The organism is Pelomonas caseinilytica (genome assembly GCF_021353235.1).
Lineage (GTDB): Bacteria > Pseudomonadota > Gammaproteobacteria > Burkholderiales > Burkholderiaceae_C > Pelomonas > Pelomonas caseinilytica.
The window spans coordinates 778,902-834,392 of the sequence record NZ_JAJTWT010000001.1 but is presented as its reverse complement, the minus strand read 5'-3'; the positions used below and the strand labels follow the sequence as shown (position 1 = coordinate 834,392).

The following is a 55,491-nucleotide window of genomic DNA, read 5'->3' as shown; positions in this document are numbered from 1 at the left end:
TTCGACCACGGTCTCGCTCAGCGCGATGCGCATGCGGGCCAGGGCCTGCTCGCGGGTATCGCCGTGGACGATGATCTTGCCGATCATGGAGTCGTAGTTGGGCGGCACGAAGTAGTTCGTGTAGGCGTGGGAGTCCACGCGCACGCCGGGGCCGCCGGGGGCGTGCCACATCGTGATGCGGCCCGGCGAGGGCGTGAACTTGACCGGGTCCTCCGCATTGATGCGGCACTCGATGGCATGGCCCTTGAGCTCGATCTGGCGCTGGGTGAAGGGCAGCTTCTCGCCGGCGGCGATCCTGATCTGCTGCTGCACGATGTCGATGCCGGTCACCATCTCCGTCACCGGATGCTCGACCTGCACGCGCGTGTTCATCTCGATGAAGTAGAACTCGCCGTTCTCGTACAGGAACTCGAAGGTGCCGGCGCCGCGGTAGCCCATCTTCTTGCAGGCTGCGGCGCAGCGGTCGCCGACCTTCTCGATGATGCGGCGCGGGATGCCGGGGGCGGGCGCCTCCTCGATGATCTTCTGGTGGCGGCGCTGCATGGAACAGTCGCGTTCGCCCAGCCAGACGGCGTTCTTGAAGGTGTCGGCCAGGATCTGGATCTCCACATGGCGCGGGTTCTCCAGGAACTTCTCCATGTAGACCTCGGGGTTGCCGAAGGCGGCGCCCGCTTCGGCCCGCGTCGTCTGCACGGCATGCACGAGGGCGGCCTCGGTGTGCACCACGCGCATGCCGCGCCCACCGCCGCCGCCCGCCGCCTTGATGATGACGGGGTAGCCGATGGAGCGGGCGATGCGGATGATCTCCTTGGGATCGTCCGGCAGGGCACCCTCGGAGCCGGGCACGCAGGGCACGCCGGCACGGATCATGGCCTGCTTGGCCGAGACCTTGTCGCCCATCAGGCGGATGGACTCCGGCGTCGGGCCGATGAAGGTGAAGCCGCTGCGCTCCACGCGCTCGGCGAAGTCGGCGTTCTCGCTGAGGAAGCCGTAGCCGGGGTGGATGGCCTCGGCATCCGTCACCTCGGCGGTGGCGATGATGGCCGGCATGCTGAGGTAGCTCTGGGCCGAGGGCGCCGGGCCGATGCAGACGGCCTCGTCGGCCAGGCGCACGTACTTGGCGTCGCGGTCGGCCTCGGAATAGACGACGACCGACTTGATGCCCAGCTCGCGGCAGGCCCGCTGGATGCGAAGGGCGATCTCCCCTCGGTTCGCAATAAGTATCTTTTTAAACATGGTCACTCGGCTCGAGTCGCCTCACTCGATGACGAACAGCGGCTGGCCGAATTCGACGGCCTGGCCGTTCTCGGCCAGGATCTTGGTGATGGTGCCGCTCTTGTCGGCCTCGATCTCGTTCATGATCTTCATCGCCTCGATGATGCAGATGGCCTCGCCTTCCTTGACGGTCTGGCCGACCTCGGCGAAGGGCTTGGCGTTCGGGCTGGAGGCGCGATAGAAGGTGCCGACCATGGGCGACTTGACGACGTGGCCGGTCTCCGCGGGCGCGGCGGCCGGCGCGGCCGGGGCAGCGGCCGCGGCGACGGCCGGCGCGGTCGCGACGACGGGCGCCGCCGGTGCGGCTGCGTAGACCGGCTGCATGGCCACCGCGGCGGCCGGGTCGGACTTGACGATGCGGACCTTGCCGTCGGCCTCGGTGATTTCCAGCTCGGAAATATTCGATTCCGAGACCAGGTCGATCAGGGTTTTGAGCTTGCGCAGGTCCATCTTGGCTCCGGACGGGGATGTAGTTGTAGGCAAAAGGAGGCCCCGCCAATCAGGCGCGGGCGGCTCCCAACGATTGGAGAGCGTGATGCAGGGCCAGGCGGTAGCCGTTGGCGCCGAGTCCGCAGATGACGCCGACCGCCAGGTCGCTCAGATAGCTGTGGTGGCGGAAGGGCTCGCGGCGGTGGATGTTGGACAGGTGGACTTCGATGAAGGGCAGGGCGACCCCGGCCAGCGCGTCGCGGACGGCGACGCTGGTGTGGGTGTAGGCGGCCGGGTTGATGACGATGAAGCCCGTGCCGTCGGTCCTGGCCGCCTGGATGCGGTCGACGAGAGCGCCTTCGTGGTTGCTCTGGAAGGTCAGCAGCTTGGCGCCCGCATCAGCGGCGATCGCGCCGAGTTCGGCGTCGATCTCTGCCAGGGTCTGCGCGCCGTAGACCTCGGGCTCGCGGGTGCCGAGCAGGTTGAGGTTGGGGCCATGCAGGACGAGAACTTGCATCAAACACGTGGCGGCCTGCCGTTCCCGGAGGTCTAGAGAGCCACCACTAAATTGAGGAAGGGCGAACTTTACGCGTTTTGGCGCCGATTTCCCGCTACTTGGGGAAATTCTCAGGTCAGCCGCCCTCGGCTCAGCTTTTCGCCAGCGCCCGCAGCTCTTCGAGCCGGCTGACCCCCAGGCGGCGCCAGCGGATCTCGCCGGTTTCGTCGAAGACGACCGAGAAGGGCAGGCCGCCGGCTGCGTTGCCCAGCTCGCGCACCAGCCCGAGCCCCTGGGGGCCGGCCAGGGCCACGGCGAAGTCCAGCGGGGTCTTCTGGAGGAAGGCCTTGACCGGCTCGACCTGGTCGACCGCCAGTCCCAGTACCTGCCAGCCCTGGCCCTTGGCCTCGTTGTAGAACTGATTGATCTCGGGAAGCTCCTTGACGCAGGGCGCGCACCAGGTGGCCCAGAAGTTGACCAGCAGCGGCCGGCCGCGCCAGCGGGCGACGTCCAACTCGGCGCCATCCAGCCCGGGGAAGCGGCGCTGCCAGAAGGCCTGGGCGGCGCCCGAGGCCGGCGGCGGCGTGGCCTTTCGCCAGGCGACGGCGGCGCCCAGGGCCGCGGCACCGGCGCCGGCGCCGGCCAGGATGAGACGGCGGGTCAGGGGCTTCATTCGGAGGTGTCCAGCAGTTTCTGCAGCGCGGCGAGGTCGCCGCGTTCGGTCAGGCCCCGGGCGTCGGGCTTGAGGGCGCCCCGCAGGTCGTCGAAGTCCAGGACGGTCAGGCACAGCGTCACCCGCTCCTGCAGCGCCGGGCAGGGCACGTCCAGCACCAGCATGTCGGCAGCCCGGCCGCGGGGGCCGCTGGTCTCGGCCACGTCGAAGCTCAGCCCGCGGTTGAGCAGCTCGATCTCGGCCGCCTTGCCGTCGTCGCAGTAGAGCTGGAGGTGGACGTTGGACAGGCGGGTGGCCGTGCCTCGCCAGACGGCCCCGGTCAGGTGGGGGCGGAACTCGGCCAGCCGGCGCATCCACTGCGCGGCCAGCTCGCGCAGCGCGCGCAGCTCCGCCGGCTGGGTGTCGGCGTGGAAGATGGCGATGTGCTCGCGCACGGCCTCCTCGACCTCGTCGTTGCCCGGCAGGCCGGCCGAACGCGGCAGGCCCAGGTCGCGGGCCGCGCGCTGCTTGGCGGGGCCCCAGTCCATGCCCTCCTCGACGATGAGGCGCGCGGCGGCGGCGGCGATTTCTTCGGTGTCGCTCATGGGCGGCTCATGGAATCTGGGCGCCGCCCATGCGGCCGGTGATGATCCCGGCCCGGCCGAGGACGTAGGGTGATCCGGGCTGGCGCTCGAAGCGCTTGGGCGCCGGCAGCATCACCGCCAGGCGCGCGGCCTCGAAAGGCCCCAGGCGCGCGGCATCCATGTGGAAGTAGTGGCGCGCCGCCGCCTGGGCGCCGAACAGGCCTTCGCCCCACTCGACGCTGTTGAGATAGATCTCCAGGATGCGGCGCTTGTCGAGCAGGCCTTCGAGCATCAGCGTGATGACCAGCTCCTGGCCCTTGCGCAGCAGGGTGCGTTCACCGGAGAGAAAGAGGTTCTTGGCCAGTTGCTGGGTGATCGTCGACCCGCCGATCACCTTGGCGGTCGTGCGGCCCCGGGCCTCGGCACGCGCCTGGGCCTTCTCGTTCTTCTTCCAGGCGCCCTTGAGGGCGTCCCAGTCGACGCCGCCATGCTGGGCGAAGCCGTCGTCCTCGCTCGAGATGACGGCACGCTTGAGCGTGGCGGGCAGCTGGGCATCGTCGACCCACTGCTGCGCCCACGCCAACTGGTGCTTTTCGGTCAGCAGGCGCAGGGCCTCGCTGCGCTGGAAGCTGGTGGACTGCGGCGCGACCCAGCGCATCAGCAGGATGCGGCCGGCGAACCACAGCTGCAGGCACAGCAGCGCCAGCGCCAGCACGCCGAGCAGGCGAGCGGCATGGCGCATCACGACGAGCCCTCCAGTCCGGACCTCAGCGCCTTGAGCACCGGCACCGTGTCGGGCCGCAGGCCGCGCCAGAAGAAGAAGGCCTCGGCCGCCTGCTCCACCAGCATGCCCAGGCCGTCGCGCGGCTCCGCGCCATGGGCGGCGGCCCAGTCGAGGAATCCCTGGGCCTTGGGGCCGTACATCATGTCCAGGGCCAGCGTGCCGGGCTTGAGCACGCGGGCGTCCACCGGCGAGGCGGCGCCGGCCAGGCTGCTGCTGGTGGCGTTCACGACCACGTCCTGGGCCGCCGGCGCCTCGGCCAGCGTGGCGGCCCGCAGTGGCACGCCCAGGTCGGCATGGCTGGCCACCAGGGCCTGGGCCTTGTCCAGGCTGCGGTTCACGACCGTGACGATCGCGGGCCTCGCGGCGATGAGGCTGCCGAGCACGCCGGCCGCCGCGCCGCCCGCGCCGACGAGCAGCACCTGCCGGCCTTCGAGCGGGCGGCGGGCGTTGCGCTGGATGTCGTTGACGAGGCCGGCGCCGTCGGTGTTGTCGCCCACCCAGCCGCCCTCGTCGAAGCGCAGCGTGTTGACGGCGCAGGCCCGGGCGGCGCGCTCGGTGTGCTCGGTCGCCAGCCTGAAGGCCTCGAACTTGAAGGGCACGGTGATGTTGCAGCCCTTGGCGCCGGCGGCGGCAAAGGCGCGCAGCGCGGCCTCGAATCCGTCCAGCGGCGCCAGCAGGCGCTCGTAGGCCAGGTCCTGCTGCGTCTGCTCGGCGAACATGGCGTGGATGGCGGGCGAGCGGCTGTGCTCCACCGGATTGCCCACCACGGCATAACGATCTGTCATGGCTGTCCCGTCAAAGTCGTCTCCAGGCCCTCGTCGCGCGTGAAGCGGAAGCGGGACGTGACGACCAGCACCTCGGCGCCGCGCAGCATCTCCGCGCTGAAGTTGCCGAAGGGCGAGGCCGCCTGCACGATGGCGACGGCGCGGCGGTCCAGCGTCGCATTGCCGCTGGGCGCCACGATCTCCGTCTCGATGACGCGGCCCTTGTGGTCGATGTGGATGTTCATGGTCAGCTCGCCGTAGAGCTTCTTGCCGCGGTACTCCGGAAAGTCGCGCGTGCCGCGCTCCTCGATGCGCCGGCGCAGGCCATCGTAGTACTGGGCATAGACGACCTCGCGCGTCGCAGGGCTGATGTAGCGCTTGCGCGGGCGCGCGCTTTCCTCGTTGACGCGCTTCTCGATCTCGGCGAGCAGGTCGACGAGCTGGCGGCGCTTCTCGGCCTGGGCGCGCTCGTTGGGGTCGGTCTTCTCGCGGCGCGGGTCGGGCGGTGGCAGCAGGGCGAGTTCGCGCCTCACCTGGGTCAGCAGTTGCTGCTGCTGTTCCTGCAGCTGGGCGATCTGCGAATGCTGCACTTCGGCGGCGTCGCCCGCCTCGCTGCGCCGTGCCGGCGGCAGGGGCGAGGTGGCGCGGCCGGTCTCGAGGTTGCCGCCGCCGGCGAGATTGGCCTGGGCCAGCGCCGCCGCCTTGGCGGGGGCCTCGTTGGAGCGGGTGTTGACCAGCACCACCTCCAGCGGCGTGTCCTGGAAGATGCGGTTGAAGGCCTCGGGTGCGGCGATGCGCAGGCTGAGCAGGGCCGCATGCACGCCGAGCGAGAACGCGAGCGCGAGTTGCAGGGTGCTCGGGCGGCGCATTTCAGTTTTGGACGGTGGCCGGCTCGGCCTCGCTGGCGCTGTCGTTCACGTCGATGGCCAGGGCGATCGGTGCCGCCGCCGCTTCCAGTTCCTCGTCGTCGCATTCCGCATCCGCCTCGGCCTGGGCCGCGCCGTCCAGGCGCTCGACCAGGCTGGCGTGCACGTCCAGCGTCATCTCGTCCAGCCCCGTGATGCGGACCTTCACCTGGCTGCCGCGCGGCAGGCTCTCGCAGCCCAGGGCCTTGAACACCAGCGGCAGCTCGTCGGCGCGCACCAGGCCTTCCTTCATGACGGTGGCGGTCAGCTCGGTCGTGCCGTTCTGCTCCAGCCAGCGCAGCGTCCAGAAGCGCTCGATGGCGTTCTGGAAGCCGTTGTAGGCGGCGTAGGCCGACTCGAAGGCCGAGATGATGGAGAAGAGCTGGGCGTCCTTGGGCTTGAAGGGCGCGGCCAGCGCCGCCGTGCGGCCGTGGCGGGCGCAGGCGATGATCTGCCACTGGTTGACCAGGTCCACATAACGCCGCAGCGGCGAGGTGGCCCAGGTGTACTGCGGCACGCCCATGCCGGCATGCGGCAGGGCCTTGACGCCCATGCGCACCTTGATGCCCGGCGCCAGGCTGGCCTGGCTGCGGTAGATGCCGGGCAGGCCCAGCTCGGCCAGCCAGCCGCCCCAGGCGGAGTTGGCCAGGATCATGGCCTCGGCCACGATCAGGTCCAGGGCGCTGCCGCGGGCGCGCACCGTGATCTCGACCGACTCCGAACCGTTGGGCGGCTCCATGCGCTCGCCGGCCAGCCGGAAGTTGTAGTCCGGCCGGTTGAAGGTCTCGGGCTTGCCGCGCACGACCTCGCGCTGCGCCTTGAGGTGGCGGGCCAGGCGCCAGGCGAAGGCCAGCTCGGGCGCGAAGGCGTAGTGGGCCTCGGCCTCGCCCGCCAGCGTCGCGTCGGTGACGATGCCGTCGAGCTTGTCGTGGCGCAGGTTGGCCGCGATGGGCACGCGCTCCAGCCGGGTCTCACGCGCCTTGACCTCGAAGCTGGCCTCGTCCATCGTGAAGTAGATGGACACGGCCGGGCAGTCGCGGCCCTCGATCAGCGTGTAGGCCTGCACCACCTCGTCGGGCAGCATGGTGATCTTCCAGCCCGGCATGTAGACCGTGGACAGGCGCTCGCGCGCCACCTTGTCCACGGCCGAGTCCGGCGTCACGGCCAGGCCCGGCGCGGCGATGTGCACGCCGAAGACCACCGTGCCCGTGCCCAGGCCCTGAACGGACAGTGCGTCGTCGATCTCCGTCGTCTGGGAGTCGTCGATGGAGAAGGCGCGCACGCCGGCCAGCGGCAGCTCGTCCTTGATCTCGGGTGCCGTCAGCTGCGGGAAGCCCGTGCCCTTGGGGAAGTTCTCGAACAGGAAGCGCTTCCAGTGGAACTGGTAGGCGCTGGTGATGGCGCCCGCGGCCTGCAGCAGGTCCAGCGGCGCGCGCTGGCTGCGCTTGCTCGCCTCGACGACGGCCTTGTACTCGGGGCCGTTCTTGTCGGGCTTGAAGAGGATCTTGTAGATCTGGTCCTGCACGGGTTGCGGGCAGCGGCCCTGCATCAGTTCCTCGGCCCAGGCCTCGATCTGCAGTTGCTGCTGGCGCTTGCGCTCGATGCCGAGCAGGGCGGCCTTGACGGTTTCCTCGGGCGCCTTCCTGAACTGGCCCTTGCCGGCCCGCCGGAAGTAGTGCGGCGCGTCGAAGAGGCGCAGCAGCGCCGCCGCCTGCTGGACGACGCCCGCCTTGGCGTCGAAGTAGTCACGCGCCAGGTCGGCGAAGCCGAACTCGCCCTCGGGCGCGAACTCCCAGGCCAGGTCGAGGTCGATCTCGTCGGCCAGGGCGCGCGCCTCGGCCAGCAGCACGGCCGGCGCCGGCTGCTCGAACTTCAGCAGCACATTGGCAGCCTTGACCTTGACCCGCTTGCCGGAGTCGAGTTCCACCTGCATCGAGGCGTCGGCCTCGCTCATCACCCGGCCGGCGAGGAATTTCCCGGCGTCGTCAAACAGCGCAAACATAGGGCGGCGATTGTCGCCTCAGGCCAGCAGGTGGCGGACGAGGCCCGGCAAGTGGTCCTCGAAGTCGCTCAGCCCGTGGTCGCTGCCCTCGATCACCTCGCCGTCGCAGCCGGCATAGCGGGCCAGCATCTCGCGCCAATCCAGCAGCTCGTCGCCCTTGGCGATGAGGGCGTAGTAGCGCGACGGCGCCGTCAGCCGGGCGGGCGGCGTGAGCTCCCCCAGTTCGGCCACGTGGCGTTCGGTGAAGTCGAACTTGAGCGCGGGGTCGTGCCAGGCCGTCTGCTCGCCGATGTGGCGGGCCAGGTCGCGCGCCGGGTCGACGGCCGGGTTCAGCACCGCCACGCGCCAGGCGCGATGGGCTGGTTGCTCGGCCAGGGCGGTCGCGTAGAAGCCGCCCAGCGAGCTGCCGATGACGGCCGCGCCCGTCGCGGGCCAGCCCGCCACCAGGCCCCCGATCAGGGCCATGGCCTCCAGCGGCGACGGCGGCAGCTGCGGGCAGGCGAAGGCCAGGCCCGGCCGCGTCGCCGCCCAGGCCGCCATGCGCCGCGCCTTGGCCGAGGCCGGCGAGGAGCGGAAGCCGTGCAAATACAGCAGATGCGTGAGTTCCATGACGGAAGTTTTGACGTGAAGTTTTGTGGCCCGGCGACGCGGGACGGTGCCCATTGACGCGAGTGTCGCCGCCCGCCACAGTGCCGGGCTTTTCTCCATCCCTAACCGCCTTTTCCATGATCTCGATGCCCCGCACGGCCCTGGCCGCTGCCGCCCTGCTCGCGATGGCCACGATCGCCCAGGCCCAGAACCCCCCGGCACCCAACGGCGCCGCCTCCGCGCCGGCCGGCGCGGCCTCGGCCCCCGCTCCGCGGGCGCCGGCCGATCCGACGGCGCCCAAGCCCTTCGCCGAGGTCATCAAGGGGGCCAAGGAGCAGCCCGGCCTCTTCCCGATCTGGCGCAAGGACGAGAAAGTCTGGATCGAGATCCCCAAGGAGCAGTTCAACAAGCCCTTCCTGTTCAGCGTCAACGTCGCCAACGCCGTGGGTGAGCGGGGCCTGTACGCCAGCCAGATGCTGGGCGACGAACTCGCCGAGTGGCGGCGCGTGGGCAACCACATCCAGCTCATCGCGCTGAACACCAAGTTCCGCGCCGATGCCGGCGGCAGCAAGCTCGCCGTCGAGCAGGGCTTCTCGCCCAGCCTCATCACCGCGGGCCCGGCGGCGAGTGCCGAGCACCCCGACCGCAAGTCGGTGCTGGTGGACGCCAGCGGCCTGCTGCTGGCCGACATCCCGGGCTACTCCACGCGCCTGGAGATGGCCTACCGCCTGCCCTACGGCCCCGACCGCTCCAACTCCTTCATCGAGGCGACCCGGGCCGATGCCCAGGTCTCGACGCTGACCGCGCGCGTGCACTTCGCCACGCCGCGCATCCCGGCGCCGCCGCTGACGCCCACGCCCGTGCCCATGCCCTCGCCGCCGCAGGCCACGCCCGACCCGCGCTCGATGTTCTTCAGCTTCGTCTACAGCCTGCGCGCCCTGCCCGAGACGCCTGCCGCCGTGCGCCATGCCGACCCGCGCCTGGGTCATTTCACCGAGAACTACAGCAACCTCGGCGACGACCTCAAGGCCAATCCGCGCGTGCACATGGTCGCCCGCTGGCGCCTCGAGAAGAAGGACCCCGCCGCGGCGCTGTCCGAGCCCGTGCAGCCCATCGTCTACTGGCTGGACAAGAACATCCCGGCCAAGTACCGCCAGGCCGTCATGGCCGGCGTGCTGGAGTGGAACAAGGCCTTCGAGAAGATCGGCTTCAAGGACGCCGTCGTCGCCAAACAGCAGCCCGACGACGCCGACTGGGACGACATGGACTCCACGCACGCGTCCATCCGCTGGTTCACCGGCGCCGACGTGGGCTTCGCCATCGGCCCGAGCAACCGCGACCCGCGCACCGGCGAGATCCTCGACGCCGACATCGGCATGAGCGACGTCTTCGGCCGCGGCTCGCGCCGCCTGGCCGCCGACGACGTGCCGCCCGCCCAGGCCCTGGGCGCCTGGATGGGCGAGCGCAGCCAGCAGCAACTGGCTGAGCAGCAGTGCAGCTACATGGCCGACCAGGCGCATGAGCTCGGCTTCGCGCTGGACCTGCTGGCCCTGCGCGACGGCATGGACATGAACGGTCCCGAAGCCGAAGCCCTGGCCCAGGCCGTGGTCAAGGACGTGGTGATGCACGAGGTCGGCCACACCCTCGGCCTCAAGCACAACTTCCGCGCCTCCTCCACCGTCACCCAGGCCCAGCTGCGCGACAAGGCCTACACCGAGACCCACGGCATCTCCAACTCGGTGATGGACTACAACGCCTACAACCTGCCGCTCAAGGGCGAGCCGCGCGCCAGCCTGACCAACACCACGCTCGGCGCCTACGACTACTGGGCCATCGAGTACGCCTACAAGCCCATCGCCCCCGAGCAGGAGGCCGCCGAGCTGGCCCGTATCGCCGCGCGATCGACCGAGCCCCAGCTCGCCTACGGCGACGACATCGACCAGGGCGTGGGCGGCCCCTACGACGGCTTCGACCCCCGCACCAACCAGCGCGACCTGGGCGACGACCCGCTGGCCTACGCCAGGAAGCGCCTCAAGTTGAGCCAGGAGCTCTGGGAGCGCGTGCAGACCCGCCCGGCCTCCGTGGGCGACGACCCGCTGCGCAACCGCCGCTCCATCGCCGAGGGCTTCCGCCAGCTCGGCATGACGGCCAACAACGTCGCCAAGTACGTGGGCGGCCTGTACGCCGAGCGCGTGGTGCCGGGCGTCAGCAGCGGCCCGGCCTTCAAGCCGGTGGACAACGCCCAGCAGCGCGAGGCCCTGCGCTTCATCGCCAGCGGCCTGCTGTCCAGCAACTCGTTCAAGTTCAGCCCCGAGTTCCTGGCCACGCAACCCGTGGACTACGTCGACTGGGACCGCGGCCTGCCGCTGTCCATCCCCGACGCCGTCGCCGCCCTGCAGGGCCGCGTGCTCGACCGGCTGATGTCGCCCAACACGGCACGCCGCCTCATCGAGCAGGGCAGCTACCTGCCCGAGGCGCAGCGCAAGGGCGCGGTCTCGCTCAGCGAGGTCTACGGCACCTTGCAGGGTGCCATCTTCAGCGAGCTCAAGACCGGCGGCGAGATCGACCGCATGCGCCGCAGCCTGCAGCGCGAATACCTGCGCCGCCTGCAGGCCCAGCTCAACCGCTCGACCAACGCCGCCACCGTCTACGCCGACGCCTTCTCGATGGCGCGCTACCACGCCAGCCAGCTGGCCGCCGACCTGCGCACGGCCTCGGCCCGGCCCGGGCTGTCGGTGGAGACCAAGGCCCATCTGGCGGAACTGCAGGACCTGCTGGGCAGCATGCTCAAGGCCACGCTCACGCGCAGCTGAGGCGTCGCTTCACTGCTCCGGAGGCCGGCCGCAACGCCGGCTTTTTTCTTGTCACTACCATGGCGCGTTTTTCGAGAGAGACGCGAGGAGAACGCCCATGCCCGACGCCGACCGCTACAACCAAGCCGGCGCCACCCACCTGCCCGGCCATTTGGGCATCGTCGTCACCCACGTGGCCGCCGGCGAGGTGCATGCCGAGCTGCCGGTGCGCCCCGAGCTGATGGCGCCCAACGGATTCCTGCACGCGGGCAGCGTCGTGACGCTGGCCGACACCTGCGCCGGCTACGGCTGCATGGCCAGCCTGCCCGAGGGCGCGGTGGGTTTCACGACCGTGGAGCTGAAGTCCAACCACCTCGGCACCGCCCGCGAAGGCACCATCGCCTGCGTGGCCAAGGCTGCCCACCTCGGCCGCACGACCCAGGTCTGGGACGCCGTGGTCACGAATAAGGACACGGGCAAGACCATGGCCCTGTTCCGCTGCACGCAGATGGTGCTCTACGGCAAGTGATCCCGCGGACGGGGGAGGGCGGCCGCCGCATCCCACGTTCTAGGGTCGGGGGCGATGCCCGCGGCAGGCAGACTCCCGCCTCGTCCCGGCCCCTACCCTTGTCATGCCTGCACGCCGCATCCAGTCCGTCTTCGCCCCCGCAGCCGTCGCGCTGCTGCTCGCCGGCTGTGGCAAGTCCTCCACCTCGCTCGGCGAGGGCGGCTCCGTCATCAGCGGCTCGGCCGGCCCGGCCGGTGCCCACCACGCCAGCCGCGAGCTGGTGCGCTGCGACGCGCCCGTCGCCACGCTGGCCCTGATCGAGAACCCGGGCGGCTACAGCTATTCCAGCAGCTACCAGCTGCCTTCCAGCCCCGTGCCGCTGGTGCGCCTGCTGGCCCAGCAGAGCGGGTGCTTCCGAGTCGTCGACCGCGCCGCCGGCCTCAAGGCCACGGTGCGCGAGCAGGAGCTCAAGGAGGCCGGCATCCTGCGCCAGCAGGGCAACACCGTGCACAAGGGCCGCGGCTACGAGGCGCAATACAGCCTCACGCCCAGCCTGACCTTCAGCGAGCGCGACGCCGGCCGGCAGATCGGCGGCATCCTGCAGGCCATTCCCTACCTGAACAAGCTGGTGGGCGCGGCCGAGCAGGTCAAGCTCAAGCAGGCCCAGGCCGCGCTGCTGCTGACCGACAACGAGACCACCGAGCAGATCGCCGCGGCCACGGGCTCGGTCGAGGTGGCCGACCTCGGCGTCAGCGGCGCGGTGCTGGGCAAGCTCGGCGGCGCGGCCGGCGCGGGCTGGAGCAACTCCAACGAAGGCAAGGTCATCGCCGCGGCCTTCCTCGACGCCCACAACCAGCTCGTCGCCCAGGTGCGCCAGCTGCAGGCCAAGGAACTGCCGCCGGCGGTCGCCACGACCCGCTAAGCTGCCGGCATGCAGCCGGCCAAGCCCTACAAGATTCCCGAGTCGGTCCTCGTCGTCATCCACACGCCCGACCTGCGGGTGCTGCTCATCGAGCGGGCCGACCACCCGGGCTTCTGGCAGAGCGTGACCGGCTCGCGCGACACCGCCGACGAGCCCCTGGCCGAGACCGCGCGCCGCGAGGTGCTGGAGGAGACCGGCATCGACATCGCCGCGGCCGGCGGCGAGCTGCGGGACTGGGGCCTGGCCAACGTCTACGACATCTATCCGCACTGGCGGCACCGTTATGCGCCGGGCGTCACCCGCAACACCGAACACGTCTTCGGCCTACAGCTGCCCGAGGCCTTGACCCCGACGCTGGCGCCGCGCGAGCATCTATCGTGGGTCTGGTTGCCCTGGCACGAGGCGGCAGACCGCTGCTTCTCGCCATCCAATGCCGAGGCCGTGCTGCAACTGCCGCGCTTCCACGCTGCTTCGTCCCTGCCATGAGATCCGTCGCCCGTCCGAGTCCCCATGCGCCCGGCGCCGTGCTGCGCGTGGCCACCTACAACATCCACAAGGGCGTGCGCGGTCTCGGGCCGGCGCGGCGCCTTGAGATCCACAACCTGCAGATGGGCGTCGAAGCCCTGGACGCCGACCTCGTCTGCCTGCAGGAGGTGCGCCTCTTCCACCACCGCGAGGCCGCCTACTTCGACCGCACCTGGTTCGGCTGGCCGGACAAGGGCCAGGCCGAGTTCCTCGCGCCCGACGGCTACGAGGTGGCCTACCGAACCAATGCGGTGACCAAGTACGGCGAGCACGGCAATGCGCTGCTGTCGCGCTGGCCCATCGGCGACATCGGCCACCACGACGTGTCCGACCACGCCTTCGAGCAGCGCGGCCTGCTGCACGTGCCGGTGCACTGGCAGGGCGTCGTCGTCCATGCCGTCGTCGCCCACTTCGGCCTCATCCACGCCAGCCGCGTGCGCCAGGTCGAGCGGCTCGCCGCCTTCGTGCGCGAGCACGTGCCGGCCGGCGCGCCGGTGCTGGTGGCGGGCGACTTCAACGACTGGGGCGAGCGGCTGGACGCCTCCATGCGCGGCCACGGCCTGCGCCGCGCCCAGCCGGCGCACGGCATGACGCGGGCGGCCACCTTCCCGTCGCGGCTGCCGGTCTTCGCGTTGGACCGCGTCTACCTGCGCGGCCTGCGCTGCACCACCGTGCAGGTGCCGCGCGGCCCGAGCTGGGCCCGCATGTCCGACCACCTGCCCCTCGTGGTGGAGCTGGCCCTCGAATGAGGCGCCTGGGCTCGAGGCGCCGACGGCGCCACGAGGCTGCCGATGCCGGCTTCGTCGGCGGCAACGAAGTCGAGCTGCTGCGCGGGGGCGACCAGCTCTTCCCGCGCATGCAGGCCGCCATCCGCCACGCGCACAGCGAGGTCTGGCTGGCCACCTACATCTTCCACGACGACGCGACCTCGCTGGCCCTCGTGGACGCCCTCATCGCCGCCCACCGCCGCGGCGTGCGGGTGCGCGTGGTGGTGGACGGCTTCGGCAGCAACGCCAGCCTGGCGACGCTGCGCGAGCGCTTCGCCGCCAGCGGCGTGGCCCTGGCGGTGTTCCGGCCCATGGACCGCTGGTGGCACTGGCTGCAGCCCGGCCAGTTGCGGCGCCTGCACCAGAAGCTGTGCGTCGTCGACGGCGACGTGGCCTTCGTCGGCGGCATCAACGTCATCGACGACCGCCTGGACCTGCACCACGGCACCAGCGAGCTGCCGCGGCTGGACTTCGCCGTCGAGGCGCGCGGCGGCCTGGTCGACCTCGTCGCCCAGAGCGTGCGGGCCATCTGGTCGCGCGCCTGGCTGGGGCGGGACTTCGACGACGCCCTGATCGACTACGTGCCGCTGCGCCGCCGCTTCGGCCTGTGGCTGAGCCAGATCTGGCGCGGCCCGCAGCGTCTGCCCGAGCGGGTGCCGCACCTGCCGCCGGTCTGCGCGGCCTTCGTGCTGCGCGACAACCTGCGCCGCCGCCGCACCATCGAGCACGCCTATGCCGACGCCATCCGCGGCGCGCGCGAGCGAGTCGACGTCGTCTGCCCTTACTTCTACCCCGGCCAGCGCATCCGCCACGCCCTGCGCAGCGCCGCCGACCGCGGCGTGCGCGTGCGCCTGCTGTTGCAGGGCAAGCTCGACTACCGCCTCGCCGGCTGGGCCGCCGAGGCCCTCTACGCCGACCTCATCGGGCACGGCGTCGAGATCTACGAATACATGCCGGCCTTCCTGCATGCCAAGGTGGCCGTGGTGGACGACCACTGGGCCACGGTGGGCAGTTCCAACATCGACCCGCTGTCCCTGCTCGTCAACCTGGAGGCCAACGTCGTCGTGCTGGATGCCGGCTTCACGGCCCGCCTGGCCGGCGAGATCGACGCGGCCATCGCCGTCTCGCAGCGCGTGGGCGAGCGCGGCGGCACCGGCCTGCGGGCCATGATGCACCGCGCCGTGGTGGCCTGGTTCGCCTACGTCTTCCTGCGCGTGGCCGGGGCGGCCGGGCGCTACTGAGCGTCGCCGGCCTGCCGGCCGTAGAGAAAGTCCAGCATCGCCGGCACGCGCCGCGCCCAGCTCGCCTCGTCATGGCTGCCGCGCGGGTCCTCGACGAAGCGCTGGGCATCGTCCGCCCAGCCGCGGCGGCGCAGCTGCTCGACCAGCTCGCGCGCCAGCCTCACCGCCTGCCGCCCTTCCTGGCCGCCCATGTCCACCCACAGCCGGGGCAGGGGCCGCGGCGCGGCGGCCACGTCGCGCAGCGCGACGCCGTCGTCCCACCACACCGACGGCGAGACCACCAGGGCCGCGCCGAAAGTCTCGGGCCGGTGCAGGGCCAGCCAGAGCGACGCCAGCCCGCCGAAGGAGGAGCCGCCCACGGCCGTGTCGGCCGGGCCGGGCCGGGTACGAAAGCGTGCGTCGACGAGGGGCTTGAGCTCCTCGGCCAGGAAGCGCCCGTAGGCGGCGATGCCGCCGCCCTCGCGCGCTGGCGCACCGCGGCCCAGCCGCTCGGCCGGGACGGTCATGGCCGAGGGCGTGTAGTCCAGCGTGCGCGAGCCGGTGCTGGATACCGCCACGACGATGAAGGGCCGCAGCCGCCCCGAGGCCACGCCGCGCTGGGCGGCCTCGTCCACCTGCCATTCGGCACCGGCGGCCTGGGCGTCGAAGACGTTCTGGCCGTCGTGCAGGTAGAGCACCGGGTAGCGCTGCTCGCCGTCCGCCTCGTAGCCGGGCGGCAGCCAGACCTGCACCTCGCGGGCCTGTACGTGCGTGGAGGCGACCAGGCCGAGGCGTTCGATGCGGCCGGTGCGCGACACCGGCACCTCGCCGGCCGGCGCGCCGAACTCGCGCGCGACGCGCACGTCGCCGCCGCCGAGCAGCACGGCGTGGTTGCGACCCGGCTCCCAGCCGTCGCTGCCGTCCTGGCCGGCGCCGCGCTCGATGCGGAACTTGTAGGCCAGGGGCTGGCCGCCCGTGGCGTCGTCGGGCAGCGTCAGGTCCAGCGTGTAGTGGCCGGGCGCGGCGCCTGGCGACGCCAGCCGCGGGCGGTCCCAGGAGAGCGGGGCGGCGGCGCCGCGCAGGCCGAGGCGGTCCCGCGCGGGGTCGAAGCGGCCCGCGGCAATCTCGGCGCCCAGGTCGATGTCGAAATGCAGCCTCGTGTCGGCCCGGGTGACTGGCGCGGCACAGGCGAGGAGGGCGGCCAGCAGGCCGGCGGTGAGGTGGCGCATCGGTCCACCTTATCCGGCCGGCGCAGGCCTGCCTTCAGTCACGCCGTCAGGGCTCGAACCGCGGTGCCTGCGGCGCCTGCAGCACGCCGGCCTGCACCAGGGCGGCGGCGCGCTCGATGTCGGGCGCGAGGTAGTGGTCTGCCGGGCTGCTGGCGCAGTCGGCGCGCAACCGGGTGTGCAGGGCCTCGACGGCGGCCGAGCTGCGCAGTGGGCGCAGGAAGTCGATGCCCTGGGCCGCGGCCAGCAGCTCGATGGCGACGATGTGGGCCGTGTTGTCGATCATGGCGTGCAGGCGGCGCGCCGCGAAGGTGGCCATGGAGACGTGGTCCTCCTGGTTGGCGCTGGTGGGCAGGCTGTCGACGCTGGCCGGGTGGGCCAGGCTCTTGTTCTCGCTGGCCAGGGCGGCGGCGGTGACGTGGGCGATCATGAAGCCGCTGTGCAGGCCCGCGTCGGCCGTCAGGAAGGGTGGCAGGCGCGAGATGCCGGGATCGATCAGCATGGCGATGCGGCGCTCGGCGATGGCGCCCACCTCGGCGATGGCCAGCGCCAGGTTGTCGGCGGCGAAGGCTACCGGCTCGGCGTGGAAATTGCCTCCGGAGATCATCACGTCCTCGAACACCAGCGGGTTGTCCGTCACCGCGTTGGCCTCGCGCACCAGCACCTGGGCCGCGTGGCGGGCTTGATCGAGGCAGGCGCCCATGACCTGGGGCTGGCAGCGCAGGCAGTACGGGTCCTGCACGCGCTCGTCGCCCTCGCGGTGCGAGGCGCGGATGGCGCTGCCGGCCAGCAGCTCGCGGTAGACGCCCGCCACCTCCACCTGCCCGGGCTGGCCGCGAACGGCGTGGATGCGCGCATCGAAGGGGCCGTCGCTGCCGCGGGCCGCGTCCAGCGTCATCGCGCCGCTGGCCAGGGCCGTGGCGAACAGGGCCTCGAAGCGCAGCAGCGCATGCAGGGCCAGCGCCGTGCTGGCCTGGGTGCCGTTGATGAGGGCCAGACCCTCCTTGGCCGCCAGCGTGAGCGGCGCCAGGCCCAGCCGGGCCAGTTCGTCGCGCGCGGGCACGCGCTGCCCGGCCACCAGGGCCTCGCCCTCGCCCATCAGGGCCAGGGTCAGGTGGGCCAGGGGCGCCAGGTCGCCGCTGGCGCCCACCGAGCCCTGGGCCGGCACGTAGGGCACGAAGCCGGCGTTCAGTGCGTCCAGCAAGGCCTGCACCACGGCGCGGCGCACGCCGGAGAAGCCCCGCGCCAGGCTGCCGGCCTTGGTGGCGAGCATGAGGCACACGACTTCCGGCGACATCGGCGCGCCCACGCCCACGGCATGGCTGCGGATGAGGTTGAGCTGCAGGGCCGCGAGCTGGTCCTTGGCGATGCGGGTGCTGGCCAGCTTGCCGAAGCCGGTGTTGACGCCGTAGACGGGCGCGTCGCCGGCCGCCGCGGCGGCCACCCGCGCCGCGCTGGCGTCGACCGCCGCCCAGTCGTCGAGTTCGAGGTGGATGCGGCCGGCGGCGACGTCGGCGAGCTGGGCGAGGCTGAGGTGTCCGGGAGTGAGCTTCATGCGGAGGGCAGGTTCAGTTCGTTCTTGCGGGCGCAGTCCAGGGCCGTCTCGTAGCCGGCATCCGCATGGCGCATGACGCCGGTGGCGGGATCGTTCCACAGCACGCGGGCCAGGCGGCGGTCCGCGGCCTCGCTGCCGTCGCAGACGATGACCACGCCCGAGTGCTGCGAATAGCCCATGCCCACGCCGCCGCCGTGGTGCAGGCTCACCCAGGTGGCGCCGCCGGCGGTGTTGAGCAGGGCGTTGAGCAGGGGCCAGTCGGAGACGGCGTCGGAGCCGTCCTTCATGCCCTCGGTCTCGCGGTTGGGGCTGGCGACCGAGCCGCTGTCGAGGTGGTCGCGGCCGATGACGATGGGCGCCTTGAGTTCGCCCGTCCTGACCATCTCGTTGAAAGCCAGGCCGGCGAGGTGGCGCTCGCCCAGGCCCAGCCAGCAGATGCGCGCCGGCAGGCCCTGGAAGGCGATGCGCTCGGCGGCCATGTCCAGCCAGCGGTGCAGTGCCCGGTGCTGCGGGAAAAGTTGCTTGAGCTTCGCGTCGGTCTTGCGGATGTCTTCGGGGTCGCCCGACAGGGCCACCCAGCGGAAGGGGCCCTTGCCCTCGCAGAAGAGGGGGCGCACATAGGCCGGCACGAAGCCGGGGAAGTCGAAGGCGTCGGCCACGCCCTGGTCCTTGGCCACCTGGCGGATGTTGTTGCCGTAGTCCACGGTCGGGATGCCCATGCGCTTGAAGGCCAGCATGGCGCGCACATGGGTCGCGCAGCCCGCGGCGGCGGCGGCCTTGAGCTCGGCATGGCGGGCCGGGTCGGCCGCGGCGGCCTTCCACCGCTCCACCGTCCAGCCTGGCGGGCAGTAGCCGTGGATGAGGTCGTGGGCCGAGGTCTGGTCGGTGACGAGGTCGGGCCTCACGCCGCGCCGCGCCAGCTCCGGCAGCACCTCGGCCGCGTTGCCCAGCAGCGCGACCGACACCGCACGGCCGGCCGCCGTGTGGGCCTGGATGCGCTCCAGCGCGTCGTCGAGGTCGCGGGCCTGCTCGTCCACGTAGCGGGTCTTGAGCCGGAAGTCGATGCGGCTTTGCTGGCATTCGACGTTCAGCGAGCTGAAGCCGGCGAAGGTGGCCGCCAGCGGCTGGGCGCCGCCCATGCCGCCCAGGCCCGCCGTCAGCACCCAGCGGCCGGTGGCGACGCCGCCGTAGTGCTGGCGCGCCGCCTCGGCGAAGGTCTCGTAGGTGCCCTGCACGATGCCCTGGCTGCCGATGTAGATCCAGCTGCCGGCCGTCATCTGGCCGTACATCATCAGTCCCTTGCGGTCCAGCTCGTGGAAGTGCTCCCACGTCGCCCAGGCCGGCACGAGGTTGGAGTTGGCCAGCAGCACGCGCGGCGCATCGGCATGGGTGCGGAACACGCCCACCGGCTTGCCCGACTGCACCAGCAGGGTCTCGTCGTCGCCCAGCTCGCGCAGGCTCTTGAGGATGGCGTCGAAGGCATCCCAGTTGCGCGCCGCCTTGCCGATGCCGCCATAGACGACGAGCTCGTCCGGGTTCTCGGCCACGGCGGGGTCGAGGTTGTTCTGGATCATGCGGTAGGCGGCCTCGGTCAGCCAGCTCTTGCAGTGCAGCTGGGTGCCGGTGGGCGCTTTGACGGGGCGGGGCAGGGCGGTCATGGGCGGCTCCTCGAAGTGGGGTGCACTCTAGTTGTCTATACAAGTCAAGTCAACTAGCATGCAGGCATGTCCCGCACGCCCACCACCCCCGAGCCGCAGTACCTCAAGGTCAAGAACCATCTCCGCGAAGGCATCGCCAGCGGCCACTGGGTGGCCGGCGACCTGCTGCCGAGCGAGGGCGCGCTGGTGGCCCAGTTCGAGGTCAGCCGCATGACGGTGAACCGCGCGCTGCGGGAGCTGGTGCAGGAGGGGCTGATCGAGCGCGTGCAGGGCGTGGGCAGCTTCGTCGCCCAGCTGCACCGCATCTCCAGCACGCTGAACGTGCGCGACGTGCACGAGGAGATCGCCGAGCGCGGCGGGCTGCACGAGGCGCGCGTGCACGCCCTGGTGCGGGGCAAGGCCACGCCGCAGCAGGCGGCGGAGCTGGGTCTCAAGCGCGGCGCGCCGGTCTTCCTCAGCCTCATCACCCACCTGGAGAACGGCGTGGCCATCCAGTGCGAGGAAAGGGCCGTCAACCCCGCCTGCGCGCCCGACTACCTGTCGCAGGATTTCACGCGCATCACGCCCACCCACTACCTCCTGGAGGTGGCCCCGCTGTCGGAAGCGCGCTACATGATCGAGGCGGCCCTGCCCGGCGAGGTCGAGGCCAAGCTGCTCGGCATCAACCGCCGCGACCCCTGCCTGGTGGTCAAGCGCATCACCTACAGCCGGGGCGTGGCCGTGACCAGCGTGAAACTCACCCACCCCGGAGCACGTTACCAATTGCAAGGGAGCTTCTCGGCATGAGTTCCGGGACCTGGAGCTGCGGAGAATGCGCAGTTCCCCGCCCGTCGGGGTTCAGTGCAGTGCGAGGGTAGAACAATGAGTTGGAGCAGGGTCAGCGCCGCGGACGTGCAACCTCAGGCCTGGAAGAACAAAGGCGGCACGACGCGCGAGCTGCTGGCCTGGCCGCACGCCCACGACTGGGCGCTGCGCGTGAGCGTCGGCCGCGTCGAGCGGGACGGGCCCTTCTCGGCCTTCCCGGGCGTGCACCGCTGGCTGGCCGTCGTGGCCGGCCGGGGCCTGCGCCTGTTCGACTGGCCGCAGAACGTCGGCGACGAACCCCTGCGCTTCGACGGCGGCCTGGCTCCCGAGGCCGAGCTCGTCGACGGGCCCTGCGAGGTCTTCAACGTCATGGAGCAGCGCGGCAACCTGGAGGTCGAGTCGGCCCACCACGTGCTGCTGCCGCGCACGCCCTGGGTGGGGCTGTTCACCGTCCAGGGCGGCCTGCTCGAGCATGGCCACCGCGCCATGCCCATGGCGCCGCTGACCCTGGCCTGGTGCGAGTCGCCGGTGGCGCAGAGCTGCGTCTTCACCGGCGAAGGCCAGGCCTGGTGGCTGACCTGGAGCCCCGAATGAAGCTCTGGCGCGGCGGCCGGCTGGCCACGCTCGCGGGCGAGCGCGGCTGGGGCCTCGTCGACGACGGCGCCCTGCTGGTGGACGGCGGCCGACTGCTCTGGGTCGGGCCCAGCGCCGAGTTGCCGGAGCAGGCGGCCGGCGCCGAGGTCGTCGAACTGGGCGGGGCCCTGGTCACGCCCGGCCTCGTCGACTGCCACACCCACCTCGTCTACGGCGGCAACCGTGCCGACGAGTTCGAGCGGCGCCTGCACGGCGAGAGCTATGCCGACATCGCCAAGGCCGGCGGCGGCATCCGCTCGACCGTGGCCGCCACGCGCGCGGCCAGCGAGGCCGAGCTGCTCGCCGCGGCCCGCAAGCGGGCCCTGGCCCTGGTGCACGAAGGCGTGACGACACTGGAGGTGAAGTCCGGCTATGGCCTGGACCTGGCGACGGAGGCGCGGATGCTGCGGGTGGCCCGCCGGCTCGCGGAGCTCGGCGTGGACGTTCGCACCACCTGCCTGGCCGCCCATGCCCTGCCGCCCGAGTTCAGCGCCGCCGACGACTACATCGACGCCGTCTGCGCCTGGCTGCCGCGGCTGCAGGCCGAGGGCCTCGTGGACGCGGTGGACGCCTTCTGCGAGCACATCGCCTTCAGCCCGGCCCAGGTGGCGCGCGTCTTCGACACTGCCCGGCGGCTGGGCCTGCCCGTCAAGCTGCATGCCGAGCAGCTGAGCGACCAGGGCGGGGCCGCGCTCGCGGCGTCCTGCGGCGCCCTGTCCTGCGACCACCTCGAATACCTGAGCCCGGCGGGCGTGCACGCCATGGCGCAGGCCGGCACCGTGGCCGTCCTGCTGCCCGGCGCCTTCTACGCGCTCAAGGAAACCCGCCTGCCGCCCGTCGAGGCGCTGCGCGAGGCCGGCGTGCCCATCGCCATCGCCACCGACCACAACCCGGGCAGCTCGCCCACGCTGTCGCCGCTGCTGATGCTCAACATGGCCTGCGTGCTCTTCGGCCTGACGCCCGAGGAAGCCCTGCGCGGCATGACGGTGAACGGCGCCCGCGCCCTCGGCCTGCGCGACCGCGGCCAGCTCGTGGCCGGGCAGCGGGCCGACTTCTGCATCTGGGATGGCGGCCACCCGCGCGAGCTGGCAGCATGCTTCGGCCATAACCCGCTGATAGAGCGGGTGAGTCAAGGAGTCCAGGGAGGACCATGAGCGTCTATCAACTCCAGCAGGGCCGCGTGCCGCTGCTGATCAGCCTGCCCCACGTCGGCACGGAGATCCCGGCCGAGATCGCCGGGCAGCTGGTGTCGCGCGCCCTCGCCAGCGAGGACAGCGACTGGCACCTGGAGCGCCTGTACCGGCCCCTGGCCGAGGCCCTGGGGGCCAGCCTCCTCGTGCCGCGCCACAGCCGCTACGTCATCGACCTGAACCGCCCGCCGGACGACCAGCCCCTGTACCCCGGCGCCTCGGGCGGCACCGGCCTGGTACCCACCCGCTTCTTCACCGACGACCCGCTCTACCGCGACGGCGCCGAGCCCGATGCCGCTGCCATCGCCGCGCGGCGCGAGGCCTACTGGCGGCCCTACCACGAGGCCCTGGCCGGCGAGCTGGCGCGGCTGCGCGAACGCCATGGCCATGCCCTGCTCTTCGACGGCCACAGCATCCGCTCCGAGCTGCCCTGGCTCTTCGAGGGCGAGCTGCCCGCGCTCAACCTGGGCACGGCCGACGGCGCCGCCTGCTCGCCGGCCCTGGCGGCCCGCCTGGCCGCCGTGCTGGCCGGGCAGCAGCGCTTCAGCCACGTCGTCGACGGCCGCTTCAAGGGCGGCTACATCACCCGCCACTACGGCCGGCCCGGCGAGGGCGTGCAGGCCGTGCAGCTGGAGATGTGCCAGCGCTGCTACATGGACGAAGCCCTGGACCCCCGCCACGCCTACGACGAAGCCGCCGCCGCCGAGGTCGCGCCGGTCATCGGCGCCCTGCTGCAGGAGATGCTCGCATGCCAGCCCTGAAGAAGCTCCATGCACCGCTGGCCTGGGTGGACGGGCGCTGGCAGCGCGACGTGCTGCTCACCGTGGACGCCGCCGGCCATTGGGCCGAGATCGCCGTCAACCTGCCCCGGCCCGAGGACGCCGAGGCCCTGGCCGGTCCCGTCATTCCCAGCCTGGTCGACGCCCACAGCCACGCCTTCCAGCGCGCCTTCGTCGGCCTGGCCGAACGGCGCGACGCGGGGCAGGACGACTTCTGGAGCTGGCGCGACCGCATGTACGCCCTGGCCCTGCGCATCTCGCCCGAGCAGCTGCGCGCCGTGGCCAGCCAGCTCTACGCCGAGCTGCTGCGCGGCGGCTACACCCAGGTCTGCGAGTTCCACTACCTGCACCATCCGGCGGACCCGGCCCATGGCGGCCAGGCCTTCGACGACGAACTGGCCATGGCCTGGGCCCTGGCCGAGGCCGCCGAGGACGTGGGCATCGGCCTGACCCTGCTGCCGGTGGTCTACACGCGCAGCGGCTTCGGCGCCGCAGGCCTGCGGCCCGACCAGCACCGCTTCGCCGCCGACGCCGACTGGGCCTGGCGCGCCTGCCAGCGCGTGCTGGCGGCGGGCCTGCCGCGCGTCACCGCCGGCGTGGCCCTGCATTCGCTGCGGGGAGCCTCGCCGGCCGACATCGCGCGGCTGCACGACCTCGTCGGCGGGGCCGACCTGCCCATCCACATCCATGTCGCCGAGCAGACCGCCGAGGTGGCCGACTGCCTGGCGGCCACCGGCAAGCGGCCGTTGCAGTGGCTGGCCGAGGCGGGTCATCTCGACCCGCGCTGGCAGCTCGTCCACGCCACGCATGCCGAGTCCGGCGAGATCGAGGCGGTGGCGCGCAGCGGGGCGGGCATCGTCATCTGCCCGGGCACCGAGGCCAACCTCGGCGACGGCCTGGCCGACCTGCCCGCCTGGCTGGCGGCCGGCGTGCCGCTGACCGTGGGCTCGGACAGCCAGGTGACGCGCGGCTGGGTCGAGGAACTGCGCTGGCTGGAGTATGGCCAGCGCCTGGCCCGGCGCCAGCGCAACGTGGCGTCAGCGCCTGGCAGCCAGCCGTCCAGCGCGGCCCGCCTCTTCGATGCGGCGGTGGCCGGCGGCGCCCGTGCGGCCGGCTTCGCCGCCTGGGGCCTCACGCCCGGCGCGCGGGCCGACGCCCTGGTGCTCAACCGCGAGGCCGATGCCCTGCGCGGCCTGCCCGACGAGGCCCTGCTGGACGGCGTCGTCTTCGGCAGCAACGGCTCGCCCTGGCAGTCGGTCTGGGTGGCAGGCCGGGCGCGCCCCTGGCGGGCGCCGCAGCGCGTGGGCGACGCCTTCGACGCCGCCATGCGCCAGCTCTGGCCGGCCGACAGCTCGGCCGCCGGCTGAGGCTTGGCACCGGCGCGGCGAAGCGTTAGTCTTCGGCCGCACCTGCACAGCCGTGGCATCGGCCCGGCTGCCGCGGACACCGACGGCGCGCAGGACGGAGGCTCGCGCCCGTCGGGGCGCGCAAGGAGGGGCCATGAGACTGAGCGACTTCTCGATCAAGGCGCGGCTGTTCGCGCTCGCCGCGCTGGCGGTGCTGGCCATGCTGGTGGTTGGTCTGCAAGGATTGAGCAGCCTGTCGCGGTCGCGGGCCGATTTCGTCCACTACGTGGACAACGACGTCCAGTCGCTGACCCAGCTGGCCGGCATCCGCGCAGGCGTGGGCAACCTGCGGCGCTACGAGAAGGACCTGCTCATCAACCTTGCCGACGCCCAGGCCATCGCGCGCTACCGCGGGGACTGGGCCGAGACCTTCGACAAGGTGGCGGCGAGCCTCGTCGTGGTGGGGCGCCTGGACCTGCCAACCGAGCTGCGCCGTATGCCCGAGGAGCTGCAGCGGGAACTGCAGGACTACCGCGCCGGCTTCGGCGGCATCCTCGAACGGCTGGGCCGCGGCGAGTTCGCCGACACGGCCTCGGCCAACCGCGCCATGGAGCCGCTCAAAGGCCCCGTCCGGGCCATGGACCGCTCCCTGGCCGAGATGACCGCCGCCATCGAGCGGCATTCGGCCGAGCAGGTGGCCCGCGTGGACGCGCACCAGAGCGCCATCCGCACGGACCTCAGCCTCGTCCTCCTCGGCGCCGTGCTGCTGCTGGTGGCCTACACGGCCGTCAACATCCGCTCCATCCTGCAGCCGCTGGCGCGTGCGGTGAAGACCGCCGAGCGCATTGCCGCGCACGACCTGAGCCAGCCGGTGCTGGCCGACGGGCGGGACGAGACGGCCGCGCTGATGCGCGAGGTGGGAGTCATGCAGGCGTCCATCGTCGAAGTCGTCGCCGGTGTGCGCCAGAGCACCGACAGCATCGCCAACGCCTCGCGGGAGGTCGCCATCGGCAGCCAGGACCTGTCCAGCCGCACCGAGCGGGCGGCGTCCAACCTGCAGGAGACGGCCTCGGCCATGGAGGAGCTGACCGCCAGCGTCACCCATAACGCCGAGGCCGCGCGGGAGGCCAGCCGGCTCGCGGGCGAGGCCGCCGACGTGGCGCGCCGTGGCGGCGCGGTCGTCGACGAGGTGGTGCAGACCATGGGCCGCATCAGCGCCTCGTCGGTCCGCATCGGCGACATCATCACCGTCATCGACGGCATCGCCTTCCAGACCAACATCCTGGCGCTGAACGCCGCCGTCGAGGCCGCGCGGGCCGGCGAGCAGGGGCGGGGCTTCGCCGTCGTCGCCGGCGAGGTGCGCACGCTGGCCCAGCGCAGCGCCGAGGCAGCCCGCGAGATCAAGACCCTGATCACCGAGAGCGGGGAGGGCGTGGAGCGCGGGGCGGCCCTGGTGGGCGATGCGGGCCGCACCATGCACGAGACCATCGCGGCCATCGCCCGCGTCAGCGACATCGTCTCGGAGATCAGCCTCTCCAGCGGCGAGCAGAGCACCGGCATCGGCCAGATCGGCCAGGCCATCGCCGGGCTGGACGAGTTGACGCAGAAGAACGCCGCGCTGGTGGAGGAGTCCGCCGCCGCGGCGGCCAGCCTGCAGCAGCAGGCCGATGAGCTGGCCCGTTCGGTGTCGGTGTTCAGGCTGGCCTGAGGGCAGGCGCCGCCCGGTTGCTTTTTGTAGCGAGCCGGCACGCCCGGGAGGGCGGCATGCGGGAACGGCGGTTGCTGGAGGTTGGGGGCCGCGCCGCCTCGGCGGTGGTGCGACTGGCCTCGTCAACTTCCTGGAAGGTTCATCATGAGCAAGAGATTCACCCCCCTGTCCGCCGCCGTGGCCGCGACGACGGCCGGCCTCATCGTCGTCACGGCCGGCTGCGCGATGAACTCGCGCAGCAACGAGCAGCCCGAAGGCCTGTCCCGCGAGTCCACGCAGAACTCGCAGGCGCCGGTTGCCGAGAACGGCGATTCGTCGACGATGCAGAACTCGTCGACCTCTTCGACTTCGTCGCCCTCGATGGGCGACTCCACCTCGGGCGGCAGCTCGTCGTCGTCCGCTTCGAGCTACCCGAGCACCTCGCCCAGCCAGAGCAGCCAGACCGATACCGGCCTGTCCGCCCCCGGCTCTCCGGCCGGGACGACGTCTCCGACCACCCCGTCCACCTCCTCGACGCCGTCCACGACCAGTTCGTCCACCCCGCCCTCCACCACGTCGGGCAGCAGCGGCTACAACTCGTCGGCCAGCACCGCCGCCGGCACGACCGGCACCTCGCCGAGCAACGGCATGGGCAACAGCGCCAGCAGCAACGCCGGGACTTACGGCAACGACAACAGCAGCGGCTACAACAACAGTAGCAACAACGCCACCAACAACACCACCGGCGGCAGCTACGGCAGCAACGGCACCAGCTACAACAACAACGGCAGCAGCACGAGCAGCACGACGAGCAGCACGGGCAGCAGCTACGACAACGGCCGCAGCCTGCCCCCGCGCAGCGACCGCAACTGACGCGGCAGGCGGCGTCGCTGGCCGGCCGCCTCGGCGGTGGCTCAGCGGCGTGCCGCCAGCGCCCGCGTGAGCGCCTCGGCCGGCCGCAGCGCACCGACCAGGGTGCCGCGCCAATTGCGCAGCGGCAGGTGGCTGTAGCCCTGCAGCAGTTCGTCGTCTTCCCGCTGCAGCAGGGCGGCCGCCACGGCCGCCATGGCCGCCTCGGCGGCGCGCACGGCGCCGTCGTCGACCTTGAGCGCCACGCCCAGGCCCAGTTCCGGCAGCGCGGCGCAGTACACGCCCTCGGCGCCAACCTTGCAGAACAGGCGCTCGCCGAGGGCCTGCATCAGCCGCGTGTCGAAGCGGTCCGTGCCGCCCACCATGAAGGGCGCGGCGGCCACGGCCTGGCGCAGCCGTCGAGCGGCACGGGCATGACCCTCCGACAGCCCCTGGCCCGTGCCCGCGCGTGCGAAGGCCAGTGCCAGCGAGCGCAGCGGCAGGGCGAAGGTTGGGATGGAGCAGCCGTCGGTACCGCGCGGCGCCCGCTCCACGTCCACGCCCGTGGCTGCCGACAGCGCCGCCGACACCTCGCGCATGACGGGATGGTCGGCCGCCACATAGCCATGCACGAAGGCGGCCGGCTCGGTGCCGGCGTGGCGCGCCATCAGGCAGCCCAGGCAGAGGAAGCCGCCATGCTTGCCCGAGCAGTTGTTGTGCAAGGGCGTGGCGATCTCGCCGCGGGCCACCATGCCGCGCAGCACGGGCTCGCGGCTGGGCCATTGCGTGCCGCATTCCAGCGCGTCCACCGTGAGGCCCAGCTTGGCCAGCACGCCGGCCGCGGTGGCCACGTGCTCGGGCTCGCCGCTGTGCGAGGCGCAGGCGAGGGCCAGCTCGGCATCGGTCAGTGCGAACGCCTCGGCAGCGCCGCTGGCCACCAGCGGCAGGGCCTGCAGCAGCTTGACGGCGGAGCGCGGGAACACGGGCCGTTCGACGTCGCCCAAGGCCGTGTGCACGGCGCCCGAGGCGTCGACGACGGCGAGGGCGCCGGCGTGGCGCGACTCGACGCTGCTGCCGCGCAGGACTTCGATGAGGACGGGGTTCATGCCGTGCAGTCTAAAAGGCAGTGCGTTAAAAGGCAGTGCGTTAAAAGGCAGTGCGTTGTTCCTACCTCATGTATCCGTAGACGCGCGACCCTGTGCGCCCTATATTTCTTGGCGACCTGGTGACACAACGACAGCAGCGCGGGCTCCAACGCCGTGCGAACAAGAAGTCGAATGCAAGGGATGCAGGCTGAGTCCCTGCGCGTCAGGTGGTGGCTTGCGAATAGCGCCCCGACTTCCTGGTACGGCCAAAAGGGGAAGGGAACATGAAGCTATCGAATCTCAAGATCGGCGTCCGCCTGTGGGCGGGCTTTGGGGTGGTCATCGTGCTGATGGTCGTGACCATCGTCGTTGCCATCGGCCGCATGAACGGGGCGCAGCAGAGGGTGGACAACATCCTCAACGATCGATACCGCAAGATCGCCCTGGCCACGGAGATCAAATACAACGTCGCGCTGATTCACCAGCACATGCGCGACGGCGTGATCGAGGGCGAAGCCGCGGGCGTGCAGCGTGAAGTCGACGCGATGAACGCCCTGCGTGCGATCAACAAGGACCTGCTGGATACCTTCGACAAGCTCATCAACGTGCCTAAGGCGCGGGACCTGTTCACCGCGATCATGCAAGCGCGCGCGGCCGACCTGGACGCGCAGAAGGAGTTGGTGGCCGCCGTGGCCAGAGGCGATGCAGCCGGCGCTCGGCAACTGCTCGCAGGCAAGATCGCGCAGACCGGCGGCGCCTATGTCAAGTTGCTGGATGACATGGTGCAGCTCCAGAAGAGCAAGATGGACGAAGAGTCCCGCTCGCTGCTGAGCGACTTCGCGTTTGGACGCGCCTTGATGATCGGGCTTGCAGCGGCTGCCGTCGGAATGGCGGTATTCACGGCGTGGTCCATCACCCGAGGCATCACGCGCCCGATGAGCGTGGCCGTCGGGATGGCGCAGCGCGTGGCCGACGGGGATCTCACGGCCGCCATCGAGGTGGACTCCCGGGACGAATTGGGTCAGCTCATGCGGGCACTGAATGCCATGAGTGCCAGCCTGGCGAAGATCGTCAGCGAGGTGCGCTCCGGTACGGATTCGATCGCCATGGCGTCCCGGCAGATCGCGGTCGGCAACCTCGACCTTTCCGCGCGGACCGAGCAGCAGGCAAGTTCGCTGCAGGAAACGGCCGCCTCCATGGAGGAGCTCACCGGGAACGTCCAGAGTACGGCCGACAGTGCACGCCAGGCCAGCCAGCTGGCGAGTTCGGCTTCGGAGGTCGCAGCCAAGGGCGGGCTGGTCGTGTCCCAGGTGGTTTCGACCATGGGCATGATCAACGCGTCGGCCAAGCAGATCGGCGAGATCATCGGCGTCATCGACGCCATTGCATTCCAGACCAACATCCTCGCGCTCAACGCTGCCGTCGAGGCGGCACGCGCGGGCGAGCAGGGGCGCGGCTTTGCCGTCGTCGCCGCAGAAGTCCGTGGCCTTGCCCAACGCTCGGCCGAAGCCGCCAAGGAGATCAAGGCCCTGATCGGCAGCTCCGTGGACCGTGTTGAAGCGGGCAGCATGCTCGTGGACCAGGCGGGTGCCACGATGCAGGAAGTGGTGGCAAGCGTGCAGCGGGTCACGGACATCATCAGCCAGATCACGACGGCGAGCCAGGAGCAGACCGGCGGCATATCCCAGATCAACCAGGCCATCAACCAGATGGACGGCGTCACCCAGCAGAACGCTGCACTGGTCGAAGAAGCCGCCGCCGCCTCCAAGTCCCTGAGTGACCAGGCCGCCAAGCTGGTCAGCGTGGTCAGTGTGTTCCGGCTGTCAGGAAGCCCCGGCTGAGGGGCTGGTGGCCTGATGCCCTAAGCCACGGTCCGATCGGGATGGGGGGTGAGGGGCCGACTGACTACATCGACCTGCCTGAGGCGCGCAACTCAGCAAGGACCGTACTGGATGGCGCGCAGGAAAGACCGCAGGAAGGCGCCGAGGGAATCCGGGCTGGCAGGATAGAACGCTGCAGCCGCCGCTTGCGCTGTTCCGAAAGCAAGAGGCACCAACAACACGACGAGAGTCCGAAGTCGCGCAGGCCGCTGACGGATTGCGGGCAAGGTGAGCCACGCGGCCATGCCGGCGAAGAGTGCCCAAGCGAATGCCGTTTCGTGCCATGCGTAGCCACCGCACGAGAACAGACCGACGTAGCTTCCACAAAGCGATGCCATGAAAACAGGCGTGGCGATGAGGAGTCGGCTATTCATTGCGCCCGGGCTTGCTGTACAGGGGTGCCATTGTCCCGTTCTCGTGTGTGATCAGCGTGAAGTCGGCCTGTCGCCGGAATTGCCCGTCACCGACCAGCCGAGGAAGTCCGCTGCGAGTCCTATTGCAGCCTTCGACTCCGTCGCCCCCTCAGCTCAATCCACATGCACCCGATTCCGCCCACTCCGCTTGGCCGCGTAGAGGGCGTGGTCGGCGCGGTTGAGCAGGGCTTCGGCCTGCAGCGGTGCGCTGCCGCCGGCGATGCCGATGCTCACGCGCACGACCAGGCCCGGCGTGATGGCCGACCAGTCGTGCTCGGCCACGGCCAGGCGTAGCCGCTCGCAGATCTCCGCGGCCTGCTGGGGCGCGATGCCGACGAGCACGGCCAGGAACTCTTCGCCGCCGATGCGGGCCAGCAGGTCGGCGCTGCGCAGGCGGTGGCGCAGCAGCTGGGCCAGCTGCTGCAGCACGGCGTCGCCGACGGCGTGGCCGTGGTTGTCGTTGATGCGCTTGAAGTGGTCGACGTCCAGGGTCGCGACGCTGATGACCTGGCCGGCCATGCGGGCGCCCTCGACGAGCAGCGGCAGCGCGAACTCGGCATGGCGGCGGTTGTGCAGGCCGGTCAGCACGTCCTCGTGGGCGGCGCGGTCCAGGGCGCGGGCGTGTTCGCGCAGGCGCTGCTGCTCGTTCTCGAGATGAGCCGCGCGGGCGCGCTCGCGGCGGGCGTCGGCCGCCGCGCTGTCGGCGCGGGCCTGGGCCTGCTCGACCTGGTCGCGGATGAGGATGACCTCGGTCTGCAGCACCAGGTTGTCGCGGCGGATCTGGCGCTCCAGGCCGCCGAGTTCCTCCAGCCAGCCCAGGGCCTCGCGGTACTGGCCGCAGGCCTTGTGCGTCTCGTACAGCGCCCGCACCAGCAGCCGGCGCAGCTTGGGCGGAGGCTCGGCGGTGGCGCGCAGCAGGGCCTCCAGGATGCGGGCAGCCTGGGCCGGCTCGCCTTTCTGCCGCAGGAAGATGGCCCGCTGGGCGTCGGCTTCGATGGCGAGGGTGCGGTAGCCATGGTCGTGGGCGATGTGGCCGAACTCGTTGAGCAGGGGCAGGGCCTCGTCGAGCTGGCCGCCGGCCAGCAGGGCATTGACGAGGTTGGACACCGCGACCGCGACCTGGAAGGGGCTGCCCGAGTGGCGCGCCAGGGCGGTGGCCTGCTCGGCCGTGCGCCGGGCCTGGGCGACGGCTTCCGTCCGTGCCGCCGCGTCTCCCAGCTCGGTGGCCTCCTGCACGCGGCGCAGCCAGTAGTAGGCGAGGTTGTTGTGGCAGGAGAACAGCACCTCGGCGGCCTCGGTGCCGGCCGCGATCTCCAGCGCCTGCTCGGTGGACGCGCAGGCCTGGGCGGGGTTCTCGAGGCTGGAATAGGCGACGCCGACGCGGTTCAGCGCCCAGGCCTCGCGGGCCGCATCGCGGGCGCGGCGGGCGGCGGCCAGGGCCTTCATGCCCGCCGCCAGGGCCTCGCGGCCCATCAGTGACTGGGCGTAGACGTAGCACTGCGAGGTCAGGGCGTCGGCCAGCAGGCCGTCGTCGCCCAGCCGTTCGGCCAGGCCCAGGGCTTCGGTCGCGCAGCGGGCGCTGGCCGTCAGGTGGCCCAGGCGCGGGTACTGGTGGGCCAGCAGGGCCAGGGTCCGGGCGCGCCGCTGCAGCTCACCGGCCGGGCAGGTCTTCAGCAACTGCTCCAGCGCCTCGCACGAGGCCTCGTAGGCGCCGGCCGCGGCGCGCTGGCGTTCGGCGGCCACGGCGCGATCGAAGGCGGCGGCGTCGAAACCGCCGTTGCCGGCGGGCGGGGGCGGGAGGTCGAGCAGGGCGGCCATGGGAAGCTGTCGATTCTTGCCCAGCCCCAGAATGCCGGCCATGACGGATGCGACTGTTTTCGGGATCGACTTCACGAGTGCGCCCCGCCGTGGCAAGCCCATCGTCGTGGCGGAAGGCCGCCGGCAGGGGGCCGTGGTGCGGCTGCAGGGGCTGACAGCGCTGGACAGCCTCGACGCCTTCTCGGCCTGGCTGCGCCGGCCGGGGCCCTGGGTGGCGGGGTTGGACCTGCCCTTCGGCCTGCCGCGCGAGCTGGTGGAGCACCTGGGCTGGCCGACCGGCTATGCCGCCCTGATGGCGCATTACGCCGGCCTGGAGCGGGCCGAGATCCGCGAGCGCTTCGCGGCCTTCTGCGACGCGCGGCCGGCGGGGTCCAAGTTCGCCCACCGCGCCTGCGACGGGCCGGCGGGGTCGAGTTCGAGCATGAAGTGGGTCAACCCGCCGGTCGCGTGGATGCTGCACGCCGGCGTGCCCCGCCTCATCGAGGCCGGCGTGAGCCTGCCCGGCCATCTCGACGGCGACCCGGCGCGCGTGGCGCTGGAGGCCTACCCCGGCCTGCTGGCGCGCGAGCTGATCGGCCGGCGCTCCTACAAGAGCGACACCCGCGCCGCGCAGACACCCGAGCGCCTGATCGCCCGCAAGGACATGGTCGAGGCGCTGGAGCAGGGCCGCACGCAGCTGGGCCTGCGCCTGAAGCTCAGCCACGCCCAGCGCGACGAACTGGTGGCGGACGGCAGCGGCGACCGCCTCGACGCGGTGCTGGCGCTGGTGCAGGCGGCCTGGGCGACGACCCAGCCGCGCTATGCCTGGCCGGAGGGCGTCGACCCGGTCGAGGGCTGGATCGTCGGCTTGACGTGACTGCCCCCGGCCCAGCCCCGCGCGCTGAACGCGGCGCGTGTCCGGTCCGCCCCCCAAGGGGGCGGCGATGCTCGCGGCATCGAGCCGCGAGCACATCGCCAGCGCGGGCCGGCTCGGGGCGGCCCAGCGCTCGGCCCGCAACACTCCGCCGTTCCATGAACAACCGAGGCGCTACGGCTGCAGCCCGTCCCAGCCCCAGCGCGCCACCTGCAGCCCCGCCGGCACGTCGTCGGGCGAGGCGGGGTAGGCGCTCATGCGCTGGGTAGTGGACCAGCTGAAGTAGGCGAGCAGGGCCTCGCGCAGGGCCGGCTTGGTGATGCCCGCGTCGTCCAGGGCCTGGGCGAAGCAGGCGATGGCGCGGCGGTCCATCTCCTCGTGCGCGCCATTGCCGCTGTGCATGCGCACCACCGCCGTCTCGCTGCCGCCCAGGGCCGTGTACAGCGCCGGCCCGCCCCAGGCCTCGCTCCAGTAGGCGGCCAGGCGCGCGGTGTGATCGGGATGGAAGCCGTGGCTGAAGGCGTGGGACACGACCTCGTCGGCCAGCACGCGCTCGTGCCAGGCGTGGGCCAGCCGGCGCACGCCGTCGAGGCCGCCGAGGGCCTGGAAGAGGGTGGGAGGGGGCATGGCAGTCGCTCGGAGCGGAAGTGGCCCATCCTAGAACCGAGTGTTGCCCGCAACAGACGTCATGCCCGCCCTGTCGCACGCGGGTGTGCGGCGCGCTTCTTGCTGCGCCGAGAATCTCGCGCCCTTTCCACGCTCTTCAGAGGTGACCCCACCGTGAACCCTGCCGCCCGTTCGCCCGCCACGACCCTGCTGCCGCTCGCCGCGGCGCTGCTGACCAGCTTCTCCCCGGCCCTGTGGGCCCAGGCCGCGAGCGGCGACGGCGCGGCGGGCGACACGGGCAAGGCGGCACTGGCGCGGGTAACGGTCACCGGCTCCAACATCCGCCGCGCCGACGCCGAGACGCCCAGCCCGGTGCAGAACCTCACCGCGGCGGACATCGCCCGCAGCGGCTACAGCACCCTCGGCGAGGTGCTGCAGCACCTGTCGGCCAACAACATGGGCTCGCTCGGCCAGGCCACGCCCGGGGCCTTCGGCGCCGGCGGCAGCGGCATCTCGCTGCGCGGGCTGACGGTGGGCGCCACGCTGGTGCTCATCGACGGCCACCGCATGGCCTCCTACCCGCTGCCGGACGACGGCCAGCGCGACTTCGTCGACATCGCCTCCATCCCCGTCGACGCGGTCGAGCGCGTCGAGGTGCTCAAGGACGGCGCCTCGGCCATCTACGGCTCCGACGCCATGGCCGGCGTCGTCAACGTCATCCTCAAGCGCAGCCACAGCGGCACGGCCCTGCATGCCGACTGGGGCCAGGCCAGCCGCGGCGACGGCCGCAGCCTCAAGCTCTCGGGCATCCGCGGCTTCGGCGACCTCGACCGCGACCACGTCGCCGGCTACGTGGCCGCCAGCGCCCGGCGCCAGGACGCCATCCTGCTGAGCGACCGGCCGGCCCTCGGCGGCTCGGACTGGACGCGCTACGGCGGCGAGGACCTCGGCCTCGTCGCCAACCCGGAGCTGCAGGTCTCGCCGCGCACGCGCAACTACAGCCTGCTCGGCAAGCTCACGGCCCTGCTGCCCAAGGACTGGACGCTGTCGGTCGCCGCCTCGGTGCTCGGCAGCGAGGCCACGCAGGTGGGCCTGCTGAACACGGTGTCGCCCTCGGGCGGCATCACCACCTTCGCCTTCGGCCCCGACCATCCCAGCCCGCAGCCCACGGCACTCAACGGCACCAACGTCATCGACCCCGCGACCGGCCTGCCGGTGGACCAGGAGTTCGGCGACCTGCCCGCCCAGCGCTCGCGCACCTCCACCCGCTCGACCCGCTTCGTGACCGAGCTGTCGGGCGGCTGGGCCGGCTGGGACCTGCAGGCCACGCTCGGCCTGACCCGCGTCGCGACCGAGCTGACCGCGAGTCATTTCATCAGCCTGCCGGCCCTGCAGTCGGCGCTGGACAGCGGCCGTTACGTCATCGGCGCCAACAACCCCGCCGACGTGCGCGCGACGCTGACGCCTGAGGGCCGCTCGACCTCGACCAACACGCTCAACTTCCTGTCGCTGCGCGCCAGCCGAGACCTGATGCCGCTGGACGGCGGCGCCCTGGCCCTCGGCCTGGGCCTGGAGTACAGCAAGCGCTCGCTGGACGAACGCTTCCCCGACGGCTTCGCCACCGGCGCCCAGGCGAGCAACATCTACGCCTTTGGCGTGGGCAAGCAGACCATCAGCGCGGCCTACGTCGAGCTGGCCGCGCCGCTGACCCGCCAGCTCGAGGTCGACGCTGCCGCCCGGGTGGACCATTACGACACCTACGGCTCGTCGGTGACGCCCAAGGTCGGCGCCAAGTACCGGCCGCTGCGCGAGCTGACGCTGCGCGGCACCTACGCCGGGGGCTTCCGTGCGCCCAACCCGGTGGAAGCGGGCGTGTCCGGCTCCAGCGCCGGCTACCTGCCGCCGCTGGTGGACACGGCGCTGTGCAACCTCGTCAAGCCCGGCCAGCCCTGCGACATCGGCGTGGGCGGCACCCAGCTGCAGCTGCCCGGCAAGGACCTGCGGCCGGAGAAGTCGATCTCGTACACGCTGGGCCTGGTCTTCGAGCCGAACGCCGCATTCAACCTGACGCTGGACTACTACGACATCCGCATCCGCAACCAGATCGTGTCGGTGGGCCTCTTCGGCCAGTACCAGATCGACACGCCCGAGGCCTACGGCACGCAGCTGTACCGCGTCAACAGCCCGACGACGCCCAACGCCGCGCCCACCGGCCCGGACGACACCATCCTCTACGGCACCTATCCCTTCATCAACCTGGGCAGCGCCCGCACCAGCGGCGTGGACCTCGACATGCGGCTGCGCCTGGAGGCCGGTGGCTGGGGCGTGTTCACGCCGCAGCTGCAGTGGACGCACATGATCCGCTACACCATCGACCGCGGCCCCGGCCAGCGCTACGAGATGGCCGGCACGCACGGGCCGAGCTTCGTCTCCACCAACACCGGCACGCCGCGCGACCGCGCCGCCCTGGCCCTGACCTGGGCTCGCGGCCCGGTCGAGCTGACCGGCACGCTCAACCACGTCAGCGGCATGCGGGTGGAGGACGCCAGCTACAACCTGCCCGACTGTGCGGCGGCCCTGTCGACCATCTTCCCGAACGGCTTGCCGGCCGGCGGCTCGCCGCTGTGCCGGGTGCCCTCGTTCACGACCTTCAACCTGGCCGGCTCCTGGAAGCTGAGCGAGGCCCTGAGCCTGCGCGCCTCGGTGGCCAACCTCTTCGACCGCCGCGCGCCGGTCGACGCCTTCGCCTCGGGCTCGACGGGCGGCGGCGTGTCCTCGGGCGGGGCGCACTACAACCCCTCGCTGCACCAGGAGGGCGCCGTGGGCCGCTACTTCACCGTGGGGGCGAGCTACCGGTTCTGAGCCCGCGGCGCCCGTCAGCCGGTGTCGATCTCGAAACGCAGCCACAGAGACACAGAGAGGTACGGCTGCGTCGATGTGCTGGTGATCTCTCTGTGCCTCTGTGCCTCCGTGGCTGTGTTCGGTATTCCCGGCTAGAGATCCGGGAGAACCTCCGGCTCGCCCGCCTGCGCCAGATGCGTGACCAGCGGCAGCCCCGGCCCCCAGGCGTGGATGAGCCAGCCGGGCGTTTCCAGCGCGATGCGCAGCGGGGCGTCGGGTGCGAGGTCCAGGGCCACCTGGTGGGCGGTGGAGGGGGCGCTGATCACGGCGGCATGGGCGACGCGGCCCAGGGTCATGCGGTGGAGATGGCCGCAGACGATGCGCTGCACCTGCGGGTGGGCGGCGATCAGCGCCTCGAAGCCGGCCGCGCCCTGTATCAGGGCCATGGTGTCCATGACGGCGAGTCCGGTCGGATGCGGCGGGTGGTGCAGGGCCACGATGGCCGGCACGTCGGGGCGTTCGGCCAACAGGCCATGGGCCTGCGCGAGCCGCGCTTCGTCGAGGCCGCCGTGCGGCTTGCCGGGCACGAGGCTGTCGAGCACGACCAGGCGCAGCGGCCCGGGCAGGTCGAGGGCGTACTGCAGGGCCTGTCCGCCCGGTGCGCCGCAGTGCACGCCGGGCAGGCCGGCAAAGGCCGCCTGCAGCGGGCCGCGCGCGTCGTGGTTGCCGGGCAGGAGGGCCAGGGGCAGGCCGGCATCGAGCAGGGGTTGGAGCAGTTCGCGCAGGTGGGTGTATTCGTCCGGGTGGCCGGCGTCGACGAGGTCGCCGCTGATGAGCGCGGCCACGGGCCGCGGTCGCACGCGCAGCACCCGTTCGACGGCATGCCGCAGCGCCGCGGCCGTGTCCACCTGCCCGCCGATCCGCCGGCCCCGGTGGGTGACGTGGGGGTCGCTGAGTTGGACGAGCAGGTAGGGTGTGGCGTCCATGGCCGGCCTACTTGCGCATCAGAGTGGACTTGCCGAACAGGCTCTCGATGAGGTCGACCGCGACCAGCGCGGTCTTGTTCTTCTCGTCCAGCGCCGGGTTGAGTTCGACGAGGTCCAGCGAGGCCATGCGGCCGGTGTCGGAGATCATCTCCATGCACAGGTGGGCTTCGCGGTAGGTCGGGCCGCCGCCGACCGTCGTGCCCACGCCGGGCGCCATCACGGGGTCGAGGAAGTCGACGTCGAAGCTGACGTGCAGGTGGGTGTTGTCGTCCAGCGTCGCCAGGGCCAGCTCCATGGTGTGGCGCATGCCCATCTCGTCGATGAAGCGCATATCGAAAACCTCCAGGTCGTGCTGGTGCACGAAGGCGCGCTCGCCTTCGTCGACGCTGCGGATGCCGATCTGGCGTATCCACTTGGGGCTGATGGCGGGCACGTGGCCGCCGATCTCGATCAGCTCCTTGGGGCCGAAGCCGCACAGGCAGGCGACGGGCATGCCGTGGATGTTGCCGCTCGGGGTGAGCTCGCTGGTGTTGAAGTCGGCATGGGCGTCCAGCCAGAGCACGCGCAGCTTCTTGCCCATGTCGCGGCAGTGGCGCGCGACGGCGCTGATGGAGCCCAGGCCCAGGCAGTGGTCGCCGCCGAGCAGGATGGGCATGCGGCCGGTCCTGAGCTCGGCATAGACGGCCTCGTGCACGGTGCGGTTCCAGGCGACCACCTCCTCGAGGTGGCGGTAGCCCGACACGGGCGGCTGCCAGGGGTTGGTCGGGCCGACGAGGTTGCCGCGGTCGACCACGTCCACGCCGCGCGCGCGCAGGGCTTCGGCGAGGCCGGCCACGCGCATGGCTTCGGGGCCCATGCTGGCGCCGCGGGCGCCGGCGCCGACGTCGGTGGGGGCGCCGATGAGGGAGACGTGTCTGAGCTTGGTCATGGTGTCGTGATGCTGGAGAGTTCGGGTTCCGCTTCCAGCACGGTCCAGGCCTCCTCGGCCGTCTCGACGTAGTGGAAGAGCTTCTCGTCGCCGGGGCTGATCATGCCGGTCTCGAGCAGCAGCTCGACGTTGATCAGCCGGGTCCAGAACTCGCGCCCGAACAGCAGGATGGGACGGCGGCGGCTCTTGCCGGTCTGGATGAGGGTCAGGGTCTCGAAGAGTTCGTCCAGCGTGCCGAAGCCGCCGGGGAAGCAGACGAGGGCGAGCGCGCGCATCAGGAAATGCATCTTGCGCAGGCCGAAGTAGTGGAAGCGGAAGCACAGCTCCGGCGTGATGTAGGGGTTGGGCACCTGTTCGTGCGGCAGCACGATGTTCAAGCCCACGCTCTTGCCGCCCACCTCGTAGGCGCCGCGGTTGCCAGCTTCCATGATGCCGGGGCCGCCGCCGGTGGCGATGACGACGGGCCGGCCGCGCTGGGCGCATTCGGCGGTGGCGATCTGGGCGAAGCGGCGCGCCTCTTCGTAGTAGCGGCTCATCTCGAGCTTGTTGCGCGCGATGCGCAGGCTGGCCTCGTCGCCGCTGGCCTCGGCGGCGGCCACCAGCGCCTGGGCGGCATCGGCCGACAGGATGCGCGCGCTGCCGAAGATGACGATGGTGGAGGTGACGCCCTGCTCGTTCTGCACCACCTCGGGCTTCATCAGCTCCAGCTGCATGCGCACGGGGCGCATGTCCTGGCGCAGCAGGAAGGCTTCGTCCTTGAAGGCCAGTTCGTAGCTGCTGCCCGGGCTGTCGTAATCGGGATGGGGCTGCAGGGTGCGGCACTCTTCCCGGGCGGTGGGGAAGTTGCGCGTCGGGACGTCGGTCGGTTTCATGGGAGCGGAGTGTGGGCAGGTCGGCGCCGGATTTTGTGCCCCAATGCGGCGCGCCCGCGGGATTTCATGCGCCGCAGACGGGGCAATCCGGGTCACGCTGCACGGCGATCTCGCTCCATTGCATGCGCCGGCCGTCCAGCATCAGCAGCCGGCCGGCAAGGGGCTCGCCCACGCCGGCCAGCAGCTTGAGGGCCTCGGCCGCCTGCAGGCTGCCGATGATGCCCACCAGCGGCGCGAACACGCCCATGGTGGCGCAGGCCACGTCCTCGAAGCCCGACTCGGGCGGGAACAGGCAGGCATAGCAGGGGTGCTCGCCATGGGCGCGATAGACGCTGACCTGCCCGTCGAAGCCGATGGCCGCGCCCGACACCAGCGGGCGGCCGTGGCGCACGCAGGCGGCGTTGACGAGATGGCGGGTGGCGAAGTTGTCGCTGCAGTCGATGACGACGTCAGCACGCGGTACCTCGGCGTCGAGCAGGGCGGCGTCGGCCTTGCGGGCCAGGGTGCGCACCTGCACGGCCGGGTTGAGCGCCGCCATGCGCGCCGCGGCCGACTCGACCTTGGGGCGGTCCAGGCTGGCCATGTCGTGGGCGATCTGGCGCTGCAGGTTGGTCAGCGACACGGTGTCGTGGTCGACCAGGGTGATGCGGCCGACGCCGGCCGAGGCGAGATAGAGCGCCACGGGCGAGCCGAGGCCACCGGCGCCGATGACCAGGGCCGACGCGTCGAGCAGGCGCTGCTGGCCGTCGATGCCGATTTCGTCGAGCAGCAGGTGGCGGGAGTAGCGCAGCAGGTCGTCGTCGGTCATGGCGTCAGGATAGCCCTTGGCCGGCGTCCGGCCACAGCGGCTGCCCCATGCTGCGCCGCATCGCCTCGATGAAGTAACGCAGCCGTGCGGGGGGCGCGGGCGGGTTGGGGTAGAGCAGGTGCACCGGCAGGGCCTCGCCGCGCCAGCGCGGCAGCAGCCGCACCAGCCGGCCCTGCTCGATGTCATGCTGCACCGCCCAGCCGGACAGCAGGGCCGCGCCCAGGCCCAGGCGCACGGCCTCGCGGTTGGCGTAGAGGCTGTCGGTGGCGAGCACGGGGCGGATGGCGACGCGCCCGCGTTCGCCGTCGTCGCGCCACAGCTGCAGTTCGTGGCGGTAGAAGGTCTGCAGCGCCACCCAGGGCAGCTCGGCGAGGTCCTCGGGGCGCTCCGGCATGCGCCCCGCCAGCAGCGCGGGCGAGGCCACCAGCACGCGCGGCACGCGGGCCAGCGGGATGGCCACGACGGCGCCTTCGGCCCGCCCGCCCACGCGGATGGCGCAGTCCAGCCCCTGTTCGACGAAGTTGGGCGGCGCGTCGCTCAGCAGCCATTCCACCCGCAGCCCCGGCGCCGCCTTGAGCGCCTGCACCAGGGGCGCCACGAGATGCTCCTGGCCGAAGGCATGGGGCACCTGCACGCGCAGCAGGCCCTCCGGCAGGCCGGGCTCGGCGCGCAGCGATTCCTCGAAGCCCTCCCAGGCGCTCGCCAGGGCCTTGGCCTGTTCGTAGGCGCTCTCGCCGGTTTCGGTCAGTCTCAGGGCGTGCGTCGAGCGCTGCACCAGCGGCTGGCCGAGCTGGCGCTCCAGGGCCTGCAGGCGGCGGCTCACCGTCGGCTGCGTCGTGCCGAGCTGGCGGGCGGCCGCCGACAGGCTGCCTGCTTCCACCACGCGGACGAAGGTCTGCATCAGCAGCAGGCGGTCGAAACTCGTGCTCATGCATGAAGCGTATGTCAGTCAGTGAGGCTATGCGTCTAGCAGGGGGATTGCCGGCTCGCGAAACTCCCGGCCATGAACTCCACTCCTGCCTCTCCCACCCTTGCGGCCGGCGCGTCCGCCGCCCCGGCGCTCGGTGCGGCCCTGACGCTGCTGCTGGCCACCGCCACCGGCCTGGCCGTGGCCTCCATCTACTACGTGCAGCCTCTGCTCGGCCTGCTGTCGGCCGATTTCGGCGTCGGCAGCGCCACCATCGGCCTGCTGCCCACGCTGACCCAGCTCGGCTACGGCGCGGCCATCCTGTTGCTGTCCCCGCTGGGCGACCGTTATGACCGCCGCCGCATCATCGTCGTCAAGGCGGCGACGCTGGTGGCGGCCCTGGCCTCCGCGGCCGTGGCGCCGGGCTTCGCGGCCCTGTGCGTCGCGAGCATCGCCATCGGGCTGACCGCCACGCTGGCCCAGGACCTGGTGCCGGCCGCCGCGACGCTCGCGCCCGAGGCCGAGCGCGGCCGGCGCGTCGGCCAGGTCATGACGGGGCTGTTGCTCGGCATCCTGCTGTCGCGCGTGGCCGCCGGCTCCCTCGCCGCCCTGGCCGGCTGGCGGGCGGTGTACGGCACGGCCGCCGTCGCCGTGGCCCTCGTCATGCCGTTGCTGTGGCGCGGCCTGCCGCGCTTCGTGCCGGCGACGCAGGCCGGCTACGGCGCCCTGCTGGCCTCGATGGCGGGCCTGTGGACGCGCTACCCCGCGCTGCGCCGGGCCGCCCTGGCCCAGGGCCTGCTGTCCGTGGCCTTCAGCGCCTTCTGGTCGACGCTGGCGCTGGTGCTGGCCGGGCCCGAGTTCGGCCAGGGGAGCGCCGTGGCGGGGGCCTTCGGCCTGGCGGGTGCGGCCGGCGCCCTCGCGGCGCCCCTGGCCGGCGGCATGGCCGACCGGCGCGGTCCGCAGGCGGTGATCCGGGCGGCGGCGCTGCTGGTCTTCGTGGCCTTCGCGGCCGAGGCCGTCGCGCCGGCATCGCTCTGGGGCCTGGTGGCGGTGGCCGTGGTGTTCGACCTGGGCGTGCAGGCGGCCCTGGTGTCCCACCAGAGCGTCATCTACAGCCTCGACCCGGCCTCGCGCAGCCGGCTGAACGCGGTGCTGGTGAGCTCGATGTTCGTCGGCATGGCCAGCGGCGCGGCGCTGGGCTCGGCGCTGCTGGCTGCCTTCGGCTGGCGGGCGGTGCCGGCGCTGGGCGCCTTGGCGGCGCTCGGCGCGCTGGCCGTCGCACGCCGGGGCGGCTGACGCGCGGGCCGGCAAAGAGCAAAAAAACGGGCCCAGAGGGCCCGTGTGCTTGAAATCAGGTGTGCTACGTCGTTATTCGTTGTTCGTCTTGGCCTCGGCCTTGCGCTCGACCGCGGTCTTGGAGGCGATGACCGGCTGGCCCTTGAGCTGGTTCAGGGCCTGGACCAGGGGGAAGTCCTCGGTCGAGCCGAACTCGGGCAGGGGCTTGGGCGGCTCGGCACGCTTGGCGTACTCGGCCTCCAGCTTGGCGCGGGCTTCCTCGCGGGCCTTCTGGCGCTCGGCGTTGTCCTCGGGGCCGTTGGCCAGGTGCTTTTCGAGGTCGGACTCGCGCATGCGCAGGGCGGCGAAGACGTTGCCCTCGGCGGTCTCGTCCAGCATCACGTCGGGCACGATGCCCTTGGCCTGGATGGAGCGGCCGCTCGGCGTGTAGTAGCGGGCCGTGGTGATCTTCAGGGCCGTCTCGGGGCCGAGCTGGCGCACCGTCTGCACGGAGCCCTTGCCGAAGGTCTGGGCGCCCATCAGCGTGGCGCGGTGGTGGTCCTGCAGGGCGCCGGCCACGATCTCGCTGGCGCTGGCCGAGCCTTCGTTGACCAGCACCACCAGCGGCACGGTCTTGAGGGCGGCGGGCAGGCGCTTGAGCGGGTCGTCGCTGGCACGGCGGCGGTAGTCGTCCGGCGTGGCCTTGTAGCTGGCCTTGGATTCGGGCACCTGGCCATTGGTCGAGACGACTTCCACGCCCTGCGGCAGGAAGGCGGCCGAGATGGCCACGGCGCCTTCGAGCAGGCCGCCCGGATCGTTGCGCAGGTCGAGCACCAGGCCCTTGAGGTGGGGTTCCTGCTTGTAGATCTCCTCGAGCTTCCTGGCGAAGTCGTCGACGGTACGGTCCTGGAACTGGCTCACGCGGATCCAGGCATAGCCGGGCTCCACCACCTTGGCGCGCACGCTCTGGACCTTGATCTCCTCGCGCACGATGGTCACGGGGAAGGTGCGGTTCTCGGCCTTGCGGTAGATGGTGAGGCTGACCTTGGTGGCCGGTTCGCCGCGCATCTTCTTGACCGCCTGGTCGATGGACAGCCCGCGCACGGCGGTGTCGTCGATGCGGCTGATCAGGTCGCCGCTCTTCAGGCCGGCGCGGAAGGCGGGCGAGCCTTCGATGGGGGAGACGATCTTGACCAGGCCGTCTTCCATGCCGATCTCGATGCCGACGCCGACGAACTTGCCGGTCGTGCCTTCACGGAATTCCTTGAAGGTCTTCTTGTCGAAGAACTGGGAATGGGGGTCGAGCCCGGACACCATGCCCGAGATCGCGTCGTTGATCAGCTTCTTCTCGTCGACGGGTTCGACGTATTCGCTCTTGACCAGGCCGAAAACCGCGGCGAGCTGCTGCATTTCCTCCAGGGGCAGGGGCGACAGGCTGCTGCGCGCATTGGCCTGGAGTTGCATCGTGGTGAGTGCACCTGCGACGGCACCGAGGGCGACCCAACCGGCGACTTTCAATTTGGAGCTCATGAGGCGAGTCCTGTGATCAACGTAATCCTGCCGAAACAGCTTGACAGGTGAGGCCAGTGTAGCCCGGGGGGCTTGGAAGGCGGTTCCGGTTTACCCGACAGAAACCCTTCAATTCCGCCGTCAGGTGACGGAATGCGCGGGCTTTACGTCTGGCGTCCCTACCGGAAGTCATGCGTGACGGGATGTCCTTCAGCAGCGCAGCTTCTGCCCGGCGACGACGCAGCGGGCCAGCGGCTGGCCGAGGGCGTCGTAGGCGTCGAGGTCCCAGCCTTCGGGCGTGGCGGTGAGCATGGAGAAGCCGAAGTCGGTGTGGATCTCGACCGTCTCCAGCCGCGCGCCGGGCAGCAACTCGTGTTTGAGGGCGGCCTCGGCGTCGACGCGGCCCGAGGCCGCCGAGCCGCTGTTGCCCACGACCAGGGTGGCCGGGTGGTTGCTGGCGAAGCCCAGGGCCTGGTGCATGTGGACGTGGCCGTGCAGGGTCAACTGCACGCCGGCCGGGAAGAGGCGGCTGGGCGTGGCGTCCTGCAGCAGCGGGGTCAGGCCCGAGCTCGACAGGCCTGGCCGGCCGAGCGGGTGCGGGTTGAAGGCCAGGCTGGGGTGGTGGTTGACGAAGATGCTCTGGGCGCGATCCTGGGCCAGCTCGGCGACGCGGTCGAGCTGGGCCCGCCAGCGCGCCCAGGCCGGCGAGGTGCGCGGTGGCGTCGTGGTGCCGATCTCGGAGGAGTCGAAGACGATGAGCTGGCTGCGCGGCGACAGCGGCACGGTGAAGGGCGCGGTGAAGTCGCCTGCGTCGAAGCCGGGCTCCGTGGTGCCCTCGCCGCAGCGGCGCGCGGGGCCGGCCTGCGGATCGAGATAGCGCAGCCAGCCCTGGCCGGCGCGGCTGCAGGCCTCGTGGTTGCCGCGCACGAAGACCCAGGGCGCCGACGCCAGCAGGGCCTGGGCGGGGCGGAAGAAGTCGGCCTGCCAGGTGTCGTCGCCATAACCCCAGGGGCTGCCGGCGCAGGCGGCCACGCCGGCCGGGCAGGGGCTTTCGCGGTAGTGGAAGTCGCCCACGTGGACGACCAGGTCGGGCTTCATCGCGACCGCCTGGGCCAGCACGCGCGGGAAGGGCCAGTCCAGCGGGTCGTTGCAGCCCTGGTAGGCATGGGTCGAGCCCTTGAGACGGCAGCCGGTGTCGCCGAGCACGAGGATGCGGTGGGGGTGGCGGGGCGGCGCCTTCAGCGCGACGTCGCCCACCTGCAGGGCGGCGACGCCCGCGGGCCAGGGCGCCTCGCAGGCGCGCAGCGTGAAGCGGCTGGGCTTGCGTTCGGGCTCGTGGTTGCCCGGCGGCGCCGGCTCGTCCGCGGGTGCCGCGCGCTCGGCCATGGGGGCGCTGCCGCCGGGCCAGGCGAGGTCGGGGCAACGGGCCTCGGCCGTCAGGGCCCGCACGGCCCAGCCGGGTCCGGCCACGGCCTGGACCCAGGCCTGCTGCAGGCCGGCCGGCGCGGGTGGCTCGGCCGGCGGCGGCGGCGTGCCGGCGCAGGCGGCGAGGAGGACGAGCGGGAGCAGGGCGAGGCGGCGCATGGACCGGGAGATTAGCGGCTCGCGCGCCGCCAAGCTGTCGGCAAGCTCAAGCCGCCTTCTTCAGCTCGAAACGCCGGATCTCGCCCACCACGAAGAGATAGCAGGCGACGGCGACCAGGGCATTGGCCGCGACGAAGACCAGGGCCGCGTTGAACGAGCCCGTGCCCTTGACGAGGTAGCCGATGACGATGGGCGTGGTGATGCCGGCGGTGTTGCCGAAGGTGTTGAAGAGGGCGCCGGACAGGCCGGAGATCTCCTTGGGCGAGGTGTCGGAGACGACGGCCCAGCCCAGGGCGCCCAGGCCCTTGCCGAAGAAGGCCAGCGACATGATGGCCACCACCAGCGTGGCGCTGTCGACGTAGTTGCAGACGATCATGGAGGTGGACAGCAGCATGCCCACGACGATGGGCGTCTTGCGCGCCAGCGTCAGGCTGCTGCCCCGGCGCAGCAGCGCGTCGGAGATGACGCCGCCCAGCACGCCGCCCGCGAAACCGCAGATGGCCGGCAGCGCCGCGACGAAGCCGGCGCTGAGGATGGACATGCCGCGCTCCTTGACGAGGTAGACGGGGAACCAGGTCAGGAAGAAATAGGTCAGCGTGGTGATGCAGTACTGGCCGATGTAGACGCCCATGAGCATGCGGTTGGACAGCAGCTGCCGGATGTAGCCGAGCTTGGGCGAGTCGGGCGCGAAGCTGCGGCTCTGGGTGCCCGGCTGGTCCATGTTCACCAGCGCGCCGCCGGCGGCGATGTGGTCCAGCTCGGCCTGGTTGACGCCGGGGTGGGTGCTGGGCGTGTAGACGGTCTTGAGCCAAACCAGGCCGAGGACGATGCCCAGGGCGCCCATCACGACGAAGACGGCCGGCCAGCCGTAGGCATGGGTGATCCAGCCCATCAGCGGCGCGAACAGCACGGTGGCGAAGTACTGGGCCGAGTTGAAGATGGCCGAGGCCGTGCCGCGCTCGGCGGCCGGGAACCAGCTCGCCACGATGCGGCCGTTGGCCGGGAAGGAGGGCGCCTCCGCCGCACCGACGAGGAAGCGCAGCGCGAACAGCACCACGACGGCCGTGCTGGCCGTGGCCGTCAGGAAGCTGATGCCGCCCTGCAGCAGCGTGAACACCGACCACAGCAGGATGCTGGCCGCGTAGACGGCCTTGGAGCCGAAGCGGTCCAGCAGCCAGCCCCCGGGCAGCTGGGCGATGACGTAGGACCAGCCGAAGGCCGAGAACACATAGCCCATGGTCACGGCATCGATGCCCAGCTCCTTGGACAGCGCCGGGCCGGCGATGGACAGCGTCGCGCGGTCGGCGTAGTTGATGGTGGTGACGATGAAGAGCATGGCCAGGATGGCGAAGCGCTTCTTCGTGCGGGTGGCGCTGTTCGCGGCGGCGCGGGCCAGCGGGGCGGTGGTGGTCATCGGTTGTCTCCGGGCAATGCAGCGGCTCCGCCTTCTGCCGGGCGGTGGTGCCGAAAGGGGTGGGAATCAGGCTTGGGTGTAGGCGGTCTTCACCGTCGTGTAGAACTCGGCGGCATGCCGGCCCTGCTCGCGCGGGCCGTAGCTGCTGCCCTTGCGACCGCCGAAGGGCACGTGATAGTCGACGCCCGCCGTCGGCAGGTTGACCATCACCATGCCGGCCTGCGAGTGGCGCTTGAAGTGGGTGGCATGCTTGAGCGAGGTGGTGGCGATGCCGGCCGACAGGCCGAAGGGCGTGTCGTTGGCCAGGTGCAGGGCCTCGTCGTAGTCGCGGGCGCGGATGACGCTGACGACGGGGCCGAAGACCTCCTCGCGGTTGATGCGCATGGCGGCCGTCGTGTCGGTGATGAGGGCCGGCGTGAGGTAGAAGCCGGGGGCGCCGTCGGCGTTGTGCTCCAGGCGCTCGCCGCCCTGGGCCAGGCGGCCGCCTTCGGCGCGGGCGATGCCGATGTAGTCCACGTCCTGGCCGAGCTGGCTGGCGTCCACCACGGGGCCGATGTCGGTGCCGGCCTTGCGGGCGTCGTCCACCTTCAGCGCCTTCATCTTCTCGACCATGGCGGCGACGAAGCGGTCGTGGATGCCTTCGGTGACGATCAGGCGCGACGAGGCGGTGCAGCGCTGGCCGGTGGAGAAGAAGCCGCTGTTGACGGCGGCGTTCACCGCCACGCCGAGGTCGGCATCGTCCAGCACCACCATGGGGTTCTTGCCACCCATCTCGAGCTGGAACTTGGCCATGCGGGCCACGGCGGCGGCGGCCACCTTCTGGCCGGTGGCGACCGAGCCGGTGAAGCTGATGGCCGCCACGCGCGGGTCGTGCAGCAGCTTCTCGCCGACGACCGAGCCGCGGCCCATGACGAGGTTGAACACGCCGGCCGGCAGCCCCGAGCGCGACAGGATCTCGGCGAGGGCCCAGGCCGAGCCGGGTACCAGGTCGGCCGGCTTGAACACCACGCAGTTGCCCCAGGCCAGGGCGGGCGCGATCTTCCAGGCCGGGATCGCGATGGGGAAGTTCCAGGGCGTGATGAGGCCGACGACGCCGAGGGGTTCGCGCGTCACTTCCACGCCCACGCCGGGACGCACGGAGGGCAGGCTCTCGCCGCCGGGGCGCAGGGCCTCGCCGGCGAAGAACTTGAAGATGTTGCCGGCGCGCACGACCTCGCCGACGGCCTCGGGCAGGGTCTTGCCCTCCTCGCGGGCCAGCAGGTCGCCCAGCTCGGCGCGGCGGGCGAGGATCTCGGTGCCGACGGCGTCGAGGATGTCGAAGCGCTGCTGCGGCGTGGACAGGCTCCAGGCCGGGAAGGCGGCTGCCGCCGCCGAGATGGCCAGTTCGGCCTGGTGCGCGTCGGCCTGGGCGTACTCGCCGATGAGGTCGCGGGTGTCCGACGGGTTGACGTTGCGCGAGACGGCGGGGCCGTCCAGCCATTCACCGTTGATGAGGTTCTTGTGCATGTCAGTGTTGCGGTGGGTCAGTGCGTCGAGGAACACAGCCACAGAGGCACAGAGACACAGAGAAGCTCGGTTGCGGGCACGATCCCGCCGTCTCTGTGCCTCTGTGTCTCTGTGGCTGTGTTTTGGGGGCGATGCACGTGGGTGAGGTGGATCAGCGATCCAGCGCGGGCCGCTTGGGATTGAAGGTCCAGCCGGGAATCAAATATTGCATCGCAACGGCGTCGTCGCGGGCGCCAAGGCCATGCTGCTTGTAGAGCTGATGCGCCTTCTCGACCGCGGCCATGTCCAGCTCTACGCCCAGGCCGGGCTTCTTCGGCACCTGCACATGGCCGCCGACGATCTTCAGCGGCTCCTTCGTCAGGTGCTGGCCATCCTGCCAGATCCAGTGGGTGTCGATCGCCGTGACCCGGCCCGGCGCGGCGGCGCCGACGTGGGTGAACATGGCCAGCGACACGTCGAAATGGTTGTTGGAGTGCGAGCCCCAGGTCAGGCCCCAGTCGCGGCAGGTCTGGGCCACGCGCACGCTGCCGGCCATGGTCCAGAAATGCGGGTCGGCCAGCGGGATGTCCACGCTCTGCAGCGACAGGGCGTGCGTGAGCTGGCGCCAGTCGGTGGCGACCATGTTGGTGGCCGTGGACAGGCCGGTGGCGCGGCGGAACTCGGCCATCACCTCGCGGCCCGAGAAGCCGTCCTCGGCGCCGCAGGGGTCCTCGGCATAGGCCAGCACGCCGCGCATGTCGCGCATCAGGCGGATGGCGTCCTTCAGCAGCCAGCCGCCGTTGGGGTCCAGGGTCACGCGGGCCTCGGGGAAGCGCTCGTGCAGGGCCCGCACGGCCTCGACCTCGTCCTCGCCGCGCAGCACCCCGCCCTTGAGCTTGAAGTCGTTGAAGCCGTAGCGCTCGCGGGCCGCCTCGGCCAGCCTGACGATGGCCTGGGGCGTCAGGGCCGCCTCGTGGCGCAGGCGCAGCCAGGCGTCGTCGGCGTCGGGATCGCTGGCGTAGGGCAGGTCGGTTCTCGACCTGTCGCCCACGTAGAAGAGGTAGCCCAGCATCTCGACCGACTCGCGCTGCTGGCCTTCGCCCAGCAGGGCCGCGACCGGCAGGCCGAGGTGCTGGCCCAGCAGGTCCAGCATCGCCGACTCGATGGCCGTGACGGCGTGGATGGTGGTGCGCAGGTCGAAGGTCTGCAGGCCGCGGCCGCCGGCGTCGCGGTCTGCGAAGGCCTGCTGCACGGTCCGCAGCAGGCCTTGGTGGGAACCGACGGGCTGGCCGACGACGAGGGCGCGCGCGTCCTCCAGCGTCTGGCGGATCTTCTCGCCGCCGGGCACCTCGCCCACGCCGGTGCGGCCGGCGCTGTCGGTGAGGATGAGCAGGTTGCGCGTGAAGAAGGGCGCATGCGCGCCGCTGAGGTTGAGCAGCATGCTGTCGCGCCCGGCGACGGGCACGACGCGCAATTGATGGATGACCGGGGTGGAATTCATTTCAGTGCGCCATTCAGCGTTCGCGCCAGCCACGACGCATGAGTCGGGTTGCCAATCGCAACGATGAAACACAGCCACAGAGGCACAGAGACACAGAGGCAGCGGGATGAAGGTCTCTCTGTGTCTCTGTGCCTCTGTGGCTTTGTTTGGATTTCACGTCAGTCCGCGGTGATCTTGCGATCGGTGATGACCTTCTTCCAGCGCGCGAACTCCGCGGCCTGGAAGGCGGTGAACTGCTCGGGCGTGCTGGCGACGATCTCGAAGCCCTGCTCGATCAGCTTGGGTTTCACGTCCGGCGCGTTGAGGGCGGCCACGATGCCGGCGTGCAGCCTGGCCTTGATGTCTGCCGGCAGCCCCTTGGGCGCCGCCACCGCCTGCCAGGAGTAGACCTGCAGGCCGGGGATGCCCAGCTCGTCGGTGGTGGGCACGTCGGGCATCACCGGCGAGCGCCTGGCCGAGGTGATGGCCAGCGCGCGCAGCTTGCCGGCCTTGACCTGCGGCAGGGCGGCATTGATGTTCATGAAGCTGGCGTCCACCTGGTTGCCCAGCAGGTCGGTCATCACCGGGCCGCCGCCCTTGTAGGGGATGTGCAGGCCGGAGGTGCCGGTCTGCTGCCAGAACAGTTCGGCGGTGATGTGGTCGCTGGAGCCGTTGCCCGACGAGGCGAAGCTCATCTGGCCGGGCTTGGCCTTCTCGTGGGCGAGCACGTCGGCCATGCTCTTGAGCGGCGATGCGGCGGGCACCACCAGCACGTTGGGCGCCTGCACGGCGACGCTGATGTAGTCGAGGTCGCGGGTCGGGTCGTAGCCGATGTTCTTCAGCAGGTGTGGGCCGATGACCAGCGGGCCGAGCGACGTGACGAGCAGCGTGTAGCCGTCGGGTGCGGCGCGCTTGACGGCGGCCGTGCCGATGGTGCCGCCCGCGCCGCCGCGGTTGTCCACGACGAAGCTGCCGCCGAGCTTTTCCTGCAGCTTGGTGCCGAGCAGCCGGGCGATCCAGTCGCTGGATCCGCCGGGCGGGAAGGGCACGAGCAGGGTCACCGGCTTGGCCGGCCAGGTCTCGGCGAGGGCCGGGCCGGTCGCCGCGACGGCGGCGGCCAGGGCCAGCAACGCGGAGGTCAGCAGTCGCTTCATCGTGGGTCTCCTGGTCTTGTGGGGGAAGGGGCTTATTGGCTTATTGCGGGCCGAGCCGGGCGATCAGGGCGCCGAGCTGGTCCACCTCGGCGGGCTTGAGGTCCGACAGCGGCGGGCGCACCGGGCCGGCGCCGTGCCCCACCAGCGTGGCGCCCGCCTTCACGATGGACACGGCATAGCCCTCGCCCTGGTTGCGGATGGCGATGTAGGGCAGGAAGAAGTCGCGGATGAGGCGGTCCGTCGTGGCGGTGTCGCCGGCGGCGTGGGCCTCGTAGAACTCCATGGCCGTGCGCGGGATGAAGTTGAAGACGGCCGAGGAGTAGACCGGGCAGCCCATGGCCTTGTAGGCGCCGGCGAAGACCTCGGCCGTGGGCAGGCCGCCCAAGTAGGCGAAGCGCTCGCCCAGGGTCTGGCGGATGGCGACGAACTTTTCGATGTCGCCCAGGCCGTCCTTGAAGCCGATGAGGTTGGGGCAGCGGTCGGCCAGCACCTGCAGGCTCTGCGGCGTGAGCCGGCAGGCGCCGCGGTTGTAGACGACGACGCCGAAGCTGACGCTCTTGCACACGGCCTCGACGTGAGCCACCAGGCCCTCCTGGCTGGCTTCGGTCAGATAGTGCGGCAGCAGCAGGATGCCCTGCGCGCCCAGGGCCTCGGCCTCCTGGGCGTACTTGATGGCCAGGGTGGTGCCGCCGCCCGCGCCGGCGAGGATGGGCGTGCGGTCGCGGCAGGTGTCCAGCGCCACGCGGATGACCTCGCGGTACTCCTGGGGCTCCAGCGAGAAGAACTCGCCCGTGCCGCCCGCCGCGAACAGGGCCGAGGCGCCGTAGGGCTGTAGCCATTCCAGCCGCTCGGCATAGGACCTGGGCGCGAACTTCAGCTCGGCATCGAAGTCGGTCAGCGGGAAGGACAGCAGGCCCGCTTGCAGGACGGCTTTGAGTTCTTGGGGCGACATGGCGGGTCTCCGTATGGGGTGGGGCGGGGTGCCGGGCGGCGGTGCACCACCCGAGTCAAGTTGTAGGTCATCGTACAACTAGGATCAAATGCAGAGGCATGGGTGAAAACCCGCAGTCAGGCAGTCAGGTGGCCAGGGCCTGGGCCTTGCGGCGGCGTTCGCGGCTGTTGCTCAGGTGGGTGCGCATGGCCGCCCGCGCCGACTCGGCATCCTGGCTGGCGATGGCGTCGAAGATGCTTTCGTGCTCGGCGTTGACCCGGCGCATGTAGGCCAGGCGCTCAGCCCCGGGGTCGGCCGCGGGCTCCAGCCGGGCGCGCGGGATGATCTGCGCCCCGAGCGTGGCCATCAGCTCGGCGAAGTGGCTGTTCTGCGTCGCCCGGGCGATCTCCAGGTGGAACTGGAAGTCCGCCGCCACCGAGTCCTGCCCGGCCTCGACGGCGGCGATGACGGCGTCCAGCGCGCGGCGCAGGGCGGCGAGGTTGGCCTCGGTGCGGCGCTGGGCGGCCAGGCCGGCGGCCTCGGTCTCCAGCCCGATGCGCAGTTCCAGCACGGCGATGACGTCCTGCAGGGTGCTGAACTGCTCGGGCGTGATCTTGAAGGCCGGCCCGTCGCCCGGCCCCAGCACGAAGGTGCCGATGCCGTGGCGCGTCTCCACGAGGCCGGCGGCCTGCAGCTTGGAGATGGCCTCGCGCACGACCGTGCGGCTGACGTCGAAGGCCGCCATGATCGCCGCCTCGGTGGGCAGCTTTTCGCCGGGCCGCAGCTGGCCGGCACGAATGCGCTCGCCCAGGGACTCGACCAGTTCGAGGGCGAGGGTGCGGGGCCGGCGGCGGGTGGCGACTGGGGCGTGCATCGCGGGTTTTCCCGGAGTTGAGATGGCGTCGGGCGGTCTACAGTGAGGTGAGTTGTACGACAACTAGACGACGTACAACAATGCCTGCACTGTAGCAACGCCCCATGCCCGCCTCAATCGCCGACCACCCCGCCCGCCCGCCGCTGACCCTGCGCATGCAGCCCGGCGACAACGTCGCCATCGTCGCCAACGATGGCGGCCTGCCCGAGGGTACGCGGCTGCCCGAGGGCGTGCCCGGCGCCGGCCTCGTGCTGCGCGACAAGGTGCCGCAGGGCCACAAGGTCGCGCTGCGCGACATCGCCGACGGCGAGGCCGTGCTGCGCTACGGCGTGCCCATCGGCCAGGCGCTCAAGCCCATTCCCGCTGGCAGCTGGGTGCACGAGCGCCTGCTGCGCATGCCCGCGGCCCGCGCGCTCGACGGCCTGCCGATGGCCACCGTGAAGCCGCCCGCCGCCGGGCCGCTCACGGGCTACACCTTCGAGGGCTACCGCAACGCCGACGGCTCGGTCGGCACGCGCAACATCCTCGCCATCACCACCACCGTGCAGTGCGTGGCCGGCGTCGTCGCCCAGGCGGTGGCGCGCATCAAGGCCGAGCTGCTGCCGCTCTACCCCAACGTCGACGACGTCGTCGGCCTGGAGCACAGCTACGGCTGCGGCGTGGCCATCGACGCGCCGGATGCCGTCATCCCCATCCGCACGCTCAGGAACATCTCGCTCAACCCCAACTTCGGCGGCGAGGTGATGGTGGTGAGCCTGGGCTGCGAGAAGCTGCAGCCCGCCCGCCTGCTGCCGCCCGGCGCCTTCCCCATCGCCGACGGGCGCGAAGCCGGCGACGGCCCCGAGACCATCTGCCTGCAGGACGAGGCCCACGTCGGCTTCATGTCGATGCTGGACGACATCGTGCGCAGCGCCCGCCCGCACCTGGAGCGCCTGGACGCGCGCCGCCGCGAGACCGTGCCCGCCAGCGAACTCGTCGTCGGCGTGCAGTGCGGCGGCAGCGACGCCTTCTCCGGCGTGACCGCCAACCCGGCGGTGGGCTTCATGGCCGACCTGCTGGTGCGCGCCGGCGCGACGGTGATGTTCAGCGAGAACACCGAGGTGCGCGACGCCGTCGAGCAGCTCACCGGCCGCGCCGCCACGCCCGAGGTGGCCGAGGCCATCGTCCGCGAGCTGGCCTGGTACGACCGCTACCTGGACCGAGGCCGCGTCGACCGCGCCGCCAACACCACGCCGGGCAACAAGGCCGGCGGCCTGTCCAACATCGTCGAGAAGGCCATGGGCTCCATCGTCAAGAGCGGCAGCTCGGCCATCTCGCACGTGCTGCCGCCGGGCGAGAAGCTGGGCGCCCGACAGCGCGGCCTCGTCTACGCCGCCACGCCGGCCAGCGACTTCATCTGCGGCACGCTGCAGCTGGCCGCGGGCATGAACCTGCACGTCTTCACCACCGGCCGCGGCACGCCCTACGGCCTGGCCGAGTGCCCGGTCGTCAAGGTGGCCACGCGCAGCGACCTGGCCCGCCGCTGGCACGACCTGATGGACGTGAACGCCGGCCGCATCGCCGACGGCGAGGCCACCGTGGAAGAGACCGGCTGGGAGCTCTTCCACCTGCTGCTCGACGTGGCCAGCGGGCGCCGCAAGACCTGGGCCGAGCGCTGGAGGCTGCACAACAGCCTGGTGCTGTTCAATCCCGCGCCGGTGACCTGAGGCGTCAGCTCCGGTGCTCTCCAGCCCTGCACGGGCCGTCAAGGCCTTCGACGAGGCGCTGGCCCTTAAAGCCGACCAGGCCTGGTCGCTCTACGGCCGCGGCCTGGCCTACCGGCGCCAGGGCAACGCCCAGGCCGCCGAGCGCGATCTCGACGCGGCGCGCAAGCTCGTGCCTGGCATCGACGAACGCGTGAGGAAGGCGGGCTTCCTGCCGGCCGAGCCGCCGGCTCAGGCCGGCAGCGCCGGCTGAGTCAGCCGATAACCCGCCAGTGCCGCGGCACCGACGGCGATGACGTCGGCATCGAAGCGCGAGACGCGCAGGGCCGGCTCGGGCAGCCCGGCCGCGCGGGCGTAGTCCTGCAGCGTCTCGCGAACCGGTGCCAGCAGCGCCTCGCCGAAGGCGGTGGCAGGGCCGGCCAGCACGATGCAGGCGGGGTCGTAGGCGGCGGCCAGGTTCTGCAGCAGCACGCCCAGGTAGTGGCCGGCCCGGGCCACGGCCGGCGCGTCCTGCGCCTCGCCGGTCTGCAGCAGGGCGCGTCCGCCGATCAGGGCCTCGGCGCAGCCGCGGCGCCCGCACGAGCAGCGCGGGCCGTCGATCTGCAGCACCATGTGGCCGACCTCGCCGGCAAAGCCGCGCGCGCCGGTCAGCAGCCGGCCGCCCACGACGAGGCCGGCGCCGACGCCTTCACCCACGAGCACCAGCAGCAGCGGGTCGGCCAGGGGCGAGGGGGTGAACTCGCTCTCGCCGAGCGCGGCCACGTCGGCGTCGTTCTGCATGAAGATGGACACGCCGGCCAGCGGCGTGCTGCGCAGCGCCGCGCGCAGGAGGTCGCCGAAAGGCAGGTGATGCCAGTCGAGGTGGGGGGCGAAGACGAGCTGTTCGCCGGCCTGGTCCACGCCGCCGGGCAGGCCCATGCCGATGCCGATGATGCGCTGCGCCTCGCCGCACCGGGCCGCCACGGCGAGCAGGGTGCGGGTCAGCACGCGGATGCAGGCGTTCACCTGCTGCGTGGTGTCGTAGCCGGCGTTGCGGCTGGCCAGGACCTCGCCCGTCAGCGAGGTCAGCACCACACGCACGTGGCCGATGCCCACCTGCGCGCCCAGCAGCAGCAGCCGCGTGGGATCGATGAACAGCGGCGTGG

Annotated in this window: 49 protein-coding genes (2 of these 49 running past the window's edge); 19 read left to right on the top strand and 30 right to left on the bottom strand. The window is 71.6% G+C overall.

The genetic code is table 11. The features are described 5' to 3' along the window. From accC to LXT12_RS03890, 10 genes are all read right to left on the bottom strand, one after another. Positions 1–1,236: the 5' portion of an acetyl-CoA carboxylase biotin carboxylase subunit gene (gene accC, locus LXT12_RS03935; protein WP_233389705.1), read on the bottom strand. The gene continues 114 nt to the left of window position 1, outside the view; only the first 1,236 of its 1,350 coding nucleotides appear in the window; the start codon lies at positions 1,234–1,236; its stop codon lies off the left edge, out of view. A 21-nt stretch (positions 1,237–1,257) separates the two neighbouring features. After that, positions 1,258–1,725 carry an acetyl-CoA carboxylase biotin carboxyl carrier protein gene (accB, locus tag LXT12_RS03930; protein WP_233389644.1) on the bottom strand — a complete coding sequence of 156 codons (468 nt, stop codon included), beginning with the start codon at positions 1,723–1,725 and terminating at the stop codon, positions 1,258–1,260. A 49-nt stretch (positions 1,726–1,774) separates the two neighbouring features. Further along, positions 1,775–2,224 (bottom strand): type II 3-dehydroquinate dehydratase, encoded by a 450-nt coding sequence (aroQ, locus tag LXT12_RS03925; RefSeq protein WP_233389642.1) that lies wholly within the window; start codon positions 2,222–2,224, stop codon positions 1,775–1,777. A gap of 127 nt (positions 2,225–2,351) precedes the next feature. Further along, entirely contained in the window at positions 2,352–2,873 is a 522-nt protein-coding gene (locus LXT12_RS03920) for a TlpA disulfide reductase family protein (protein WP_233389640.1), read from the bottom strand. After that, a complete protein-coding gene (locus LXT12_RS03915) occupies positions 2,870–3,457 on the bottom strand; it encodes a hypothetical protein (protein WP_233389639.1) in 588 nt (195 codons plus the stop codon). Before LXT12_RS03915 ends, LXT12_RS03920 begins: the two co-directional genes overlap by 4 nt. A 7-nt stretch (positions 3,458–3,464) precedes the next feature. Further along, positions 3,465–4,178 (bottom strand): monofunctional biosynthetic peptidoglycan transglycosylase, encoded by a 714-nt coding sequence (gene mtgA / locus LXT12_RS03910; protein WP_233389636.1) that lies wholly within the window; start codon positions 4,176–4,178, stop codon positions 3,465–3,467. Then, positions 4,178–5,005 (bottom strand): shikimate dehydrogenase, encoded by an 828-nt coding sequence (aroE, locus tag LXT12_RS03905; RefSeq protein WP_233389634.1) that lies wholly within the window; start codon positions 5,003–5,005, stop codon positions 4,178–4,180. Before aroE ends, mtgA begins: the two co-directional genes overlap by 1 nt. After that, positions 5,002–5,853, bottom strand: a complete 852-nt coding sequence (locus LXT12_RS03900) for an energy transducer TonB (RefSeq protein WP_233389632.1) — start codon at positions 5,851–5,853, stop codon at positions 5,002–5,004. The genes aroE and LXT12_RS03900 overlap by 4 nt, the downstream gene beginning before the upstream one ends. A gap of 1 nt (position 5,854) precedes the next feature. Continuing rightward, entirely contained in the window at positions 5,855–7,891 is a 2,037-nt protein-coding gene (locus LXT12_RS03895) for a ribonuclease catalytic domain-containing protein (protein ID WP_233389631.1), read from the bottom strand. An 18-nt stretch (positions 7,892–7,909) separates the two neighbouring features. Then, positions 7,910–8,500 carry a YqiA/YcfP family alpha/beta fold hydrolase gene (locus LXT12_RS03890; protein WP_233389629.1) on the bottom strand — a complete coding sequence of 197 codons (591 nt, stop codon included), beginning with the start codon at positions 8,498–8,500 and terminating at the stop codon, positions 7,910–7,912. Positions 8,501–8,616: 116 nt separating this feature from the next. Between LXT12_RS03890 and LXT12_RS03885 the strand changes: the two genes are divergently transcribed. From LXT12_RS03885 to clsB, 6 genes are all read left to right on the top strand, one after another. Continuing rightward, complete coding sequence (locus LXT12_RS03885; RefSeq protein WP_233389627.1) at positions 8,617–11,292, top strand: zinc-dependent metalloprotease; 2,676 nt, start codon at positions 8,617–8,619, stop codon at positions 11,290–11,292. Positions 11,293–11,389: 97 nt separating this feature from the next. After that, positions 11,390–11,800: a PaaI family thioesterase gene (locus LXT12_RS03880; protein ID WP_233389625.1), complete on the top strand. Its 411-nt coding sequence runs from the start codon at positions 11,390–11,392 to the stop codon at positions 11,798–11,800. Positions 11,801–11,903: 103 nt separating this feature from the next. Beyond that, positions 11,904–12,701 carry a CsgG/HfaB family protein gene (locus LXT12_RS03875; RefSeq protein ID WP_233389623.1) on the top strand — a complete coding sequence of 266 codons (798 nt, stop codon included), beginning with the start codon at positions 11,904–11,906 and terminating at the stop codon, positions 12,699–12,701. 9 nt (positions 12,702–12,710) lie between these two features. After that, positions 12,711–13,187, top strand: a complete 477-nt coding sequence (gene nudB, locus LXT12_RS03870) for a dihydroneopterin triphosphate diphosphatase (protein WP_233389622.1) — start codon at positions 12,711–12,713, stop codon at positions 13,185–13,187. Further along, the gene (locus LXT12_RS03865; RefSeq protein WP_233389620.1) at positions 13,184–13,975 is read left to right on the top strand and encodes an endonuclease/exonuclease/phosphatase family protein; all 792 of its coding nucleotides are present in this window, start codon (positions 13,184–13,186) and stop codon (positions 13,973–13,975) included. The genes nudB and LXT12_RS03865 overlap by 4 nt, the downstream gene beginning before the upstream one ends. Beyond that, positions 13,972–15,234, top strand: coding sequence for a cardiolipin synthase ClsB (clsB, locus tag LXT12_RS03860; protein WP_233389618.1), 1,263 nt, complete (start codon positions 13,972–13,974; stop codon positions 15,232–15,234). The genes LXT12_RS03865 and clsB overlap by 4 nt, the downstream gene beginning before the upstream one ends. Here clsB and LXT12_RS03855 read toward each other — a convergent pair. Genes LXT12_RS03855 through hutU form a run of 3 tightly spaced genes read right to left on the bottom strand, consistent with a single transcriptional unit; the run spans position 15,228 to position 19,652 of the window. Beyond that, entirely contained in the window at positions 15,228–16,442 is a 1,215-nt protein-coding gene (locus tag LXT12_RS03855) for an alpha/beta hydrolase (RefSeq protein WP_233389616.1), read from the bottom strand. The two genes, clsB and LXT12_RS03855, sit on opposite strands and share 7 nt — an antisense overlap. A gap of 46 nt (positions 16,443–16,488) precedes the next feature. Then, positions 16,489–17,994: a histidine ammonia-lyase gene (gene hutH / locus LXT12_RS03850; protein WP_233389614.1), complete on the bottom strand. Its 1,506-nt coding sequence runs from the start codon at positions 17,992–17,994 to the stop codon at positions 16,489–16,491. Further along, on the bottom strand, positions 17,991–19,652 hold the full coding sequence (gene hutU, locus LXT12_RS03845; protein ID WP_233389612.1) for a urocanate hydratase: 1,662 nt from the start codon (positions 19,650–19,652) through the stop codon (positions 17,991–17,993). Before hutU ends, hutH begins: the two co-directional genes overlap by 4 nt. Before the next feature lie 66 nt (positions 19,653–19,718). Between hutU and hutC the strand changes: the two genes are divergently transcribed. The 7 genes from hutC (at position 19,719) to LXT12_RS03810 (ending at position 26,964) form a co-directional block, all read left to right on the top strand. Next, positions 19,719–20,438: a histidine utilization repressor gene (hutC, locus tag LXT12_RS03840; RefSeq protein ID WP_233389610.1), complete on the top strand. Its 720-nt coding sequence runs from the start codon at positions 19,719–19,721 to the stop codon at positions 20,436–20,438. 75 nt (positions 20,439–20,513) lie between these two features. Then, the gene (locus LXT12_RS03835; protein ID WP_233389608.1) at positions 20,514–21,050 is read left to right on the top strand and encodes a HutD/Ves family protein; all 537 of its coding nucleotides are present in this window, start codon (positions 20,514–20,516) and stop codon (positions 21,048–21,050) included. Continuing rightward, positions 21,047–22,243, top strand: coding sequence for an imidazolonepropionase (hutI, locus tag LXT12_RS03830; RefSeq protein ID WP_233389605.1), 1,197 nt, complete (start codon positions 21,047–21,049; stop codon positions 22,241–22,243). The genes LXT12_RS03835 and hutI overlap by 4 nt, the downstream gene beginning before the upstream one ends. After that, on the top strand, positions 22,240–23,040 hold the full coding sequence (gene hutG / locus LXT12_RS03825; RefSeq protein WP_233389604.1) for an N-formylglutamate deformylase: 801 nt from the start codon (positions 22,240–22,242) through the stop codon (positions 23,038–23,040). The genes hutI and hutG overlap by 4 nt, the downstream gene beginning before the upstream one ends. Next, positions 23,028–24,425, top strand: a complete 1,398-nt coding sequence (hutF, locus tag LXT12_RS03820; protein WP_233389601.1) for a formimidoylglutamate deiminase — start codon at positions 23,028–23,030, stop codon at positions 24,423–24,425. Before hutG ends, hutF begins: the two co-directional genes overlap by 13 nt. A 133-nt stretch (positions 24,426–24,558) precedes the next feature. Beyond that, positions 24,559–26,112 carry a methyl-accepting chemotaxis protein gene (locus LXT12_RS03815; protein ID WP_233389599.1) on the top strand — a complete coding sequence of 518 codons (1,554 nt, stop codon included), beginning with the start codon at positions 24,559–24,561 and terminating at the stop codon, positions 26,110–26,112. Between the two features lie 144 nt (positions 26,113–26,256). Continuing rightward, positions 26,257–26,964, top strand: coding sequence for a hypothetical protein (locus tag LXT12_RS03810; RefSeq protein WP_233389596.1), 708 nt, complete (start codon positions 26,257–26,259; stop codon positions 26,962–26,964). Positions 26,965–27,005: 41 nt separating this feature from the next. Here LXT12_RS03810 and LXT12_RS03805 read toward each other — a convergent pair whose 3' ends face one another. After that, positions 27,006–28,046: an asparaginase gene (locus tag LXT12_RS03805; RefSeq protein ID WP_233389594.1), complete on the bottom strand. Its 1,041-nt coding sequence runs from the start codon at positions 28,044–28,046 to the stop codon at positions 27,006–27,008. Between the two features lie 263 nt (positions 28,047–28,309). Here LXT12_RS03805 and LXT12_RS03800 point away from each other — a divergent pair, with 263 nt between their 5' ends. Next, entirely contained in the window at positions 28,310–29,866 is a 1,557-nt protein-coding gene (locus LXT12_RS03800; RefSeq protein WP_233389592.1) for a methyl-accepting chemotaxis protein, read from the top strand. A gap of 566 nt (positions 29,867–30,432) precedes the next feature. Here the strand turns inward: LXT12_RS03800 and LXT12_RS03795 are convergent. Further along, complete coding sequence (locus tag LXT12_RS03795; RefSeq protein WP_233389591.1) at positions 30,433–32,136, bottom strand: GGDEF domain-containing protein; 1,704 nt, start codon at positions 32,134–32,136, stop codon at positions 30,433–30,435. Positions 32,137–32,176: 40 nt separating this feature from the next. Here LXT12_RS03795 and LXT12_RS03790 point away from each other — a divergent pair, with 40 nt between their 5' ends. After that, positions 32,177–32,992 (top strand): DUF429 domain-containing protein, encoded by an 816-nt coding sequence (locus LXT12_RS03790; protein ID WP_233389589.1) that lies wholly within the window; start codon positions 32,177–32,179, stop codon positions 32,990–32,992. Between the two features lie 171 nt (positions 32,993–33,163). Here the strand turns inward: LXT12_RS03790 and LXT12_RS03785 are convergent, their stop codons facing one another. Then, positions 33,164–33,616: a globin domain-containing protein gene (locus tag LXT12_RS03785; protein WP_233389587.1), complete on the bottom strand. Its 453-nt coding sequence runs from the start codon at positions 33,614–33,616 to the stop codon at positions 33,164–33,166. Positions 33,617–33,769: 153 nt separating this feature from the next. Here LXT12_RS03785 and LXT12_RS03780 point away from each other — a divergent pair, with 153 nt between their 5' ends. Beyond that, positions 33,770–36,457 (top strand): TonB-dependent receptor, encoded by a 2,688-nt coding sequence (locus LXT12_RS03780; RefSeq protein ID WP_233389585.1) that lies wholly within the window; start codon positions 33,770–33,772, stop codon positions 36,455–36,457. Positions 36,458–36,588: 131 nt separating this feature from the next. Here the strand turns inward: LXT12_RS03780 and LXT12_RS03775 are convergent, their stop codons facing one another. From LXT12_RS03775 to LXT12_RS03755, 5 genes are all read right to left on the bottom strand, one after another. Further along, positions 36,589–37,422, bottom strand: coding sequence for a phosphodiesterase (locus tag LXT12_RS03775; protein WP_233389583.1), 834 nt, complete (start codon positions 37,420–37,422; stop codon positions 36,589–36,591). Positions 37,423–37,429: 7 nt separating this feature from the next. Beyond that, positions 37,430–38,350: an arginase gene (gene rocF / locus LXT12_RS03770; RefSeq protein WP_233389581.1), complete on the bottom strand. Its 921-nt coding sequence runs from the start codon at positions 38,348–38,350 to the stop codon at positions 37,430–37,432. Further along, the gene (locus LXT12_RS03765; protein WP_233389580.1) at positions 38,347–39,222 is read right to left on the bottom strand and encodes an LOG family protein; all 876 of its coding nucleotides are present in this window, start codon (positions 39,220–39,222) and stop codon (positions 38,347–38,349) included. The genes rocF and LXT12_RS03765 overlap by 4 nt, the downstream gene beginning before the upstream one ends. Positions 39,223–39,286: 64 nt before the next feature. After that, positions 39,287–40,030: a HesA/MoeB/ThiF family protein gene (locus tag LXT12_RS03760; RefSeq protein WP_233389573.1), complete on the bottom strand. Its 744-nt coding sequence runs from the start codon at positions 40,028–40,030 to the stop codon at positions 39,287–39,289. Positions 40,031–40,034: 4 nt separating this feature from the next. After that, positions 40,035–40,961, bottom strand: a complete 927-nt coding sequence (locus LXT12_RS03755; protein WP_233389571.1) for a LysR family transcriptional regulator — start codon at positions 40,959–40,961, stop codon at positions 40,035–40,037. Positions 40,962–41,033: 72 nt separating this feature from the next. Between LXT12_RS03755 and LXT12_RS03750 the strand changes: the two genes are divergently transcribed. After that, positions 41,034–42,233 carry an MFS transporter gene (locus LXT12_RS03750; protein ID WP_233389569.1) on the top strand — a complete coding sequence of 400 codons (1,200 nt, stop codon included), beginning with the start codon at positions 41,034–41,036 and terminating at the stop codon, positions 42,231–42,233. Positions 42,234–42,305: 72 nt separating this feature from the next. Here LXT12_RS03750 and LXT12_RS03745 read toward each other — a convergent pair whose 3' ends face one another. The 8 genes from LXT12_RS03745 to LXT12_RS03710 all read right to left on the bottom strand — a co-directional run bounded on the left by LXT12_RS03745 (position 42,306) and on the right by LXT12_RS03710 (position 52,643). Further along, complete coding sequence (locus tag LXT12_RS03745) at positions 42,306–43,742, bottom strand: S41 family peptidase (protein WP_233389568.1); 1,437 nt, start codon at positions 43,740–43,742, stop codon at positions 42,306–42,308. A 189-nt stretch (positions 43,743–43,931) separates the two neighbouring features. After that, positions 43,932–45,305, bottom strand: a complete 1,374-nt coding sequence (locus tag LXT12_RS03740; RefSeq protein WP_233389567.1) for a metallophosphoesterase family protein — start codon at positions 45,303–45,305, stop codon at positions 43,932–43,934. A 46-nt stretch (positions 45,306–45,351) separates the two neighbouring features. After that, entirely contained in the window at positions 45,352–46,719 is a 1,368-nt protein-coding gene (locus LXT12_RS03735; protein WP_233389564.1) for an MFS transporter, read from the bottom strand. 66 nt (positions 46,720–46,785) lie between these two features. After that, positions 46,786–48,225 carry an aldehyde dehydrogenase family protein gene (locus tag LXT12_RS03730; protein ID WP_233389562.1) on the bottom strand — a complete coding sequence of 480 codons (1,440 nt, stop codon included), beginning with the start codon at positions 48,223–48,225 and terminating at the stop codon, positions 46,786–46,788. 151 nt (positions 48,226–48,376) lie between these two features. Further along, on the bottom strand, positions 48,377–49,705 hold the full coding sequence (gene gudD, locus LXT12_RS03725) for a glucarate dehydratase (RefSeq protein WP_233389560.1): 1,329 nt from the start codon (positions 49,703–49,705) through the stop codon (positions 48,377–48,379). 158 nt (positions 49,706–49,863) lie between these two features. Next, positions 49,864–50,838, bottom strand: a complete 975-nt coding sequence (locus LXT12_RS03720) for a Bug family tripartite tricarboxylate transporter substrate binding protein (RefSeq protein ID WP_233389558.1) — start codon at positions 50,836–50,838, stop codon at positions 49,864–49,866. A gap of 40 nt (positions 50,839–50,878) precedes the next feature. Beyond that, a complete protein-coding gene (gene kdgD / locus LXT12_RS03715) occupies positions 50,879–51,790 on the bottom strand; it encodes a 5-dehydro-4-deoxyglucarate dehydratase (protein ID WP_233389557.1) in 912 nt (303 codons plus the stop codon). A 124-nt stretch (positions 51,791–51,914) separates the two neighbouring features. Further along, a complete protein-coding gene (locus LXT12_RS03710; RefSeq protein WP_233389555.1) occupies positions 51,915–52,643 on the bottom strand; it encodes a FadR/GntR family transcriptional regulator in 729 nt (242 codons plus the stop codon). Positions 52,644–52,747: 104 nt separating this feature from the next. On the opposite strand from LXT12_RS03710, the gene garD reads away from it, so the two are divergent. Further along, complete coding sequence (gene garD / locus LXT12_RS03705) at positions 52,748–54,349, top strand: galactarate dehydratase (protein ID WP_233389553.1); 1,602 nt, start codon at positions 52,748–52,750, stop codon at positions 54,347–54,349. A gap of 13 nt (positions 54,350–54,362) precedes the next feature. Then, the gene (locus tag LXT12_RS03700) at positions 54,363–54,599 is read left to right on the top strand and encodes a tetratricopeptide repeat protein (protein WP_233389551.1); all 237 of its coding nucleotides are present in this window, start codon (positions 54,363–54,365) and stop codon (positions 54,597–54,599) included. Here the strand turns inward: LXT12_RS03700 and LXT12_RS03695 are convergent. After that, on the bottom strand, positions 54,578–55,491 hold the 3' portion of the coding sequence (locus LXT12_RS03695; RefSeq protein ID WP_233389549.1) for an ROK family transcriptional regulator. Its footprint extends 223 nt past the window's final position; the window shows 914 of its 1,137 coding nt (coding positions 224–1,137); the start codon falls outside the window, past its right edge; it ends in the stop codon at positions 54,578–54,580. The two genes, LXT12_RS03700 and LXT12_RS03695, sit on opposite strands and share 22 nt — an antisense overlap.

What these genes read in the sequence shown, in the direction of transcription:
- LXT12_RS03875 (WP_233389623.1), top strand. Translation starts at nt 11,904, where the DNA reads ATGCCTGCACGCCGCATCCAGTCCGTCTTCGCCCCCGCAGCCGTCGCG.
- LXT12_RS03805 (WP_233389594.1), bottom strand. Translation starts at nt 28,046, where the DNA reads ATGAACCCCGTCCTCATCGAAGTCCTGCGCGGCAGCAGCGTCGAGTCG.
- LXT12_RS03795 (WP_233389591.1), bottom strand. Translation starts at nt 32,136, where the DNA reads ATGGCCGCCCTGCTCGACCTCCCGCCCCCGCCCGCCGGCAACGGCGGT.
- LXT12_RS03920 (WP_233389640.1), bottom strand. Translation starts at nt 2,873, where the DNA reads ATGAAGCCCCTGACCCGCCGTCTCATCCTGGCCGGCGCCGGCGCCGGT.
- LXT12_RS03760 (WP_233389573.1), bottom strand. Translation starts at nt 40,030, where the DNA reads ATGACCGACGACGACCTGCTGCGCTACTCCCGCCACCTGCTGCTCGAC.
- LXT12_RS03900 (WP_233389632.1), bottom strand. Translation starts at nt 5,853, where the DNA reads ATGCGCCGCCCGAGCACCCTGCAACTCGCGCTCGCGTTCTCGCTCGGC.
- gudD (WP_233389560.1), bottom strand. Translation starts at nt 49,705, where the DNA reads ATGAATTCCACCCCGGTCATCCATCAATTGCGCGTCGTGCCCGTCGCC.
- aroE (WP_233389634.1), bottom strand. Translation starts at nt 5,005, where the DNA reads ATGACAGATCGTTATGCCGTGGTGGGCAATCCGGTGGAGCACAGCCGC.
- LXT12_RS03815 (WP_233389599.1), top strand. Translation starts at nt 24,559, where the DNA reads ATGAGACTGAGCGACTTCTCGATCAAGGCGCGGCTGTTCGCGCTCGCC.
- LXT12_RS03890 (WP_233389629.1), bottom strand. Translation starts at nt 8,500, where the DNA reads ATGGAACTCACGCATCTGCTGTATTTGCACGGCTTCCGCTCCTCGCCG.
- LXT12_RS03855 (WP_233389616.1), bottom strand. Translation starts at nt 16,442, where the DNA reads ATGCGCCACCTCACCGCCGGCCTGCTGGCCGCCCTCCTCGCCTGTGCC.
- LXT12_RS03730 (WP_233389562.1), bottom strand. Translation starts at nt 48,225, where the DNA reads ATGCACAAGAACCTCATCAACGGTGAATGGCTGGACGGCCCCGCCGTC.
- rocF (WP_233389581.1), bottom strand. Translation starts at nt 38,350, where the DNA reads ATGACCAAGCTCAGACACGTCTCCCTCATCGGCGCCCCCACCGACGTC.
- LXT12_RS03880 (WP_233389625.1), top strand. Translation starts at nt 11,390, where the DNA reads ATGCCCGACGCCGACCGCTACAACCAAGCCGGCGCCACCCACCTGCCC.
- hutG (WP_233389604.1), top strand. Translation starts at nt 22,240, where the DNA reads ATGAGCGTCTATCAACTCCAGCAGGGCCGCGTGCCGCTGCTGATCAGC.
- hutI (WP_233389605.1), top strand. Translation starts at nt 21,047, where the DNA reads ATGAAGCTCTGGCGCGGCGGCCGGCTGGCCACGCTCGCGGGCGAGCGC.
- LXT12_RS03765 (WP_233389580.1), bottom strand. Translation starts at nt 39,222, where the DNA reads ATGAAACCGACCGACGTCCCGACGCGCAACTTCCCCACCGCCCGGGAA.
- LXT12_RS03790 (WP_233389589.1), top strand. Translation starts at nt 32,177, where the DNA reads ATGACGGATGCGACTGTTTTCGGGATCGACTTCACGAGTGCGCCCCGC.
- LXT12_RS03740 (WP_233389567.1), bottom strand. Translation starts at nt 45,305, where the DNA reads ATGCGCCGCCTCGCCCTGCTCCCGCTCGTCCTCCTCGCCGCCTGCGCC.
- LXT12_RS03810 (WP_233389596.1), top strand. Translation starts at nt 26,257, where the DNA reads ATGAGCAAGAGATTCACCCCCCTGTCCGCCGCCGTGGCCGCGACGACG.
- LXT12_RS03735 (WP_233389564.1), bottom strand. Translation starts at nt 46,719, where the DNA reads ATGACCACCACCGCCCCGCTGGCCCGCGCCGCCGCGAACAGCGCCACC.
- LXT12_RS03710 (WP_233389555.1), bottom strand. Translation starts at nt 52,643, where the DNA reads ATGCACGCCCCAGTCGCCACCCGCCGCCGGCCCCGCACCCTCGCCCTC.
- accB (WP_233389644.1), bottom strand. Translation starts at nt 1,725, where the DNA reads ATGGACCTGCGCAAGCTCAAAACCCTGATCGACCTGGTCTCGGAATCG.
- garD (WP_233389553.1), top strand. Translation starts at nt 52,748, where the DNA reads ATGCCCGCCTCAATCGCCGACCACCCCGCCCGCCCGCCGCTGACCCTG.
- hutC (WP_233389610.1), top strand. Translation starts at nt 19,719, where the DNA reads ATGTCCCGCACGCCCACCACCCCCGAGCCGCAGTACCTCAAGGTCAAG.
- clsB (WP_233389618.1), top strand. Translation starts at nt 13,972, where the DNA reads ATGAGGCGCCTGGGCTCGAGGCGCCGACGGCGCCACGAGGCTGCCGAT.
- LXT12_RS03800 (WP_233389592.1), top strand. Translation starts at nt 28,310, where the DNA reads ATGAAGCTATCGAATCTCAAGATCGGCGTCCGCCTGTGGGCGGGCTTT.
- kdgD (WP_233389557.1), bottom strand. Translation starts at nt 51,790, where the DNA reads ATGTCGCCCCAAGAACTCAAAGCCGTCCTGCAAGCGGGCCTGCTGTCC.
- hutH (WP_233389614.1), bottom strand. Translation starts at nt 17,994, where the DNA reads ATGAAGCTCACTCCCGGACACCTCAGCCTCGCCCAGCTCGCCGACGTC.
- LXT12_RS03745 (WP_233389568.1), bottom strand. Translation starts at nt 43,742, where the DNA reads ATGAGCTCCAAATTGAAAGTCGCCGGTTGGGTCGCCCTCGGTGCCGTC.
- LXT12_RS03865 (WP_233389620.1), top strand. Translation starts at nt 13,184, where the DNA reads ATGAGATCCGTCGCCCGTCCGAGTCCCCATGCGCCCGGCGCCGTGCTG.
- LXT12_RS03915 (WP_233389639.1), bottom strand. Translation starts at nt 3,457, where the DNA reads ATGAGCGACACCGAAGAAATCGCCGCCGCCGCCGCGCGCCTCATCGTC.
- hutU (WP_233389612.1), bottom strand. Translation starts at nt 19,652, where the DNA reads ATGACCGCCCTGCCCCGCCCCGTCAAAGCGCCCACCGGCACCCAGCTG.
- LXT12_RS03895 (WP_233389631.1), bottom strand. Translation starts at nt 7,891, where the DNA reads ATGTTTGCGCTGTTTGACGACGCCGGGAAATTCCTCGCCGGCCGGGTG.
- LXT12_RS03835 (WP_233389608.1), top strand. Translation starts at nt 20,514, where the DNA reads ATGAGTTGGAGCAGGGTCAGCGCCGCGGACGTGCAACCTCAGGCCTGG.
- LXT12_RS03785 (WP_233389587.1), bottom strand. Translation starts at nt 33,616, where the DNA reads ATGCCCCCTCCCACCCTCTTCCAGGCCCTCGGCGGCCTCGACGGCGTG.
- LXT12_RS03885 (WP_233389627.1), top strand. Translation starts at nt 8,617, where the DNA reads ATGATCTCGATGCCCCGCACGGCCCTGGCCGCTGCCGCCCTGCTCGCG.
- nudB (WP_233389622.1), top strand. Translation starts at nt 12,711, where the DNA reads ATGCAGCCGGCCAAGCCCTACAAGATTCCCGAGTCGGTCCTCGTCGTC.
- mtgA (WP_233389636.1), bottom strand. Translation starts at nt 4,178, where the DNA reads ATGCGCCATGCCGCTCGCCTGCTCGGCGTGCTGGCGCTGGCGCTGCTG.
- LXT12_RS03775 (WP_233389583.1), bottom strand. Translation starts at nt 37,422, where the DNA reads ATGGACGCCACACCCTACCTGCTCGTCCAACTCAGCGACCCCCACGTC.
- hutF (WP_233389601.1), top strand. Translation starts at nt 23,028, where the DNA reads ATGCCAGCCCTGAAGAAGCTCCATGCACCGCTGGCCTGGGTGGACGGG.
- LXT12_RS03750 (WP_233389569.1), top strand. Translation starts at nt 41,034, where the DNA reads ATGAACTCCACTCCTGCCTCTCCCACCCTTGCGGCCGGCGCGTCCGCC.
- LXT12_RS03755 (WP_233389571.1), bottom strand. Translation starts at nt 40,961, where the DNA reads ATGAGCACGAGTTTCGACCGCCTGCTGCTGATGCAGACCTTCGTCCGC.
- LXT12_RS03720 (WP_233389558.1), bottom strand. Translation starts at nt 50,838, where the DNA reads ATGAAGCGACTGCTGACCTCCGCGTTGCTGGCCCTGGCCGCCGCCGTC.